The organism is Synechococcus sp. CS-1326 (genome assembly GCF_025128115.1).
GTDB lineage: Bacteria > Cyanobacteriota > Cyanobacteriia > PCC-6307 > Cyanobiaceae > Regnicoccus.
This window is the reverse complement of the sequence record NZ_JAHLYV010000012.1, coordinates 113,663-169,591: the sequence shown is the minus strand read 5'-3', so window position 1 is coordinate 169,591 and position 55,929 is coordinate 113,663. Positions and strand designations below refer to the sequence as shown.

Annotated in this window: 53 protein-coding genes and 1 tRNA gene (2 of these 54 only partly in view); 29 read left to right on the top strand and 25 right to left on the bottom strand. The window is 67.4% G+C overall.

Annotated elements, in window-relative coordinates:
• The 3 genes in view from pth to psbH are tightly spaced (at most 50 nt apart) and all read right to left on the bottom strand, a layout consistent with a single transcriptional unit that may run on beyond the window.
• Positions 1-231: the 5' portion of an aminoacyl-tRNA hydrolase gene (pth, locus tag KQ307_RS04390; protein WP_259701718.1), read on the bottom strand. The gene continues 396 nt to the left of window position 1, outside the view; 231 of the gene's 627 nt are visible here — the first part of the coding sequence; it begins with the start codon at positions 229-231; the stop codon falls past the left edge of the window.
• Between the two features lie 50 nt (positions 232-281).
• Complete coding sequence (locus KQ307_RS14870) at positions 282-680, bottom strand: TatA/E family twin arginine-targeting protein translocase (protein ID WP_259727074.1); 399 nt, start codon at positions 678-680, stop codon at positions 282-284.
• 46 nt (positions 681-726) lie between these two features.
• Positions 727-927: a photosystem II reaction center phosphoprotein PsbH gene (gene psbH / locus KQ307_RS04380; protein WP_259701720.1), complete on the bottom strand. Its 201-nt coding sequence runs from the start codon at positions 925-927 to the stop codon at positions 727-729.
• Positions 928-1,104: 177 nt separating this feature from the next.
• On the opposite strand from psbH, the gene psbN reads away from it, so the two are divergent.
• Complete coding sequence (gene psbN / locus KQ307_RS04375; RefSeq protein WP_259701721.1) at positions 1,105-1,245, top strand: photosystem II reaction center protein PsbN; 141 nt, start codon at positions 1,105-1,107, stop codon at positions 1,243-1,245.
• Here the strand turns inward: psbN and KQ307_RS04370 are convergent.
• On the bottom strand, positions 1,233-4,268 hold the full coding sequence (locus KQ307_RS04370; protein WP_259727073.1) for an alpha-mannosidase: 3,036 nt from the start codon (positions 4,266-4,268) through the stop codon (positions 1,233-1,235). The genes psbN and KQ307_RS04370 overlap by 13 nt on opposite strands.
• Positions 4,269-4,368: 100 nt before the next feature.
• Here KQ307_RS04370 and KQ307_RS04365 point away from each other — a divergent pair, with 100 nt between their 5' ends.
• Together KQ307_RS04365 and KQ307_RS04360 are read left to right on the top strand one after the other, a co-directional pair.
• A complete protein-coding gene (locus tag KQ307_RS04365; protein ID WP_071800827.1) occupies positions 4,369-4,488 on the top strand; it encodes a photosystem II reaction center protein I in 120 nt (39 codons plus the stop codon).
• An 80-nt stretch (positions 4,489-4,568) separates the two neighbouring features.
• Entirely contained in the window at positions 4,569-7,670 is a 3,102-nt protein-coding gene (locus KQ307_RS04360) for a DUF3769 domain-containing protein (RefSeq protein ID WP_259727072.1), read from the top strand.
• Positions 7,671-7,727: 57 nt separating this feature from the next.
• Here the strand turns inward: KQ307_RS04360 and KQ307_RS04355 are convergent, their stop codons facing one another.
• From KQ307_RS04355 to KQ307_RS04330, 6 genes are all read right to left on the bottom strand, one after another.
• Positions 7,728-8,351, bottom strand: a complete 624-nt coding sequence (locus KQ307_RS04355) for a 3-isopropylmalate dehydratase small subunit 2 (RefSeq protein ID WP_259701724.1) — start codon at positions 8,349-8,351, stop codon at positions 7,728-7,730.
• Positions 8,348-9,820, bottom strand: a complete 1,473-nt coding sequence (gene leuC, locus KQ307_RS04350; RefSeq protein ID WP_259727071.1) for a 3-isopropylmalate dehydratase large subunit — start codon at positions 9,818-9,820, stop codon at positions 8,348-8,350. Before leuC ends, KQ307_RS04355 begins: the two co-directional genes overlap by 4 nt.
• 43 nt (positions 9,821-9,863) lie before the next feature.
• The gene (locus KQ307_RS04345; protein WP_259701725.1) at positions 9,864-11,126 is read right to left on the bottom strand and encodes a competence/damage-inducible protein A; all 1,263 of its coding nucleotides are present in this window, start codon (positions 11,124-11,126) and stop codon (positions 9,864-9,866) included.
• Complete coding sequence (locus tag KQ307_RS04340; RefSeq protein WP_259727070.1) at positions 11,126-12,286, bottom strand: MraY family glycosyltransferase; 1,161 nt, start codon at positions 12,284-12,286, stop codon at positions 11,126-11,128. Before KQ307_RS04340 ends, KQ307_RS04345 begins: the two co-directional genes overlap by 1 nt.
• 39 nt (positions 12,287-12,325) lie before the next feature.
• A complete protein-coding gene (gene glyA / locus KQ307_RS04335) occupies positions 12,326-13,615 on the bottom strand; it encodes a serine hydroxymethyltransferase (RefSeq protein WP_259727069.1) in 1,290 nt (429 codons plus the stop codon).
• A 208-nt stretch (positions 13,616-13,823) separates the two neighbouring features.
• Positions 13,824-13,897 (bottom strand) — tRNA-Arg (locus KQ307_RS04330).
• A gap of 107 nt (positions 13,898-14,004) precedes the next feature.
• On the opposite strand from KQ307_RS04330, the gene KQ307_RS04325 reads away from it, so the two are divergent.
• The 3 genes from KQ307_RS04325 to KQ307_RS04315 all read left to right on the top strand — a co-directional run bounded on the left by KQ307_RS04325 (position 14,005) and on the right by KQ307_RS04315 (position 14,917).
• Positions 14,005-14,259 (top strand): hypothetical protein, encoded by a 255-nt coding sequence (locus KQ307_RS04325; protein ID WP_259701728.1) that lies wholly within the window; start codon positions 14,005-14,007, stop codon positions 14,257-14,259.
• Between the two features lie 22 nt (positions 14,260-14,281).
• Entirely contained in the window at positions 14,282-14,572 is a 291-nt protein-coding gene (locus KQ307_RS04320) for a DUF3181 family protein (RefSeq protein WP_259701729.1), read from the top strand.
• Positions 14,573-14,650: 78 nt separating this feature from the next.
• Positions 14,651-14,917 (top strand): cytochrome-c oxidase, encoded by a 267-nt coding sequence (locus KQ307_RS04315; protein ID WP_259701730.1) that lies wholly within the window; start codon positions 14,651-14,653, stop codon positions 14,915-14,917.
• Here KQ307_RS04315 and murJ read toward each other — a convergent pair.
• Positions 14,901-16,514, bottom strand: coding sequence for a murein biosynthesis integral membrane protein MurJ (gene murJ / locus KQ307_RS04310; protein ID WP_259727068.1), 1,614 nt, complete (start codon positions 16,512-16,514; stop codon positions 14,901-14,903). The two genes, KQ307_RS04315 and murJ, sit on opposite strands and share 17 nt — an antisense overlap.
• A gap of 76 nt (positions 16,515-16,590) precedes the next feature.
• On the opposite strand from murJ, the gene sfsA reads away from it, so the two are divergent.
• The 4 genes from sfsA to KQ307_RS04290 all read left to right on the top strand — a co-directional run bounded on the left by sfsA (position 16,591) and on the right by KQ307_RS04290 (position 20,995).
• Entirely contained in the window at positions 16,591-17,355 is a 765-nt protein-coding gene (gene sfsA, locus KQ307_RS04305; RefSeq protein WP_259727067.1) for a DNA/RNA nuclease SfsA, read from the top strand.
• Positions 17,356-17,483: 128 nt separating this feature from the next.
• The gene (locus KQ307_RS04300) at positions 17,484-18,944 is read left to right on the top strand and encodes an ammonium transporter (RefSeq protein WP_259727066.1); all 1,461 of its coding nucleotides are present in this window, start codon (positions 17,484-17,486) and stop codon (positions 18,942-18,944) included.
• Positions 18,945-19,054: 110 nt separating this feature from the next.
• A complete protein-coding gene (locus KQ307_RS04295; RefSeq protein WP_259701734.1) occupies positions 19,055-20,251 on the top strand; it encodes a 4-hydroxy-3-methylbut-2-enyl diphosphate reductase in 1,197 nt (398 codons plus the stop codon).
• 105 nt (positions 20,252-20,356) lie between these two features.
• Complete coding sequence (locus KQ307_RS04290) at positions 20,357-20,995, top strand: DUF1997 domain-containing protein (protein ID WP_399235799.1); 639 nt, start codon at positions 20,357-20,359, stop codon at positions 20,993-20,995.
• Positions 20,996-21,076: 81 nt separating this feature from the next.
• On the opposite strand, the gene KQ307_RS04285 is transcribed toward KQ307_RS04290, so the two are convergent.
• Together KQ307_RS04285 and purH are read right to left on the bottom strand one after the other, a co-directional pair.
• Positions 21,077-21,535, bottom strand: coding sequence for a DUF4079 domain-containing protein (locus KQ307_RS04285; protein ID WP_259701735.1), 459 nt, complete (start codon positions 21,533-21,535; stop codon positions 21,077-21,079).
• 55 nt (positions 21,536-21,590) lie between these two features.
• Positions 21,591-23,144: a bifunctional phosphoribosylaminoimidazolecarboxamide formyltransferase/IMP cyclohydrolase gene (gene purH / locus KQ307_RS04280; RefSeq protein ID WP_259727065.1), complete on the bottom strand. Its 1,554-nt coding sequence runs from the start codon at positions 23,142-23,144 to the stop codon at positions 21,591-21,593.
• A gap of 68 nt (positions 23,145-23,212) precedes the next feature.
• Here purH and KQ307_RS04275 point away from each other — a divergent pair, with 68 nt between their 5' ends.
• Positions 23,213-23,824, top strand: coding sequence for an alpha/beta hydrolase (locus tag KQ307_RS04275; RefSeq protein WP_259701737.1), 612 nt, complete (start codon positions 23,213-23,215; stop codon positions 23,822-23,824).
• A gap of 24 nt (positions 23,825-23,848) precedes the next feature.
• On the opposite strand, the gene KQ307_RS04270 is transcribed toward KQ307_RS04275, so the two are convergent.
• Complete coding sequence (locus KQ307_RS04270) at positions 23,849-24,220, bottom strand: DUF3155 domain-containing protein (RefSeq protein WP_259727064.1); 372 nt, start codon at positions 24,218-24,220, stop codon at positions 23,849-23,851.
• A 373-nt stretch (positions 24,221-24,593) separates the two neighbouring features.
• Here KQ307_RS04270 and KQ307_RS04265 point away from each other — a divergent pair, with 373 nt between their 5' ends.
• Positions 24,594-25,724 (top strand): sensor histidine kinase KdpD, encoded by a 1,131-nt coding sequence (locus KQ307_RS04265; protein ID WP_259727063.1) that lies wholly within the window; start codon positions 24,594-24,596, stop codon positions 25,722-25,724.
• Here the strand turns inward: KQ307_RS04265 and KQ307_RS04260 are convergent.
• Positions 25,716-26,492 (bottom strand): adenosylcobinamide-GDP ribazoletransferase, encoded by a 777-nt coding sequence (locus KQ307_RS04260; protein ID WP_259727062.1) that lies wholly within the window; start codon positions 26,490-26,492, stop codon positions 25,716-25,718. The two genes, KQ307_RS04265 and KQ307_RS04260, sit on opposite strands and share 9 nt — an antisense overlap.
• 89 nt (positions 26,493-26,581) lie before the next feature.
• On the opposite strand from KQ307_RS04260, the gene tgt reads away from it, so the two are divergent.
• A complete protein-coding gene (tgt, locus tag KQ307_RS04255) occupies positions 26,582-27,715 on the top strand; it encodes a tRNA guanosine(34) transglycosylase Tgt (RefSeq protein ID WP_259727061.1) in 1,134 nt (377 codons plus the stop codon).
• 50 nt (positions 27,716-27,765) lie between these two features.
• Positions 27,766-27,900: a photosystem II reaction center protein K gene (locus KQ307_RS04250; protein WP_399235825.1), complete on the top strand. Its 135-nt coding sequence runs from the start codon at positions 27,766-27,768 to the stop codon at positions 27,898-27,900.
• A gap of 16 nt (positions 27,901-27,916) precedes the next feature.
• On the opposite strand, the gene KQ307_RS04245 is transcribed toward KQ307_RS04250, so the two are convergent.
• Positions 27,917-28,684 (bottom strand): WecB/TagA/CpsF family glycosyltransferase, encoded by a 768-nt coding sequence (locus KQ307_RS04245; protein WP_399235794.1) that lies wholly within the window; start codon positions 28,682-28,684, stop codon positions 27,917-27,919.
• A 136-nt stretch (positions 28,685-28,820) separates the two neighbouring features.
• Here KQ307_RS04245 and KQ307_RS04240 point away from each other — a divergent pair, with 136 nt between their 5' ends.
• Positions 28,821-32,117, top strand: a complete 3,297-nt coding sequence (locus tag KQ307_RS04240; RefSeq protein ID WP_259727059.1) for a glycoside hydrolase family 15 protein — start codon at positions 28,821-28,823, stop codon at positions 32,115-32,117.
• Here KQ307_RS04240 and KQ307_RS04235 read toward each other — a convergent pair.
• The 4 genes from KQ307_RS04235 to psaC all read right to left on the bottom strand — a co-directional run bounded on the left by KQ307_RS04235 (position 32,078) and on the right by psaC (position 36,866).
• Positions 32,078-33,085 (bottom strand): Gfo/Idh/MocA family protein, encoded by a 1,008-nt coding sequence (locus KQ307_RS04235; protein WP_259727058.1) that lies wholly within the window; start codon positions 33,083-33,085, stop codon positions 32,078-32,080. The genes KQ307_RS04240 and KQ307_RS04235 overlap by 40 nt on opposite strands.
• Positions 33,086-33,146: 61 nt before the next feature.
• Complete coding sequence (locus KQ307_RS04230; RefSeq protein ID WP_259727084.1) at positions 33,147-34,433, bottom strand: hemolysin family protein; 1,287 nt, start codon at positions 34,431-34,433, stop codon at positions 33,147-33,149.
• Positions 34,434-34,462: 29 nt separating this feature from the next.
• Positions 34,463-36,373, bottom strand: a complete 1,911-nt coding sequence (gene glmS, locus KQ307_RS04225) for a glutamine--fructose-6-phosphate transaminase (isomerizing) (RefSeq protein WP_259727057.1) — start codon at positions 36,371-36,373, stop codon at positions 34,463-34,465.
• Positions 36,374-36,620: 247 nt separating this feature from the next.
• The gene (gene psaC, locus KQ307_RS04220; protein ID WP_259701747.1) at positions 36,621-36,866 is read right to left on the bottom strand and encodes a photosystem I iron-sulfur center protein PsaC; all 246 of its coding nucleotides are present in this window, start codon (positions 36,864-36,866) and stop codon (positions 36,621-36,623) included.
• A 152-nt stretch (positions 36,867-37,018) separates the two neighbouring features.
• Between psaC and acpP the strand changes: the two genes are divergently transcribed.
• From acpP to KQ307_RS04175, 9 genes are all read left to right on the top strand, one after another.
• On the top strand, positions 37,019-37,261 hold the full coding sequence (gene acpP, locus KQ307_RS04215; RefSeq protein ID WP_071800803.1) for an acyl carrier protein: 243 nt from the start codon (positions 37,019-37,021) through the stop codon (positions 37,259-37,261).
• Between the two features lie 8 nt (positions 37,262-37,269).
• Entirely contained in the window at positions 37,270-38,517 is a 1,248-nt protein-coding gene (fabF, locus tag KQ307_RS04210) for a beta-ketoacyl-ACP synthase II (RefSeq protein ID WP_259727056.1), read from the top strand.
• Between the two features lie 53 nt (positions 38,518-38,570).
• On the top strand, positions 38,571-40,586 hold the full coding sequence (gene tkt, locus KQ307_RS04205) for a transketolase (RefSeq protein WP_259727083.1): 2,016 nt from the start codon (positions 38,571-38,573) through the stop codon (positions 40,584-40,586).
• A 146-nt stretch (positions 40,587-40,732) separates the two neighbouring features.
• Positions 40,733-41,674, top strand: coding sequence for an ABC transporter ATP-binding protein (locus KQ307_RS04200; protein ID WP_259727055.1), 942 nt, complete (start codon positions 40,733-40,735; stop codon positions 41,672-41,674).
• Between the two features lie 15 nt (positions 41,675-41,689).
• Entirely contained in the window at positions 41,690-42,856 is a 1,167-nt protein-coding gene (locus KQ307_RS04195; protein ID WP_259727054.1) for a PotD/PotF family extracellular solute-binding protein, read from the top strand.
• Entirely contained in the window at positions 42,849-43,730 is an 882-nt protein-coding gene (locus KQ307_RS04190; RefSeq protein WP_259701752.1) for an ABC transporter permease, read from the top strand. The genes KQ307_RS04195 and KQ307_RS04190 overlap by 8 nt, the downstream gene beginning before the upstream one ends.
• Positions 43,727-44,503: an ABC transporter permease gene (locus KQ307_RS04185; RefSeq protein ID WP_259727053.1), complete on the top strand. Its 777-nt coding sequence runs from the start codon at positions 43,727-43,729 to the stop codon at positions 44,501-44,503. The genes KQ307_RS04190 and KQ307_RS04185 overlap by 4 nt, the downstream gene beginning before the upstream one ends.
• 37 nt (positions 44,504-44,540) lie before the next feature.
• Complete coding sequence (locus KQ307_RS04180) at positions 44,541-45,158, top strand: molybdenum cofactor guanylyltransferase (RefSeq protein WP_259727052.1); 618 nt, start codon at positions 44,541-44,543, stop codon at positions 45,156-45,158.
• 44 nt (positions 45,159-45,202) lie between these two features.
• Positions 45,203-46,279, top strand: coding sequence for a GTP 3',8-cyclase MoaA (locus KQ307_RS04175; RefSeq protein ID WP_259727082.1), 1,077 nt, complete (start codon positions 45,203-45,205; stop codon positions 46,277-46,279).
• 13 nt (positions 46,280-46,292) lie between these two features.
• Here KQ307_RS04175 and KQ307_RS04170 read toward each other — a convergent pair whose 3' ends face one another.
• Positions 46,293-46,919 (bottom strand): cysteine hydrolase family protein, encoded by a 627-nt coding sequence (locus tag KQ307_RS04170; RefSeq protein ID WP_259727051.1) that lies wholly within the window; start codon positions 46,917-46,919, stop codon positions 46,293-46,295.
• A 25-nt stretch (positions 46,920-46,944) separates the two neighbouring features.
• On the opposite strand from KQ307_RS04170, the gene KQ307_RS04165 reads away from it, so the two are divergent.
• The 3 genes from KQ307_RS04165 to KQ307_RS04155 all read left to right on the top strand — a co-directional run bounded on the left by KQ307_RS04165 (position 46,945) and on the right by KQ307_RS04155 (position 50,566).
• Positions 46,945-48,381 (top strand): glutamine synthetase, encoded by a 1,437-nt coding sequence (locus KQ307_RS04165; protein ID WP_259727050.1) that lies wholly within the window; start codon positions 46,945-46,947, stop codon positions 48,379-48,381.
• A 2-nt stretch (positions 48,382-48,383) separates the two neighbouring features.
• Positions 48,384-49,049: a transglutaminase family protein gene (locus KQ307_RS04160; protein WP_259727049.1), complete on the top strand. Its 666-nt coding sequence runs from the start codon at positions 48,384-48,386 to the stop codon at positions 49,047-49,049.
• Positions 49,050-49,180: 131 nt separating this feature from the next.
• Complete coding sequence (locus KQ307_RS04155) at positions 49,181-50,566, top strand: APC family permease (protein WP_259727048.1); 1,386 nt, start codon at positions 49,181-49,183, stop codon at positions 50,564-50,566.
• On the opposite strand, the gene KQ307_RS04150 is transcribed toward KQ307_RS04155, so the two are convergent.
• Positions 50,511-52,865 carry an FdhF/YdeP family oxidoreductase gene (locus KQ307_RS04150; protein WP_259727047.1) on the bottom strand — a complete coding sequence of 785 codons (2,355 nt, stop codon included), beginning with the start codon at positions 52,863-52,865 and terminating at the stop codon, positions 50,511-50,513. The genes KQ307_RS04155 and KQ307_RS04150 overlap by 56 nt on opposite strands.
• Positions 52,866-52,917: 52 nt before the next feature.
• On the opposite strand from KQ307_RS04150, the gene KQ307_RS04145 reads away from it, so the two are divergent.
• A complete protein-coding gene (locus tag KQ307_RS04145; protein ID WP_259701761.1) occupies positions 52,918-53,433 on the top strand; it encodes a YqhA family protein in 516 nt (171 codons plus the stop codon).
• On the opposite strand, the gene KQ307_RS04140 is transcribed toward KQ307_RS04145, so the two are convergent.
• Genes KQ307_RS04140 through KQ307_RS04130 form a run of 3 tightly spaced genes read right to left on the bottom strand, consistent with a single transcriptional unit; the run spans position 53,430 to position 55,710 of the window.
• Positions 53,430-54,377: an RluA family pseudouridine synthase gene (locus tag KQ307_RS04140; protein WP_259701762.1), complete on the bottom strand. Its 948-nt coding sequence runs from the start codon at positions 54,375-54,377 to the stop codon at positions 53,430-53,432. The genes KQ307_RS04145 and KQ307_RS04140 overlap by 4 nt on opposite strands.
• Positions 54,374-55,327: a ribosome biogenesis GTPase YlqF gene (gene ylqF / locus KQ307_RS04135; RefSeq protein WP_259701763.1), complete on the bottom strand. Its 954-nt coding sequence runs from the start codon at positions 55,325-55,327 to the stop codon at positions 54,374-54,376. The genes KQ307_RS04140 and ylqF overlap by 4 nt, the downstream gene beginning before the upstream one ends.
• On the bottom strand, positions 55,327-55,710 hold the full coding sequence (locus tag KQ307_RS04130; RefSeq protein ID WP_259701764.1) for a universal stress protein: 384 nt from the start codon (positions 55,708-55,710) through the stop codon (positions 55,327-55,329). Before KQ307_RS04130 ends, ylqF begins: the two co-directional genes overlap by 1 nt.
• Before the next feature lie 105 nt (positions 55,711-55,815).
• Between KQ307_RS04130 and KQ307_RS04125 the strand changes: the two genes are divergently transcribed.
• Positions 55,816-55,929, top strand: the beginning of a protein-coding gene (locus KQ307_RS04125) for a phosphoglycerate kinase (RefSeq protein WP_259727046.1). The gene runs 1,092 nt beyond the window's last position; 114 of the gene's 1,206 nt are visible here — the first part of the coding sequence; the start codon lies at positions 55,816-55,818; its stop codon lies off the right edge, out of view.

The window sequence follows — 55,929 nt, the reverse complement described above, 5'->3', positions numbered from 1 at the left end:
GTTCATGAAGGTGCTGGGCATCAGCAACCGCAGACGGCGCTCGCCCTGCCGCAGGTCGGCGAGCTGGCCCCTGAGCTTGCCGTTCTGGCGAAAGGTCACCCCCTCACGGCGGGCCAGTCGCTCCAGGGCCATGAAGCCCACGTTGTGGCGGGTGCTGGTGTACGCGCTGCCGGGATTGCCAAGCCCGACCAGCACCTGGAGATCCCCATCCCGGGGCGGCGTGGTGGTCATGACGGGTCGACGGAGCGGGACCAGCGAATCCTCGGCCAGGACGGCTGCGATCAGCCGGGCGGGGTGGAAGCGATCGGATCTGCGGCCTGCTCCGGTTCGCTCGACACGGGCGGAGCCGCCTCCTCTGGTGTGGCTTTGGAAGCCGCTTCAACGGCCAGAACCGGGGCGCCAGTGGCCGCCTGGATCGGCAGGTCGTTCTGGACCGGCAGGTCGTTGATCACGGGCTGCTCTCGCTCCACCAGCTCCCGCTCCGTCGTGGTGACCCTGACCGTTTCGGTATCGATGGCCTGGCGAAACTCCTGCTCAAACTCCCGGGAAGCGGACTGAAAGCCCTTCAGGGTGCGGCCCAGGGTGCGGCCCAGCTCCGGCAACCGCTTCGGGCCGAACACAAGCAGGGCGATGGCGGCAATCACCGCCATTTCCGGCAGACCGATCCCGAAGACATTCATGGGCAGTGCGATCGCCAGGTTGGCGGTGAATCAGCTTGACGGTGAATCAGCCGAGGCCGTTCCAGTTCACAGTGATGCCATCAAGCAGCAACGACTTGTTGTACAGCTGCAGGATCACCAGCAGGAACACAAGGAACAGCAGCATGATCACTCCCATCACGGGTGTTGTTCCCCAGCCGGGCACGACCTTGCCGTACTCGGAATTCAGGGGACGAAGCAGGTCTCCCAGGCGGGTGCGTTGGGCCATGGCGGCTGAACCTCTCTGGAACGGGGATCGGAATCACTACTGTAAAGGTCTCGATGCTGCACCGGGCCGCCCCGGTCGAGAGTTGCAACAGGAACCGGTCGCGACCATTCCTGTTGAAACCTGATCCGGCCCGACCATCCAGCCCTCCGTCCCCCTCCCTGCCCGCCGCACCCGCCCGTGACCGACACCTCCCCTGCGCTCTCGATCTCGATCACCGTTCTGCTGGTGCTGTTCGCCCTGACCGGTTTTGGCGTGTATCTGGCCTTCGGGCCGCCATCGAAGGGGCTCACCGATCCATTCGACGATCACGACGACTGAGGCCGGGCCGAGTCACGCCGGGCCGATTGACGCCGGATCCGCCAGCTGGCCAGCTGCCAGGGCCCGAGGCGGCCCAGCTCGCCATCAGGGCCCTGATCCGTCGCCGTCGCCAGGCGCTCCAGCAGCTGCCAGGGCTGGCTGAGCCTCAGCTGCCGGCGGCAGGGCGAAAGGTTCTGCACCGTGAGCTGCAGCACCCCCGCTTCCGGATCAGGTCGCAGGCTGATCAGTCGAAGATCAGAGTCGCCCAGGTCCAGAATCGGCAACCAGGATTCCTGGCCGCCGCCGCCCGGCCGCCGCCAGAGGGGCTCGCGGAACCGCACGGCCTCGGCGGCAACCGCCGCCTGCCGCCAACCCCCCGCGCAGGGGAGAAGGGCGAGCCGCAGGCGTTGCAGGCCGCCATCCGCGCCTGGATCGGGCCAGCACGGTCCGCGCAGCAGGGACACCCCCAGCCGATCCGGCTCGGCCGACACGCCCTGGGGACCGTCGAGCAGCACCGCCAGGCCACTGGAGGCAGCCTGGCTGGCCACCCAGCTGATCGCCGGCACTTCCCAGCGGCTCGCCTCCCGCGCGGTGCAAACCTCAGCAGGCCGCTCCAGCACGCCCCCGGCGGTGTCCGCCGCCCAGCGCCGGGCTCTTTGGCCGAGCGGCAACTCCAGCCGCAGCAGTTCATGGCGCTGGCGCCAGTCCACGCTCAGGGTCAGCTCCAGCCAGGGGCTGCCGGCGCGCAGCTGGATGTCCAGTCGCAGCCGGCTGGCCCCGGCCTGCCCCCGCCAGACCAGACGAGAGCAGAGCGGCCCCTGTTCGGCCAGCTCGGGGCCTGGTTCCCAGCTCAGCGGCAGCGGGTGATCGCGGTGGTCGCCGGCCAGGTCCCAGGCATCCCAGAACTCGCCGCGATCGCCCCAGCGGCACCAGGCCAGGGGGGCGGAAAGCTGCGGCAGGCCATCGGCGCCCTGGAGCTGCTCGAGTCCGGTCGGCCCCAGCTGGGCCAGGATCCGGCCATTGCCGAGCAGCCACCCCGCGCCGTTCTCCGCATCGCGCCGCTTCAGCTGGACCGGTCCATCGATCGCCAGGGGGGGCAGGGGGTTGACCGGGCTGCGGCGACGGCGGAGGGCCAGCGCCGCCGCTCCCGGGCTGCCGGCCAGCTGGACCCACTGCCCTCCCCCCGGTGCCTGCTGCTCGGGCAGTCGCTGGGGCCCCTGCCACCACGGACCGGCTGGCAGGCGCACGGTGAGGGGGGCCGCCGGCAGCGGCTGGAGCCCGATCAGCCACCAGTTGTTGCTTTGCTCTTCTGATCCCGTCCCGCTGCCGCCCGGCAACCAGGCCTGCAGGGCGCGGTCGCGCTGGCGCCGTGCCTGGCGCCTGGCGCGGCGCCATTCCGGCTCGGCCTGCTCGAACACATCGGCGATCGAGGTGCCCGGCAGGATGTCGTGGAACTGCTGAAACAGCAACGGCCGCCAGTCGACGCGGCCGTCCTGGTTGCCGCCCTGGTTGCCTGTTGGGTCGGAGCTGGGCTCGGGACTGGGCTCGGGACTGGGCTCGGAATCCGCCCAGAGCAGCCCCGTTGCCAGGTCCGCCTCCCGCAGCAGCCGCTCGAGGCTGCGGTTGTGGCGTTTCTGATCCGGCCGGCTGGTGGCGCAGCCGCGGTGCAATTCCAGGTAGAGCTCGTCGCGCCAGACCGGCAGCTGGTCGCGATGCTCCTCCAGCTGGGCCAGGTGGGCCCGCAGGCTGCCGTGCTGCTGGGGCGCCGTTGTCGGCTGGTCCTGCCAGAGCTCCAGCTGCGCCAGCATTTCGGCGGTGGGACCGCCACCGTGGTCCCCCACCCCGGGCAGCCACAGAACCGTGGCCAGTCCGGTGGCCAGCTCCCACTCCAGCCGATGCCGCTCCATGGCCACCGGATCGCCGTCACTGCCGATCGGGCCTGTCATCAGGGTCAGCAACTCGGCGCCACAGCGGCCGCGCCAGCGGAACAGCCGGTGCGGGAAGGGGTTGGTGGCATTCCAGGCCAGCTTGTGGGTGCAGAACCAGCGCACACCAGTGGCCGCGGCCAGGCTCGGCAGTCCGGCCGCGAAGCCGAAGCTGTCGGGCAGCCAGGCGAGGGCGTGGCTCCACTCCGGAAAGGTGCGGCGGCTGTAATCCTGTCCCTCCTGGAACTGGCGCAGCAGGGACGCGGTGCTGATCAGCACGCAGTCGCTTTCGACCCACGGCCCGTTGAGGGGCTCCCAGCGGCCGCTGCGCATCATCGCCCGGATCTCGCCGAACAGGGCGGGCCGGTGCCGCTCCAGCCAGGCGTAGAGCGCCGGCGTGGAATGGCCGAAGTGGAGCTGGGGATGGCGCTGCATCAGCGCCAGGGCCGAGCGGAAGGTGCGCTCGGCAGCCAGCCAGCTGTCGGCCACCGGCCACAGCCAGGCCAGATCCAGATGGGCGTGGCTGAGCACATGGAAGCCGGCGTCGGGCGCCATCGGTTGCGCAGGTCCAACCGGGGCGCTCTGGCGCAGCTGCTCCAGCTCCAGGGCCGTGGCTGTGAGCAGGCCATCGGGGTCGTCTGCTCCCAGCGGCTCCAGCTCGATGCGGCTCAGGATCAGGGCGCCGTCGTCATGGAGGGGGCTGCGCAACTCCAGCTCCAGCTCCAGCGGCTCGCCCTGCCACCAGCTTTCCGGCAGTGGCCAGCGGCAGGACGAATCGTAGAGATCGCCCTGATGCACCGGCTTCCCGTTCACCCGCAGCACCACCTCGATGGCCCACCAGCGCAAGGCCAGCCGCGCCCGGCAGAGGCCCCCCTGCCGCCAGGACGGTGGGCAGGCCAGCGCAAGCACCAGCGTCAGCTCAACCCCTCCCCGGGGCCAGATCAGCAGTCCCCGGCGATGCCAGTCGGGTCGATGCAGGCGGCCCCAGGGGTCGGCGAGGGCCCGATCACCGGCCACGTCGGCGTCGCGCCGCCGCCACAGCGGCAGCAGATCCAGCCTCGAACGTGATCGAAACGTTTCAATCGAGGGGGGATGCACGCTCTGGTGGCCTTGCGGCATGGGTGGAGGCCACGGGGGACCCATAGGATGATGCCGCTGCCGCAGGGTCACTCAGGGCCCACCTGGCGCCTGTCACTCCCTGTCACCCGCCGGACGGACCATGCTCGCTCTCAAGATCTCGGTTTACTCGGTCGTCTTCTTCTTCATCGGTATCTTCGTATTCGGCTTTCTGGCCAGCGATCCCACCCGCACACCCAGCCGCAAGGATCTCGAAGACTGAACCCCAGGCTCGCAAATCCATGCCGTTGATCGGGTCAGTCGATCTGACGTGGCAGGATCGGCGGCTGCTCAGGATCTGCGGTGCCCCCGGCGAACCCCATCCCCTGGACGATCGGGTTGATCGGCACAGCCGGCCTGCTGGGGTGCTGGGGACCCGTTCAGGCTCTTCCCCTGGCTGACGATCCAGCCTCGATCGAGCTGGAGGCCGAGGCACCATCGCCGCAGCCGTCTGAACCCCAGCCATCCCAACTCCAGCCGTCTGCACCCCAGGCATCTCCACCGCAACCCCTTCCTCCCCCGCCAGCGCCTGCGCCAGCTTCAACTCCCACCCCCAGCCCGGATCCCGCCCCGCCCCAATTCCTCGAGATCAGCGCTGATCAGCAGGGATTCGACCAGCTGATCCAGCGCTACGTCGCCACCGGCAATGTGCAGGCAGCCGTGGCCGGCGGGCGTTTGCTGGCCGAGCGGCTCGAATACGACACCACCAACCGCACGGTTTATGCCAGTGGCAGTGTGCGCTTTGCCCGGGGTGCCCAGGCTTTCCAGGCCAGCCGGCTGCGGTTCAGCCTGATCGAGGCCACCGGCGAGCTGGAGGACGTCTATGGGGTCCTGGATCTCTCCACCAGCGAACTGGACCTCAATCCCGAGCTGCCGCCTTCGCTGCCCCTGCCACCGTCTGAGCCGATCGCCTGCCCACCGGCCCTGCCACCGATCCCCGACTGGCATCCCCATCCCTGGGCCGGCACCCTCTGGGGGGGACAGCTTTTTGATGCGAATTTCGGCGATACCTTCCTCTTCAACGGTCAGTTCCGCCAGGAGACCCTGGTCGGGGCAGGCCTGCAGCGAAGGGTGTGGCGATCGGGCCCATTTGCTGTGGAACTGGATTTCAACGCCCTCGGTCACTGGGCCTCCGCCCAGAAGGGAAGCGGTTTCAGCGGCCGTTTCACGAGGGGCGACAGCTCAGGGCTCGACACCGCCGCCCAGGGTTTCGGCGAATTCACCGCCGGCATCGGTCTGCGGGCCTGGCTGCGGCCCTGGCTGAGCCTGGGCGTGGTGCAGGGCGTGAGCCTGCTCACCAGCCCCAGCAACTTCGAGAGCACCTACCGCGACCGGTCTTCCCAGCTGCTCAATTACCTGGGCTTCGAAGTGGAGGCTGCTGTTTCTCCGCAGTGGTCGTTGGTGGGGCGCATTCATCACCGCTCGGGTGCCTTCGGCACCTACAACGGCGTCAATGAAGGCAGCAATGCCTACCTGCTGGGGTTGCGCCACCGCTTCGGAGCGGCACCCGCCAGCAAGCCTTCCCCCCAGGCCGCCATGCTTCCCGCCAAGGGCTGCGCCAACCGCGGCGACGAGCCTCCCGATCGACCCCGTTCGCTCTCTGAGGCCCTCGAGCAGACGGCGATGGGCGGAGAGGCCCCTGATCCGGTCCCGCCGCTCGCGCCAGCCACCCAACTCCCCGCCCCCGCTGCGGCGACCGCGTCGCCCCCAGGCCGCAGCTTCGCTGAGCTGCGCCAGCAGGAGCGGGCCCGGGAGGCGGCGATCGCCACCGTCGAGCAGCGAGTCACCGATGTCCAGGCGCGGGAGGGGCTGCGATCCGAACGCCGCTTCGGTCTTCCCGGTGGCACCGACCTGACCGACACCCAGCAGAACAATGACTTCGGCCCGGCTTCCCCACCCCAGGTGCGGCGCCTGCGGGGTCTCAACAACCAGGGTCTGGTGCAGGGGACCCTCACCCGCCTGCGTTTCCAGGCTCCCCGCATCACGATCACCCGCTCCGGCTGGAGGGCGACCCGGGCCAGCTTCAGCAACGATCCCTTCACCCCCGCCCAGGTCTGGATGGACGCCGACGATGTCGTGGCGGTTCAGGAGAAGAACGGCGACATCGTGATCCGCTCGAATCGCAATCGCCTCAAGTTCGAGGATCGGTTGTCGATTCCGGTGACGACCCGCACCCGCATCCGCAAGGAACAGGAGGTGGAGAACCGCTGGGTGCTCGGCTCCGACCAGAGGGATCGTGACGGCTTCTACATCGGCCGCCGCCTCAAGCCGATCGGCATCGGTGCCAGGGGCATCCTGCAGCTGGAGCCCCAGTTCCTGCTGGAGCGGGCCTACCAGGGCACCACCGACAGCTATCCCCTGCCTGGAACCTCCGCCGCCTCCCCCACGGTGCAGCAGAACACCACCCTGGCGGATCTGTTCGGCCTTGAGGCACGCCTGAGCACGCCGCTGCTGGGCTTCGAGACCGACTTCAATCTCGACATCTCCACGTTCAATCCCGACAACATCGCCAATGGCACCCGCAGCTGGGCGGATCTGCGGCGCAGTCTGCGTCTGCCCCTGGTCGGCGACACGGTGGCGCGGCTGTTCGCCGCCTATCGCTTCCGGATCTGGAATGGCTCGCTCGGCGAACAGGATGTCTATTCCGCCTATGGCACCTCCCTGGAGCAGAAGGGTGTGCTGCCGGCCTGGGGCAGGCTGTACAACAGCTATTTCTGGCGGGTCGGGGTCGGCAATTACCAGAGCAACACCTTCGTGAACGGCAGTGAGCAGGACAACTTCGCCCAGCTCTGGCGGGCCAATGCCTACGGCGCGATCAACAGCTCCATTCCGCTCTGGACCGGAACGGCGTTGCCTTCAACCCGTGATGCTGCCCTGCGTTATTCGCCTGTGCCGATCGTGCCCGGCCTCACCATCAACACGAACCTGTCCGCCAACCTCGCCTACTTCGGAGATGGCACCAACCAGAACGTGCTCTCGTTCTCCGGCGGGCCCACGCTCACCCTGGGCCATTTCAGCAAACCTTTCCTTGATTTCACCCAGCTGACGATCACCGGAGGCATCGGCGTCCGTCAGGGCCAGAGCCCGTTCGGCTTTGACCAGGCCGTTGACCTCGGCACCGTGGGAATCGGTCTCACGCAGCAACTGGCCGGCCCCCTGCTCTTCAATGGCGGCATCGGCCTGAACGTGGATGGTTCCTCCCCGAACTACGGCGATGTGACGGGGTCGTTCGTGGAGCTGCGCTGGCAGCGCCGCGCCTATTCCTTCAGCGTGTATTACAGCCCCTACGAAGGATTGGGAGGCGTGCGGGTGACCCTGGGTGATTTCGGCTTCAAGGGCACCGGAGTGCCGTTCGTTCCCTATCAGCCGGTCACCCCCGGTCAACCCCGCGGCGGCCTGTTCTGAGCGGCATTTCGGGCCTGATTTGCATCAGCCACACCTTCCACCAGCCCAGGGCAAGCCTCAGGCAGAAGCAAATCCGTTCAGGTAGGGAAGCCGCTCCGCCGTATCGCGCAGCTCCTGATCGTGGGCCACGAGCTGACCGGTGGCATCCCACTGGCCGCTCCGCAGCATCTGGCTTGGCCCGGGTCCCAGCTCCAGGGGCCAGGCTGCGCCGCCGTCGCTGTGCAGGCCGGCGGTGTCCACCTCCAGGCGGAACACAGTGGCTGGCTGGGCTTCGACCAGGGCCTGCAGGGCCCTGATCTGGTCGTGGGAACCCTGCAGGCAGGGGATGCCGAGGGCCAGGCAGTTGCCGAAGAAGATCTCGGCGAAGCTCTCCCCCACCACGGCCCGGATCCCCCAGCGCATCAGGGCCTGGGGAGCATGTTCCCGGCTGGATCCACAGCCGAAGTTGCGATTCACCAGCAGGATCCGCGCTCCCCGGTGCTCAGGCCGATCGAGGGGATGGGCTCCGGCTCGCTCGCTGCGGTCATCGGCGAATACCTGCTCGCCGAGGCCCTCGAAGGTGACGCATTTGAGGAAGCGGGCCGGAATGATCCGGTCGGTGTCGATGTCGTCGCCGTTGAGTGCCACGGCGGTGCCAGCCACGGAGCGCACCGGACCGAACGGGAAACTGGGGGAGGTCATGGCGGGCAGGCCGCGGAGAGCACGGCTTCAGGATTCGGCGAAAGAGAGCGGGGGGCGGGAGTTTCCAGCAGCTTGCGCACGTCGGCCACATGGCCGCTGACCGCAGCGGCCGCGACCATCGCCGGGCTCATCAGCAGGGTGCGGCCACTGGCCGAACCCTGGCGCCCCTTGAAGTTGCGGTTGCTGGAGCTGGCGCTGATCTCTCGACCCTCCAGTCGGTCGGGGTTCATGGCCAGACACATCGAGCAGCCGGGTTCGCGCCACTCGAAACCGGCGGCCCGGAACAGCTGATCGAGTCCCTCGGCCTCGGCGGCGCGGGCCACCTGCTCGGAACCCGGCACCACAAAGGCGCGGATTCCCGCCGCCACCTGCCTCCCCCGGGCCACGGCGGCGGCGGCGCGCAGATCACTCAGCCGGCCGTTGGTGCAGCTGCCGATGAAGCACACATCCACCGGCAGGCCGACGATCGGCATCCCTGGCTGCAGGTCCATGTAGCGGTAGGCCTCTTCGGCGATCGGTCGCTCGTCGGCGTGGAGCTGATCCGGGGTCGGCACCGCCTCATCCACGGCGATGCCCTGGCCTGGCGTGATGCCCCAGGTCACCGTTGGGGCGATCTGGGCGGCATCGAAGCGAACCTCGTCGTCGAACACGGCATCGGCCCCGCTGCTCAGGCTGCTCCACCAGGCCACAGCCCGCTCCCAGGCCAGGCCGGCCGGCGGGGCGAAGGGACGGCCCTGGAGGTAGGCGAAGGTGGTGGCGTCCGGGTTGACATAGCCGCAGCGGGCCCCCCCCTCGATCGCCATGTTGCAGAGGGTCATGCGTTCCTCCATCGAGAGGCCATCGATGGCGGGCCCGGCGAATTCATAGGCAAAGCCGACACCGCCCTTGACCCCGAGGCTGCGGATGATGTGCAAGACCAGATCCTTGGCGTAGACACCGCTCTGGAGCTGGCCATCCACCCAGATCCGGCGCACGTTGAGCTTGTTCATCGAGAGGCTCTGGGACGCGAGCACGTCGCGCACCTGGCTGGTGCCGATCCCGAAGGCGATCGCGCCGAAGGCACCATGGGTGGAGGTGTGGGAATCGCCGCAGGCCACGGTCATGCCCGGTTGGGTGAGACCCAGCTCCGGGGCGATCACGTGCACGATTCCCTGGCGGCCGCTGCCGAGGCCGTGCAGGGGGATGCCGTGTTCGCCGCAGTTGCGCTCCAGGGTGGTGAGCATCTGCTCGGCCAGGGAATCGGCAAAGGGCCTGGCCTGGGAGGTGGTGGGCACGATGTGATCCACCGTGGCAACCGTGCGCTCCGGGTGCCGCACGCCGAGGCCCAGGTCGCGCAGGGCTGCGAAGGCCTGGGGGCTGGTGACCTCGTGGATCAGGTGGAGGCCGATGAACAGCTGGGTGGAACCACCGGGGAGCTCCGCCACCCGGTGCTGTTCCCAGACCTTGTCGTACAGCGTTCCGGCGCTCACCGTGACTCCCGTGGATGCAAACACCCTAAAACCGGGTGATCCATCAGCCCAGTTCCAGGCGCAGCCGATTCAGGGCCTCACCCACCGTGAGGGTCTGGATCCAGGTGCGCCCCCGCTGAGCACCGAAACGCACCGCTTCACTGCGGCCGCCCCCGGGGCCGACCACGGCGATGTGGACCAGCCCGACCGGTTTGTCGGCACTGCCGCCGCCTGGGCCGGCGATGCCGGTCACGGCGATGGCCCAGGTGCTGCCGGTGGCGGTGCGGGCCCCTTCGGCCATGGCGATCGCCACTGGGTCGCTCACGGCTCCATGGCTGGCGAGCTGCTCGGCAGGAACCCCGAGCAGGCCTGCTTTCACGGTGTTGGCATAGGCGATCACGCCACCGAGAAACCGATCGGATGCGCCGGGCACCGCCGCCAGGGCGGCCCCGATGCCGCCACCGGTGCAGGATTCCGCCACTGACAGCGTCTCTCCCCGCTGGCGCAGCCGCTCCAGCACCACCGAGGCCAGGCTGTCGGAGTCGGTGCCGAAGCACAGCCGGCCCGTGCGGGCCCGCAGTTCCGTTTCCAGCGGCCCCAGCAGTGCCCTGGCCGCATCCGCCGTGGCGGCCCGGGCGGTGAGCCGCAGCTTCACTTCTCCGGCCCCGGCATAGGGGGCCACGGTGGGATTGGCCAGCTCCAGCAGATCGGCCACCTGCTCGGCCAGGCTCGATTCACCGATTCCCCAGAAGCGCAGCAACCGGCTCTCGAACACCGACCCCGCCATCGCCTGGCTGCGCAGCCAGGGCACCGCCGTGCCGTTCCACATCGCCCGCAGCTCGGCCGGCACACCCGGGAAGCTGAGCACTGTGAAGCCCGGCCGGGGGCTCCAGATCACTCCCGGTGCCGTGCCGGTGGGGTTGGGAAGCAGCGCGGCCCCTTCCGGCAGCAGGGCCTGCTTGCGGTTGCTGGCGGCGACTGGCCGCCCACGACCCGCCAGTTTGGCCTGGATATCGGCCCAGACTTCCGGCCGTTCCTGAAGAGGAGCGCCGAAGGCGGCGGCGAGGGCCTCGGTGGTGAGGTCATCGGGAGTGGGGCCCAGGCCACCGGTGCAGATCAGCAGGCGGCAGCGCCCGGCCGCTTCCCGAACCACTTCGATCAGCCGCTCGCGGTTGTCACCGACCACGGTCTGGCGATAGTGGGGGATGCCGAGTGCCGCCAGCTCCTCAGCCAGCCAGCGGGCGTTGCCGTTGACGATGTTGCCCAGCAGCAGCTCGGTGCCGATGCAGAGGATCTCGGCGGCGCCTGAGTGGTTGCTCTCCCCCATCACGGCTGGGGGTGGTCGATCGGGGCGGCACTCCCCCGCTCCCCGGCCAGCAGGCAGGCCGCCGCCTCCCTCTCCCGCCCGTGACGGCGGCGGGAACCGGTCACGGCTCCGATCAGCACCGCCGTGGCCAGGGCAAGCCAGAGAAAGCGCATCTCCACGTTGGCCGCCACCAGGGCCAGGGCCGCCAGCCACTGGGTGAAGGCATAGATCAACAGCACCGTGCGGCGATGGCTGAAGCCGGCCCGCAGCAGCCGGTGGTGCAGGTGGCGCCGGTCGGGATAGAAGGGGGAATGGCCCTCGCTCAGCCGTCCCATGATCACCGCCGACATGTCGGCCAGGGGCAGCGACAGGATCAGCACCGGAAACAGCAGGCTGACGGTGGTCAGTCCTTTGGCGGGTCCCACGATGCTGATCGCCGCCAGGGTGAAGCCGAGGAAGTAGGAGCCGCCATCGCCCATGAAGATGCGGGCGGGGTTGAAGTTGTGACGCAGAAACCCGAAGCACGCTCCGGCCAGGGCGGCCGCCAGCAATCCGGCGGCGCTCTGCTGAAGGCTGAAGCTCACCGACAGCAGGCCGATGGCGGCAATGCCGCCCACCCCGGCGGCGAGCCCATCGAGGCCATCGATCCAGTTGATCGCGTTGGTGATCCCCACCAGCCAGATCAGGGTGGCCAGCAGGCTGAGCCAATCGGGAAGGACGAGGCTGGCAGGTGGCTGGCCGAACAGACCGAAGGGCAGATCAATCGCGCCGATCCGCACCCCCTGGCTCCATACGGCCATCGCCACGGCCACCTGGCCGGCCAGGCGTGGCAGGGGCGGCAGGGCGAAGAGATCGTCGGCCAGGCCGATCACGAAGAAGCAGAGTGCGCCTGCCAGGGTGGTCCAGATCAGCTGATCCTTGGCGGGCTCCAGGTTGCCGAATCCACCCAGGGCCCAGATGATCGCCAGGGCCAGGGAAAAACCGGCCACCATCCCCACCCCGCCGAGCCGCACCATCGGTACGTCGTGCTGCTTGCGTGGATCGGGAGGATCGATCAGACCGTAGCGAAGGCCAAGCTTCCTCACCAACGGCACGATCAGAGCCGTGAGCAGGGCGGCGATCCCGAACGTGACTACAGCAACTTTGAGCGGACTGCTGAAAAGGTCGGCCGGGCTGACCATGAACGGTCCGGTGGTGCAGACGAGCTTAGGGAGCCGAGGTCAGGCCGGCTGGGGGACCCGGGACGGTCCGTAGAGCGGGAAGCGGGCACAGAGTGCCTTGACCCGCTCGCGGCAGCGCAGCTCGATCACCGCGTCCTCGGGCTTGAGCAGCCGATCGGCGATCACATCGGCCACTTCGGTGAAGGCCGCTGCATCGAACCCCCGCGTGGTGAGGGCGGCACTGCCGATCCGCAGCCCGCTCGTCACGAAGGGAGATTCCGGGTCGAAGGGAACCGTGTTCTTGTTGGCGGTGATGTTCACCTCGCTCACCAGAAGGTCAGCCGCTTTGCCGGTCAGGCCGACCGAGCGCAGATCCAGCAGCACGATGTGATTGTCGGTGCCGCCGGACACCACCCGGATCCCCCGCTCCATCAGCCGGTCCGCCAGGGCCCGGGCATTGATCACCACCTGCTGGCTGTAGGTGCGGAAGGCGGGCTGAAGGGCTTCACCGAAGGCCACCGCCTTGGCGGCCACGACGTGCTCCAGGGGCCCCCCCTGGCTGCCGGGAAAAACGGCCTTGTCGAACTGGCGGCCGAAGTCGGCGTCGCCGGTGAGAATCAGGCCGCCGCGGGGGCCGCGCAGGGTTTTGTGGGTGGTGGTGGTGACCACATGGCAGTGGGGGATCGGGCTGGGGTGCACCCCAGCCGCCACCAGGCCGGCGATGTGGGCCATGTCGGCCAGCAGGTAGGCGCCCACCTCATCGGCGATGGCGCGGAAGGCGGCGAAATCGATCGTGCGGGGGTAGGCGGAATAGCCGCAGATGATCAGCTTGGGGCGGTGCTCCAGGGCCAGCTGACGAATCAGCTCGAAATCGAGCTGTTCGGTGTCGGGGGAAACGCCGTAGTGAACAGCCTTGAACCACTTGCCCGACACATTCACCGGAGAGCCGTGGGTGAGGTGCCCGCCGTGGGAGAGGTCCATGCCCAGGATCGTGTCTCCAGGCTGCAGCAGGGCCAGGAACACGGCGAAGTTGGCCTGGGCGCCGCTGTGGGGCTGCACGTTCGCCCAGGCGGCGCCGAACAGCTGGCGGGCGCGGGCGATGGCCAGTTCCTCGATCGCATCGACGTGCTCGCAGCCGCCGTAGTAGCGCTTGTGGGGCAGCCCTTCGGCATATTTGTTGGTGAGCACCGAACCCTGCGCCTCCATCACCGCCCGGGAGGTGAAGTTCTCGCTGGCGATCAGCTCCAGATGGGCGCGCTGCCGATCCAGTTCCTTGCCGATCAGGGCGGCGATGGCGGGATCACCCGCCGCCAGGGTCTGGTTCAGGGCCACATCGGTGAGAGCCGTCATCGCTTCGCACGGAGCCAAGGCCCTCAATCGTAAGAAACCGCTTGCCCCTTCAGGGTTCAACCTGATCCGAAACCAAGCTGATCCGGGATCAGGCTGATCCGGAACCAACCCAGCCCTCAGCCCTCCGGTCCCGGCCCCCTCTCTGCACACACCCTGAGCCTGGAGCGGAACCCCAAAAAAAAACCGTCCCGGAGGACGGTGAAGAAAACGCGCCTGGAGAGATTCGAACTCCCGACCCTCTGATCCGTAGTCAGATGCTCTAATCCGCTGAGCTACAAGCGCTTGAACCGTCATTCTCACCGCATGGGGGGCCCATCCGTCAACTCTCGGCGGCAAGAGAGAGCGAGGGCCAGAATCAGCAGAGCCCTTCCGGGTCCAGCCTCTTCCCCATGCCCATTCGTTGGTACGGACCCGCCGACCCCGCTGATCCCACCTATCGCCACTTCGAGCGCGTCGTCAACCTCTGCGTGCACGGAGGACTGTTCGCCGCAATCAACAGCGGCCTCTGGTTCGTCCAGGGGTTGCGACATCCCTGGCACCATCTGGATTGGCTGACCCTTGGCTGGGCGGCCGGGCTGTTGCTTCACCTGGTCATCGTCTGGCGGTTGCGTGGATCAGCCGCATCCGGTGGTGCGTCATCGTGATGGCTGGATCGGAGCTCGGACCTTGACCTTGAAGGCAGAGCAACTCAAGGAGCTGGCCGTTGCGCTGGCCGATCGGCTCTATGTCCAGGTTGCCGGCTGGCATCTGTATCTCGGCGATGCCGGGCTGGCCGATGCTCTGGCCATCGAGTGCGCCGCCCGCCTGGACCAGGGCGCGGGCATCTGTGCCCGCCAGGCCCTCGAAGCGGTCCAGGTGCCGATCGGAGGGGGCCCCGGGCGATTGCCCCTGGCCCGGTTGATTCCGCCAGGCCAGCTGCAGGACCTCGAAGACGTGCTGGAACCCTTCTGCCCCTGAGGCGAGCCCACACGATCGGCAACAAGCCGACCTCGAAAGCCCAACCACGCATAGTGTTTGCCTTGCCGCAGGCGCTGGATGTTGGTCATCGAGGTCACCAACGCCCGTGAGGTGGTCCGCCAGCGCATCGGCCGGTTGGGCGGCCGGCTGATCGGCAAGGTGGTTGACGCTGAGGCGCAGGTGGAGAAGGCGTTGATTCAGGAACTGGAAACGGCCTTTCGCGAGTTCGGCATCGAGGCGAGGATCTTCTCGATCGACGGTCCCCAGATGCTGGGCCGCAGTCACATCGAGATCCCCGTTCAGGTGAGGGAGGAACGGCAGGTGCGTCTCAGGGACGGCGACTGAAACGTGCCCGAAGCTGCCGTCCCATGGCGATCGCCTCCGGTACCCCCGCCGCCGTGGCCAGCAGTCCGTAGATCCCGAACGCCAGGGTGGAACTCAAGCCGCACTGCAGCAACTGGCCGATCAGTCCGGCCGGCCATTGCACCCCGATCGAGAGCAGCCAGGCCGCCACTCCGGCGCCGATCGCGGCCAGCAGCAGCAGCAGGCTGTCGCGGCCCCATTCCAGCAAGGGCAGCGTGCCCAGACGCCGTTGCAGGGCGAGCAGCAGCCCGAGGCAGGTGAGCACATTCACCGCCACCGTGGCCATCACCAGCCCGGCGGCGCCGAAGTTGAACCCCGGGAGCTGAAGTCCCCAGGGGGTGGGGCCCCCGACGAACAACCAGCAGAAGATCACGTTGAAACCGATCCCGGCCAGGGAGAAGCGGAATGGCGTGTTGCCATCACCCAGGGCATAGAAGACGCGCACGATCACGTCGCGGCCGAGGTAGGCGGGCATGCCGATCCCGTAGGCGATCAGCAGGCTCGTCACCAGCTGGGCCGCACCCAGGTCGAAGGCCCCCCGCTTGTAGATCAGGGCCACGATCGGACCGGCCAGACCCACCATCAGGGCCCCCAGCGGCAGCATGCTGGCGTTCGAGAGCATCAGACCCTGGCGGATGCGGCCGACCAGGGCCGATCGGTCGGCTGGGGCCGTCAGCCGGGAGAACAACGGCAGCAGCGGCACGAGCAGGGCGTTCGAGATCAAGCCCAGCGGTGTCTGCACCAGCAGGTTGGCGTAACCCAGGCCGGCCGCCGCACCCACCATCCCCGAGGCGAAGAACAGACTGGTGAACACATTGATCTGGAGCATCCCCGAGGAGAGCGTGGCCGGACCCATCACCTGAAGCACCTCCCTGACGCCAGGGTGCTGCCAGTCCCAGACGAGCTGGAACCGATTCAGCCCCTCCTTCGCCAGGGCGGGCAGCTGGATCAGCCACTGCAGCAGCGCCCCCAGGGTGGTGGTGAGTGCCAGCACCACGCCGCCGATCACCGCCGTGGCGGGCAGGGTGATCGCCGGGCCCAGCTGCCACCAGAGAATGCCGATGCCGCCGATCATCGCCACGCTCGACACCAGCGGGCTCACCGAGGGCAGCCAGAACACGTCGGCGGCATTGAGAGCCCCGAAGCCCAGGCCGATCAAGCCCGAAAACAGGGCCATCGGCGCCATCCAGCGCAACTGCAGCACTGCGATGGCGTGGCGCTCGTCGGTCAGCCCCGGCCCCACCAGGGAGATCAGCGGATCGGCTGCGATCACCAGCAGCACGGTCACACCAAGCAGACCAATCCCCACCAGGGTGTTGATCGCTGCCAGCACATGGGCCCCCTCTTCGCGGGGGCGGCGGGCCAGCACGCTCACCATGGCGCTGTGGAACGGCCCGTTGATGCCCCCCAGCAGGATCAGCAGGAAACCGGGCAGCACATAGGCGTAGTTGTAGGCGTCGTAGGCGGCTCCCACCCCGAAGGCGGCGGCGATCACCAGTTGGCGGAGCAGACCGGCCACCTTGCTCAGGGCCGTGGCCAGCGCCACGATCAGGGCGATGCGCCGCAGGGATTTCGCCATCCAGTGGGTTCCGAAGCCGGGTCGATCGGCTGATTCTCCCCTTCAGCCCGGCAGGATGGCCCCCCGGCCGCTGCCCATGCCAACCCAGATCCTGAGCCTGGAGAACCTGGTCGAGGGGGTTTTGCTGAAGCGCTACAAGCGCTTCCTGGCCGACGTCCGCCTGGCCGACGGGAGGGTGGTCACCGTTCATTGCCCCAACACCGGGCCGATGACCGGCGTCCTGCATCCCGGTGGTCTGGTGCGGCTGCGCCACGATCCGCGGCCCGAGCGGAAGCTCGACTGGACCTGGGAGCAGGCCCGGGTGATCGGCGCCGATGGCGAACCCGGCTGGGTCGGGGTGAACACGGCACTGCCGAACCGGCTGGTGCGGGCCACGATCGAGGCCGGCTGCCTGGAGGCCTGGCTGGGGCCGATCGCCTCGATCCGGGCAGAGGTGCCCTATGGAGCCGGCCGCCGCAGCCGGATCGACCTGCTGCTCACTCCGGCCGAACAGGCTGAGGATCCCCGACCGATCTTCGTGGAGGTGAAGAACACCACCTGGAGTTGCGGGGACCTCGCCCTCTTCCCCGATACGGTCACCGAGCGGGGCCAGAAGCATCTGATCGAGCTGGCAGCCCTGCCGCCCGACGCCCGCGCCGTGCTGCTGCCTTGCCTGAGCCGCTGGGATGTCAGTCGCTTTGCGCCAGGTGATTCCGCCGATCCCCTCTATGGCGAGCTGTTTCGCTCAGCGCTGGCGAAAGGGGTGGAGGTTTTGCCCTGTCGCTACCGCTTCGAAGCCCATGCCATCACCTGGCTGGGGCTTGCCTCGGTGGAGGAAAGAGGCCCCGATCCTCAGCCTTGAGGAACGTTTTGAGCTTTTTGTAGCGGATGCCACCGGGCAATGGTTCAACACCATGCACTTTGAGCCACGAAGGAACGCTTCCTGCGTCGCCAAGGTCTCATCACCGTCCTTTCCTCTTTGATCGCCCCATGACCGTTGCTACCCAAGCTCCTCGCCGCTCCAAGCCGCGGCGAATTCTGGAGGCCAGCCTGCTTGAGGCCCCTGGCCTTCTGGCCAGCCGCTTCAGGGGGCTGAAGAATGAGCGCACCCTCACCTGGTTGGCCTGTATTCCACTGGCCCTGTTCGGTCTGGGTCTGTTCAATCTTTCAGCCCATGCTGCCGAGTTGCCGGAACTCACCCCGGCCTTCCTGATCAACAACCTCTGGCTGACGATCGCCGCCATTCTGGTGATCTTCATGAACGCCGGCTTCGCCATGGTGGAGGCCGGGATGTGTCGCCAGAAGAACGCCACCAACATCCTTGCCAAGAACCTGATCGTCTTCGCCCTGGCCGTGACGGCCTACTGGGTGATCGGCTTCTCGCTGATGTACGGCGAGGCGGTGGTTCCTGGTTGGCTCTTCTACGGCAAGGGTGGTCCGCTCGGGCTTTTCTTCGATCCTGCCGTCACTCCGGAGATGGTCAAGGACGGTCTGCTCGTCCCCAGCGTTGATTTTCTGTTCCAGGTGGCCTTCGCCGGCACCTCCGCCACGATCGTTTCCGGCCTCGTAGCCGAGCGCATCAAGTTCGGAGAATTCGTTGTTTTCTCTCTGGTTCTGGTGGGCTTCGTCTACCCGATCGCAGGCAGCTGGAAGTGGAACGCCGCCGGCTGGCTCAACCAGCTCGGTTTCATCGACTTTGCCGGCTCCACCCTGGTGCACTTCGTCGGTGCCTGCGCCGGTCTGGTCGGCGCCATCATCCTCGGCCCCAGGATCGGCAAGTTCGTCAACGGCAGGCCCCAGGCCATTCCCGGTCACAACCTTTCGATCGCCACCCTCGGTTGCCTGATCCTTTGGATCGGCTGGTACGGCTTCAACCCCGGCTCGGTGCTGGCGATGAATGAAACCGTCCCCTACATCGCTGTCACCACGTCCCTGGGAGCCGCTGGTGGCGGCATCGCAGCCACCTTGGTTTCGCAGCTGAAGTCGGGCAAGCCCGACCTCACCATGACCATCAACGGCATCCTGGCCGGCCTGGTCGGTGTGACCGCCGGTTGCGATGGCTTTTCGATGCCGGCCGCCTGGGTTGTGGGCTTCATCGCCGGCACCATCGTGGTCTACTCGGTGAGCATTGTTGATGGTCTTGGCATCGACGATCCCGTCGGCGCCTGGTCGGTTCATGGCACCTGCGGCCTCTGGGGAACCCTTGCCGTCGGCCTGTTCAACACCGACAAGGGCCTCCTGTTCGGCCATGGCTTCGCCCAGTTCGGCCTGCAGATCCTTGGTGTGGTCGCCTACGGCATCTTCGTGGTGGTCTCTTCCTGGATCATCTGGTCGATCCTCGGCAGTTTCTCCGGTGGTATCCGCGTCACCGAAGAAGAGGAAATCGAAGGTCTCGATATCAGTGAGCATGGGATGGAGGCCTATCCAGACTTCGTCTCGACGGCCGGCTGATCCCTTAGAAGCGCTTCTTCAATCCCCAACCCACGGCTGCGGCCGTGGGTTTTTTTGTGCCAGTGGTCTGGTCTCGCCCATAGAGTCGGGAGGAGATTCCAGGCGACGCGATGGACACCCGTGCTTTCAAGCGTTCGCTGCACCACTCGGAGCGCTACAACCGCCGCGGCTTCGGCCGGGCAGAGGAGGTGGCCAGCCATCTCGAGCAGGCCTATCAGAGCGAGCTGATCGCCAGCATTCGCGAGAACGGCTACGAATGGCGCCACGGCCGGCTCACGGTGCGCCTGGCCGAAGCTTTCGGGTTCTGCTGGGGTGTTGAGCGGGCCGTGGCGATGGCCTACGAAACCCGGCGCCACTACCCCACCGAGCGGATCTGGATCACCAACGAGATCATCCACAACCCCTCGGTGAACGACCACCTGCGTGAAATGAATGTGCTGTTCATTCAGGTGGAAAATGGGGTGAAGGATTTTTCAGAAGTGGACACCGGTGATGTGGTGATCCTGCCGGCCTTCGGGGCCACCGTGCAGGAGATGCAACTGCTCAATGAGCGCGGCTGCCACATCGTGGACACCACCTGTCCCTGGGTGTCGAAGGTGTGGAACACGGTGGAGAAGCACAAGAAGCATGCCTTCACCTCGATCATCCACGGCAAGGTGAAACATGAGGAAACCCTGGCCACCAGCTCCTTCGCCGGCACCTATCTGGTGGTGCTCGGTCTGGTTGAGGCCCAGATGGTCTGTGATTACATCCTCGGCCATGGCGATCGCCAGGCCTTTCAGCAGCATTTTGCCAAAGCCTGTTCCCCAGGCTTTGACCCCGACCGAGACCTGGCCAGGGTTGGTGTGGCCAATCAGACCACCATGCTCAAGAGCGAAACCGAGGAAATCGGCAGGATGTTCGAGCGCACCATGCTGCAGCGCTATGGCCCGGTGGAGCTCAACGAGCACTTTCTCGCCTTCAACACGATCTGCGATGCCACCCAGGAACGCCAGGACGCCATGTTCTCCCTGGTCGATGAACCACTCGATCTGATGGTGGTGATCGGCGGCTACAACTCCTCGAACACCACGCACCTGCAGGAGATCGCCATCAGCCGTGGCATCCGCTCCTTCCACATCGACACGCCCGAGCGGATCGGGCCCGGCAACCGGATCGAGCACATGCCCCTGGGAGGGGAACTCGAAACGGTTGCCTCCTTCCTCCCCGATGGGCCGCTGCGGGTGGGGATCACCTCCGGGGCCTCCACTCCCGACCGCGTCGTGGAGGATGTGATCCACCACCTCATGGAGCTTTGCGACAGCTGAGCGCTGTCACAGCAGCGGCAGTTTCCCAGGCTTGCCGCACCTAGATTTCGTTCACATCCCTTCGATCTGCAACCCCTGCCCGGCAGGGGGGCAAAGCTGAGCCGTTTGACCATCACCCAGCCACCGAACCTTTCCGCCGCCGCCACCACGGCCCCACTCAGGAGTGGGGCCGACACCCGGGTTCGCTGCTACAGCAGCCAGTTCACCGATCTGATGGAAATGGCGGCTCCGGCGACCGTGGTGGGTGATTACCTCGACCATCACGACGGCTGGTTCCGCCGCTGTGCTGCGCCCATGAGGGTGTTGGCGCTGGGGCACAACAGCTACGCCCTCACCCTCGGTCGTTTCGGCAACTTCGGCTTTGAAGTGGAGCCAACGATCGCTCTGGAGCTTCTGCCCCAGAGCGAAGGGGTCTATCGCATCGGCACCGTCCCCCTGGCCGATGACGCTCCCTCGCGCCAGCAGGTCTACGACGTTGACTTCAATGCCTCCCTGCGGCTGGAGTCCTGGAACGGCGAGCTCGGACCGGCTACCCAGGTGTGCTGGGATCTGGATCTCCGCGTCTGGATCCGTCTGCCGGCGGTGATCGGGTTGTTGCCGGAAAGCCTGGTGCAGTCGAGCGGCGATCATCTGCTCCGCCAGATCGTCAGGCAGGTATCCCGCAAGCTCACCTGGAAGGTGCAGGAGGATTTTCACGCCACCCACGACCTGGTCTGCCCGCCGCGCCGCCGCGCCGCGTTCTGAGCCTTCCTGCCAGCCATCCGGATCGAGAAGCTTCAACTGGAGGCCGGGCGGCTGAGCTTCAGCTTCGGATTGTCGCCTTGTTCAACGGTTGGTCCAGATCTTGTTGACGATCTCGATGCCGCTCACCGCCTGCCAGAGAAACAGGGTCATCACCGTCATGTTCAGACCGACGTGGGCCTTGCGGGCGATCAGGTTGCCTCGTTGCATCAAGGGTGAGAGGGAAGCCGCCAGGGCGATCAGGCAAACCATCGCAATGCCGGCCAGCAAATGGGGGCCGACGAAGAGCTTGCCGTTGTTCAGGTAGGTGACAGCCATGCCCCCGAAGCTGCCCACCACCATGATCACCAGCACGAGGCTGCCGATCAGGTAGTGACGCTGGGCGTACTTGCCCTTGATCAGCTCCTTGCGCTGTTCAGGTTCGGCCGTTCGGGTTTTCTTGGCCTTGATCCCCAGAAACAGGGCGTAACCGGAGAGGGCCAGCAACGACCACATCAGCAGCGGATGGAGGAAGTTGAGGTTGAAGGCGAGGGCGTCCGGCATGGATCGGTCGGTGCGTTCAGAGCGAAGCTACAACTTGTGGCTGTTCCGACGCCATTCAGTGAAGAAAATGGCGACGGCCGGTGCAGATCATCGCCAGGTCATGCTGATCGCAGGCGGCGATCGATTCAGCGTCTCGCTTGCTGCCCCCCGGCTGAATCACCGCCGTGATCCCACAGCTGGCGGCCAGTTGCACCGTGTCACCGAACGGGAAGAAGCCATCGCTGGCGAGCACGGCTCCGGCCGCCTGCGCTCCGGCCGCCTCCAGGGCCAGCCGGGCCGAGCCCACCCGGTTCATCTGGCCTGCTCCGATCCCGAGGCTGACGCCGCCCCTGGCCACAACGATCGCGTTGGAGCGCACGTGCCGCACCAGGCGCCAGGCAAAACGCAGATCCTCCAGCTCCGTTTCGCTCGGTTGGCGGCGGCTGACCACCTGCCAGGCCTCCTCCGTGACGAGCTGGTCGTCATAGTCCTGCTGCAGCACGCCGCCGAGCACACTGCGCAGCTGCAGGCGGGAGGCCTGCTCCAGCATCGTGGCGGTGAGTTCCAGCACCCGCAGGTTGGCCTTGCCGGCGAGCTGCTCGATCGCCTCGGCGCTGTAGGCGGGGGCAACGACGCACTCCAGGAACAGACCGGTCAGCAGGCTTGCCGCCGGGCCGTCCACGCTGGTGTTCAAGGCCACGATGCCACCGAAGGCTGAAACCCGGTCGGCGTCAAGGGCCCGCTCCAGGGCCTCGGCGACGCTGCTGCCGATCGCGACGCCACAGGGGTTGGTGTGCTTGACCACGACGGCGGCAGGCTGGCCCTGGCCCGAGGTGCTGTCGCCGTAGCCGAATTCGCGGACGGTCGCCAGGGCGGCCTCCAGATCCAGCAGGTTGTTGGTGCTGAGTTCCTTGCCCTGCCATTGCCTGGCGGCGCCCCAGCCGGCCTGGGGTGTGCTGAACCAGCGGGCGCTCTGGTGGGGATTCTCCCCATAGCGCAGGGTTTGCCTGAGCGGCAGCCGGAGATCCAGGCTCGGCTCCGAGCTGCTCAGACGGGACTCCAGCCAGTGGCTGATCGCAGCGTCGTACGCAGCCGTGTGGCGAAAGGCCTCCAGGGCCAGCTGGCGCCGGAACGGCTCATCCAGGCTCCCGGCGGCCAGGGCGGCGAGGTAGTCGCCGTATTGAGCCGGGCTGGTGAGCACGGCCACATCGGCACTGTTCTTGGCCGCGGCCCGCACCATGGCCGGCCCGCCGATATCGATGTTCTCCATGGCCTTCTCCCAGCTCACGGCCGGATCGGCGACGGTGGCGGCGAAGGGATAGAGGTTCACCACCACCAGATCGATCGGCTCGATGGCGTGGGTCTTCAGGTCCGCCTGGTGCTCGGGGTTCTGGCGTCTGGCCAGGATGCCCCCGTGGATGCGGGGATGCAGTGTTTTCACGCGCCCGCCCAGGATCTCGGCAGATCCGGTGTGCTCGGACACCCGGGTGACGGGCAGACCCGCCGCCGCCAGCACAGCTGCGGTGCCTCCGCTCGAGAGCAGGTGAAAGCCGTGGGTGTGATGGAGCGCTTCGGCCAGCGCCACCACCCCCTCCTTATCCGACACACTCAGGAGCGCCGTGGGTGCCATCGCGATTGCGGGACGGAATCGTCACAACCTACCCAGCGCAGCTTCGCCATCCCCCCATCACTTCCGCCATGACCTCAGACCAACTCCGCCAAGGACCGACCCAGGCCGAACACCGTCTGGTGCTGCTGCACGGCTGGGGAGCTGACGCCGATGACCTGCTGGATCTCGGCGAGCAGCTGGCCGGTCCGGAGATCGCCCTGGTGGCCCTGCGAGCGCCTGAACGCCATCCCCTCGGCGTGGGCAGACAGTGGTATGACCTGCAGCAACCGGAGTGGCCCGGCCTGCCGCCGGCCCGGGACGCCCTGCGTCAGAGGTTTCTGGAGCTGAATGACAGCCTGCCCCTGGAGCGCACGGTTGTGCTGGGATTTTCCCAGGGAGCGGCGATGGGCCTCGACGTGGCCAGTGCATTGCCGATCGCCGGGTTGATTGCCTGCAGCGGGTACCCGCACCCCGGCTGGGCGCCCGAGGCCCCACTCACCCGGGTGCTGCTGACCCATGGAGATCAGGATCCGGTGGTTCCACCTGCCGCCAGCGTGGAAGTGCTTCGGCTGTTGCGGCAGGCCGGAGCCAGGGCGGATCTGCTTCGTTTCAAGGGGGGACATTCGATCGATGCCTCCCTCTTTCCCTCCCTGCAGGCCTTCCTGGCCGATCAGTGGCAGGAGACCCCCGGGTCGCCTTGAGCGCAGCCGGGGGAGATGAGGGGTTCAGACGAAGGCGTATTCGTACTCTTCCATTTCCTCCCAGTCGTCGGATCCGGTGGACTCAAGGCCCGCGAACAGGGCTTCTTCACCGATCTGATCGACGATCAGCCGCAGGGATGGAAAGAGGAAATGGTTCTCTTCCGCGTACTGGGCGCTGAACAGGCCCTTCTCGCCCCAGAAGTAGCGATCGGTGGTGTGCTCATTGCGGCGCACGTTCAGCAGGGCCGGAGCAAGCAGGCCGCTCTCGGCGATGAAGCGACGGGCCGCCGTGACCGGCTTGTGCTCTCCGGTTTCGAGGTTGTGGGTGGGGATGTGGGCAAGCACGCGCTGCCCGGCGAGACGACGACGGCTGATCCGCTTGCGCTTCTTAGACATGGAACCACTCCTTGGGGGAGGCGGAGAAGGATGGGGTTGAGGGTGTGACGTGCGTTGGCAAGCCAAGGTGGCCAGAACCCTCTCGGTTGGAGGACCTGGCAACTCCCAAACAACTTTCAGCCGAGAACTTCTGAACCCAGTGGAGCAACGACGCGATGGCGCTGAAAACAGACCATCGAACAGCGGAGGGACGTGCCTGCCTCTGCTGTAGCCTCCGTTGCAAGGAAAGAGCAACCGATGCCGCCATTGCTTCGCGTTGGGTTCCGGCTCGCGGATTGCGAAGTATTGGTCGATACTCAAATCTTAAGGCTTTTCCACGGATTTCCAACGTCGGTTAGGAAATTCCTTTCCTGCGGTTGAAGGCCAGTCGCTGATGGAGATCTCGGCCCGCTTCCAGTCGCTGCTCGGTCATCAGCTCGCCCAGTTTGCCGACCGTCCCGAGCTCAGTGCTCTCGTCGTCTATCTCGCCCTGCCTCTCAACGACGGAAAACCCGGGCTGATCCCCGTCGGCAGGTGGCCGATCACCACCCTGGCCCTGCCGGCGCTGGAGGAGGATCCCAGCCTGCTCAAGCCCAGTGCCGAACGCGCCTGGTTCCCATTGCGGCAGGAGAGCACGTTGCTGGGGGCCCTGAGAGTGGAAACCACCCAGTTGCCCTGGTCACCAACCCTGACCACGCGACTGCAGGAGGTGGCGCACTGCCTGAGCGAGGCTCTGCGCCTCGATCTGGAACAGCAGCGGCTCGAACACCGTCTGGAGCTTCAGAGCCAGCAGTTGCGCCTGCTGGTGCATCAGCTCCGCAACCCTCTGGCCGCCTTGCGCACTTTTGGTCAGCTGCTGAAGCGACGCCTGGAGGGCGATGCCACCAATCGCTCCCTTGTCGAGGGTCTGCTGGCGGAGGAACGGCAGCTCAATCAATACGTCGATGCGATCGACAGCCTCGATCAACGTCCCGGCATCGGCCCCGGCGCGGTGGCTCCCATGCCCTTGCTGTTGCCCCCGACCCTGAGTTCCATCGAGCCGCAACCGCTGCAGGAGCGGCTGGAGCCCCTGCTGCAGCGGGCCGCGGCCACGGCCTCGCTGCAGGGCCGTGGCTGGTCTGGTCCTGGCCAGAGCCCCGCCTGGTGTGGAGACAGCGCCGCCGTGGCTGAGATCCTCGCCAATCTGCTGGAGAACGCCTTCCGTTACAGCCCCGAGGGCACTCCGGTCGGGCTGCGATGTCGGCAGGATCAGGGCGAGCCGTCCAGCCTCCAGATCTGCGTCTGGGATGGCGGTCCGCCGATCGCTGCCGCTGAGCGGCAAGCGATCTTCGAGCCGGGTGTGCGCGGTTCACGGTCCCGGGACCGTCCCGGCTCGGGGCTCGGGCTGGCTCTGGCGCGGGAGCTGGCCCGCAACCTCGGCGGTGAGCTGCGCCTGATCCAGCCGCCAGCTGGCTTTGATCCCGGCCTGCCGGGAGAAGGCAATGCGTTCTGCCTGGAGTTGCCCCCGGCCCTCCCTTCAGCCTGAAAGGGCCAGGGCCGTCAGCAGCAGGCCCAGGCCTTCGGTCCACTCCACGCAGGCTCCGTAGGTGTCCCCGCTGTGGCCGCCCAGCCGTCGGCCCAGCCAGAGTGGCACCAGCACAGCGGGGAGCAGGCCCAGCCAGCCCTGCCAGAACCAGCCTCCACCCACCAGGCTCAGCAGCCCCAGCAGCAGGATTGATGGCCGCAGTTCCCGGGCCAGGCCATGCCAGTGCCGACGGTGGAAGCCGGCCGTCCCCCCTGGCCTGAGATAGGGGAACCAGGCGATGGCCAGCAGCGGGGCGATCCGGCCCCATACCGCCGCCCAGATCAGCGCGAGGGCCACCGCGCCGGCTGGAGCCAGCCCCGCCAGGCAGAGCAGGCCGGCGCCGCGCAGCAACACCAGCACCGCAAAGGCGATCACTCCGCTGGCCCCCACCCGGCTGTCCTCCATCGCCTCCAGGGACCGGTCGCCGGCGGCGAGCCCGTCGGCGGTGTCCATGACCCCGTCGCTGTGCAGGCCACCGGTGAGCACGAGGCCGAGGGCCAGCACCAGGGCAACCACGGCGGCCGGTGCCAGCCGGCTTTCGGTGAGCACCCAGAGGAGGGCCTGAAACCCGCCCAGGCCAGCGCCGATCCAGGGCGCAAAACGGGCGATCCGCTCGAAGCGTGGCGTCAGCCACGGCCAGGCCGGCAAGACGCTGTAGAACACCCAGGCGCCGGCCAGGTCGCGCAACCAGCCGGGCGACCGCTCAGGTCCGGGGGATGGGGAGCTCACGGGTGGATCGCCGCTGGACGGCACCTCTTAAGTTCAACCCACAGTGGACCGAGCCCAGCCTTGTTCCAAGCCGGTGCAGACGCCGACCCTTGAGCGAGCCCACTCCATTCCATTTCGAGCGCACCGCCCATTGCCCGCGCACCAACGCCCGTTGCGGGCGGTTTCACACCCCCCACGGTGTGATCGAGACACCACGGTTCATGCCGGTGGGCACGGCTGCCACCGTGAAGGGGGTCACAGCCGCTCAGCTGGCGGCCACCGGAGCCCAGATGGTGCTGGCCAACACCTATCACCTGCATCTGCAGCCCGGTGAACTGGTGGTGGCCGAGGCAGGAGGGTTGCACCGTTTCATGGGGTGGTCGGGGCCCCTGCTCACCGACTCCGGCGGTTTTCAGGTTTTCAGCCTCGGTGCCATCAACCGCATCGATGACGAAGGTGTGGTGTTTCGCTCCCCTCGCGACGGGGCGCGCATCACACTCACGCCGGAACGCTCGATCGAGATACAGATGGCCCTGGGGGCCGATGTGGTGATGGCCTTTGATCAATGCCCCCCCTATCCGGCCACTGAGGCGGTCGTCGAAGCCGCCTGCCGTCGCACCCATTCCTGGCTTGAGCGTTGCCTGGATGTGCACGCCCGCTCGGATCAGGCGCTGTTCGGCATCGTGCAGGGGGGCACCTATCCCCACCTGCGGGAGCAATCGGCACGGGCGGTTGCGGCGCTCGATCTGCCAGGCATCGCCATCGGTGGGGTCAGTGTCGGCGAACCGGTCGAGGCGATGCACCGGATTGTCCGCCAGGTCACCCCCCTGCTGCCGGAGCACATCCCCCGCTACCTGATGGGGGTTGGCAGTCTGCCTGAAATGGCGATTGCCGTGGCCCAGGGCATCGATCTGTTCGATTGTGTGCTCCCGACCCGGCTCGGACGGCACGGCACCGCCCTGGTGGGAGGGGAGCGCTGGAATCTGCGCAATGCCCGCTTTCGCCACGACCACTCCCCCCTCGATGCCAGCTGCCATTGCCCGGCCTGTGTCCACCACAGCCGCGCCTATCTGCATCACCTGATCCGCAGTGGCGAAATGCTGGGGCGCACCCTGCTGAGCCTCCACAACCTCACCCACCTGATCCGGTTCACAGCGGCGATGGCCACCGCGATCCGCGATGGTTCTTTTGCAGAGGATTTCGCTCCCTGGGAGCCCGGCTCTCAGGCGGCACACACGTGGTAGCGTCCAGGCAAATCTTGTTTTCAGCACCAGGAATGGCCGTTTTTTCCGGGATGCCTGTTCTCAACCTGGCCCAGCTTCCCGAGGCTTACCAGGCGTTCGGTCCACTCGTGGATGTGCTGCCGATCATCCCCCTCTTTTTCCTGTTGCTGGCCTTCGTCTGGCAGGCATCCGTCGGTTTTCGCTGATTCCAGAGCCGGCTGGTCAGCGTTTTCGCTTCAGCGGATTTTCTCCGCTTCGGATCACGTCCCAGGCGAAGGCTGGCAGCGACAGCATTCTTCTCCAGCGGTGGGGTTCCTGATAGAGCCGGAACAACCACTCGATCTGCAGAGCCCCCATCCAGTTGGGGGCTCTTTTTTTTGTGCCGGCCCAGACATCGAAGCTGCCGCCCACGCCCATCCACAGGCCCGGCTGCCCCTGATGCAGCCTCTGAATCCAGATTTCCTGGCGGGGCACGCCGAGGGCTGCCAGGACCAGATCAGGGCGGGCCGCCAGCAGGTCGCGCTCCAGAGCATTCCAGGCTTGATCGCTCTGGTAGCCATCGACCGCCAGAACGAGATTCAGATCAGGCTGTTCCCGCTGCAGCCGCCCCACCAGGGAGGTCATCACTTCTGGGCTGGCCCCCACCAGGGCGACCCGCCAGCCGGCCCCGGCGGCATGGCTCAACAGCCGGTGGGCCAGCTCGATGCCAGGGCTGCGCCGCACGCGATAGCCCTGCAGCCCCAGGGCCCAGACCACCCCCGCTCCATCGGGAATGACCAGCGCGGCGGTTTCCATCACGGCGCCCAGGGCGGGATCCTCCCGGGCGGCCATGGTCATCTCGGCGTTGAGGGTGACGATCTGGCCGCCTCCGCGGCCCTGCAGGGCGATCGCGGCGGCGAACACATCGGGGCAGACATCCACGGGAATGCCCAGCACCCGACTCCTCCCGGAGGATCTCCCGGATGAAGTCCGCACCGATTCAGTCGCCATCGCTGCTGAAGACCCTCGGGGCCGCTGGGAGAATGGAAGGAGAGTACCGACGTGATGTGATCTGCGGCGACTCCATCGGCGGATCCAGCTGGACTTCCCGGTCAATGGCCCGGTTAGCGGCCCGGTCAACGGCAGGATGGCCAGCATTGTGAGTTTCAACCCGTTGGACAGCGCTGGTCAGGGCCTCGGATGGCCGGAGCAGCCTCCGCTGCAGGCACCGCGGACCCTGCCGGAGGCGGAAGCCCAGGATCTGCTGCGACGTCTCGATTCCCAGATCGCCAGGGTCGTCCTGGTGCGACAGCATCCGATCAGTGGTCTGCTGCCGGCCAGCACCGCCCACACGGTGCACGGAAACTACGGCGATGCCTGGGTTCGCGATTGTGTCTATTCCATTCAGTGCGTCTGGGGGCTCGCCCTGGCCCACCGCCGGCTGAATGGAGCGACCACCAGGGTCTTCGAGCTGGATCAGCGGGTGCTTCAGCTGATGCGCGGTCTGCTGGTCGCGATGATGCGCCAGGCCCACAAGGTGGAGCGTTTCAAGAACAGCCTCCACCGCCTCGACGCGATTCACGCCAAGTTCGACACCTCCAGAGGCGATCCGGTGGTGGCCGATGAGGCCTGGGGCCATCTGCAACTCGATGCCACGGCGCTCTACCTGCTCCAGCTGGCCCAGCTCACCCGCGCTGGCCTTGTGGTGGTTCAGAGCCACCATGAGCGGGATTTTCTGCAGAATCTGGTGTATTACATCGCCCGGGCCTACCGGGTCGCCGACTACGGCATCTGGGAGCGGGGCGACAAGGGCAACCATGGCGAACCGGAGCGCAATGCCAGTTCGATCGGTTTGGTCAAGGCGGCGCTCGAAGCTCTCGATGGCCTCGACCTGTTCGGGGGCCATGGGGATGGCAGCCATGTGCTCCACATTCCCCAGCCGCCGGTGATTCGGTTGCGTCGGGCCCTGCAGGCCCTGCTGCCGCGGGAATCGGCCAGCAAGGAGGTCGACAGCGCCTGCCTGGCGGTGATCGGCTACCCCGCCTGGGCTGTGGAGGATCCGCAGCTGGTGGAGCGCACCCGCAGCAAGATCCGCCGTGACCTGGGTGGGATCTACGGCTACAAGCGCTTCCGCCGCGATGGCCATCAGACGGTGATGGAGGACCACCGTCGTCTTCATTACGAGCGGGAGGAGCTGGCCCAGTTCGAAGCGATCGAGTGCGAATGGCCCCTTTTCTTCGCCTACGAACTGGTCACAGCCTGTTGTGAGCTGCGCTGGGAGGAGGCCTGGGGCTGGCGGCAGCGTCTGGCCTCGGTGAGTGTGGAGGTGGAGGGAGTCCCCCTCCTGCCGGAGCTCTATCTCGTGCCGGCTGCCGCGATCGAGGCGGAACGTCGTCAGCCAGGCAGCCAGGCCCGCGTCGCCAATCCCAACGTTCCCCTGCTCTGGACCCAGAGCCTCACCTGGCTCGGGGAGCTCCTGCTCAACGGCCTGATCACGCCGGCGGACATTGATCCCTGCGGCCGCCGAGAACCCATGGCGCCGGGGACGGATCGGGTGCTGGTGGCCCTCGCCCCGGCCAACCCGGCGATCGCAGCGGCCCTGACGGCGGCGGGCCTGCCGGTGAGTGGTGAGGGCAGGGTGGTGCGACAGGCCAGTTCCCAGGAGCTGGCCTCCCGCATGGCCAGGGTGGGCGCCAACGCCGCGCTAGGGCTCAGTGGCCATCCCCCCGTGCGGATGGAAAGCATGGCCACGGCTCGGCTGTACCACGATGCCGATGGACCGATCGCGTTCCTGCCGGCGGCACTCGAGGAGGGCACCTTCTATCTGGTTGATGACCCTGACCAGCTGGCGGACACGGTGCTGAGCGAGCTGCGCCTGTTGCAGCGCCACTGGCGTGGCGCCGGCCACCCCCTGCTGGTGATTCCGGTGGGTGCCGGACCCTTCCAGCGCGATCCCGACGCCGTGATCCGGCTGGGCCAGGCCCTGGCGAGCGGCTGTTTCGAGGGCGTTCCGGTACGGCTCGACCAGCTCGATGCCCTCACGGATCAGGCCTGCTGGGTGAGGTTGCCCGATCCGCTGACCGGCGCCGCCCCTGAGCAAGCCAGCCCAGCGCCGATCCTGCTCAGCAGCACCAGTCAGCAACCGCTCACGCTGCAGCAGGAACAGGAGCTCGAAGAGATCCCGATGGCCGATCTGGCCGAACGGCTCTGGGAGAGCACCTCCTTGAGCGAGCAGGCGGAGCTCCTCGATCAGTTGATGCGCCGGCTCGGCCAGACCGCCATCCTGCAGGGGCCGTCCCGAACCGGTCCGGTGACCTTGCTGGCTCTGGTGGAAGAGGTCTATCGCCGCAGCCTGGCCGAGTCCAACTGGTCGGTGGTGCGGCGTTGCGCCGGCCTGATGCGCCTGGTTCACCCCCAGCTCGAGGATGCCCTCACCGACCTGCTGGTGCTGCAGAAGCAGCTGGTGGTCGGCCGCAACTACACCCGGGATTCCCTGATCACCCAGCCGCAGGGGAGTGGGGCGATCGGCGCCATGATCCAGCGCTTCAGTGGCGAGGATGGCCGTGAGTGGATGGTGCAGCAGGAGCTGCTGCTGGGCCTCGATGGCCTGGCCAGGCAGGAACCGGGTCTGCTCAGGGGCAGCCTCACCCTGCAACTCGGCCAGCTGCTGCTCCTGCTCACCGGAGAGCTGGCCGCGGAGCGTGATCTCACTCCCGATGACGCCTTCGAAACACTCTGCAGCCTCCCTCCCCATGCGATCCGTCGCCGCCTGCGGGCCGTGCTGGCCGATGTGGACCATGCCCGGGAGGCCCTGCGCCGCAAGGAGCAGCTCCACATCAGCGGCCGGGTGCGCTGGGATGTGCCCGATCCTCTCGAAGATCTGCCGGTCGGGAAGGTCTGCTGGTTGCAGCACCGCCAGCGGCTCGGAGCCCTGCAGCGGGTTCCAAGGGATTTCTATGCCGGCATCTGGGACCTGCTGCACCACTGCCAGGGTCTGGTCATCGGCGACAAGCTGGAGCGCCGCAACCGCCTGGACAGTGCCCCATTGATCTCTGAGAAGACCCCCGGAGAGCGCAATTTCGCCTCCCTCGTGGATCACCTGCTCAGCAAGATCGAAGCCTCCGAATATCGGCAGCTCTGCTCCGAAACCCTGCTCTCCCTGGTGGCCTTCGTCGGGGCCAACCCCTCCGCCCGCTTCGATGATTCTCTGGCCCTCGACGTGGTGATCGGCCACGCCGTCCGGGTGGGCTGGCAGCTGGGCCACCCGGATCAGTCGGCCGAGGCGTATGCCCTCCACAAGGCGGAAGCCTGGGATCGCTTCTACCGAGCGTCGCCGGCCAGCTGCCGCCGCTGGCAGATGCTCGCCCTGCGCGAGCTCACCGAAAGCCCAGGGCCGGTGGCCGTTCAGATCGGGGCGTCGAGGGTCATGCAGAGCGACGGCTGATCGACGGCCTGCTCGATCAGGTTGGCGAGCACGAGAGCGCGGGAGGCCTGCTGGCCATTCACCGCGGGGATCTCACAGCCGCGCACGCACTGCAGAAAATGCTCCAGCTCGGCATAGAGGGGTTCGATCGATGTGGTGCTCACCTCTTCGATGAAGCCGTCGTTGCGGTAGAGAAGCTCGCCTTGATCTGCCGACACCCATTCGTGGGCCCGGCGGTGGATGTGAAGGCTGCGGTTGAGGAAGTCGGTTTCCACCAGGCTTTCCCGGCAGTGGGCGCTGAGGCTGCGGATCTTGCGATGGGCCATCTTGCTGGCCGTGAGGCTGGCCACCACACCGTTCTCGAACCCCAGGGTGGCATTGACGAAGTCGATCGGACCTTCGGCACTGCGTCCACCCACCGCCGCCAGACGCACCACCGGAGCCTGGGCCAGTTCCAGCACCAGGTCAATGTCGTGGATCATCAGGTCGAGCACCACCGAAACGTCGTTGGCGCGATCGGCATGGGGACTGTGACGGCGTGCCTCCAGCACCATCACCTCTTCGTTGGCCACCACCTTGAGCAGCTCACGGAAGGCTGGATTGAAGCGTTCGATGTGACCCACCTGGAGCTGGCGGCCGGCCAGCTCGGCGGCCTGAATCAGTTCGGAGGCCTCGTCCTGGTTGGCCGCGATCGGTTTTTCGATCAGCACATGCACGCCAGCCCGCAGGCAGGCCATGCCGACGCGGTGGTGCAGGAGGGTCGGCACAGCGATGCAGACCGCCTCCACATGGGGCAGGAGGTCCTGGAAGTCGGCGAACCAGCGGCAGCCGAACTGCTCAACCGCCAGTTCACCGCGGTGGGCATTGAGGTCGGCGACGCCGACCAGTTCGCCATCGCGCAGCAGGCTGAGAACGCGGGCGTGATGCCAGCCCATGTTGCCGATGCCGATGACGCCCACCTTGACCGGCGCGATGGGATCGCTGGTCATCGCTTCACGCGTACACGGATCAAAACGAACGTCCATCCACCGGTGTGGTCATTATCAACGATCAGGCACTCGGCTCAGCGGTCGGCTCGTCGGAGGCTCGCCGGGTGATCTGCACCCGCTCGATGCGTGGGCCATCCATGACGCTGATCACGAACTGATCACCTTTCCAGCGCAGACTCTCACCGGGGGCCGGGATGTGCTGCAGGCGCTCCAGGAGAAAGCCGGCCAGGGTGTGGTGGCCATCCGCCTCCGGCAGCTTCAACCCCAGCTGACGATTCAGATCGAAGATTTCCAGATCACCAGCCACCAGCCAGCTGTCGTCCTCGATCTGCTGAACATCGGCCTGGCCTGATTCCAGGCTGTCCTCGTCGCCGACGATCTCGCTGGTGAGGTCGGCGACCGTGACCAGTCCCTCGGTGCCGCCGTGTTCATCAACCACCACCAGCAGGGGGTGGCCGCTGCGGATCAGTGGCAGCAACTCGGCCAGGGAGGCCGTTTCCTGCACGCTGGCCACCGCCGAGATGAACGGGGCCAGGGGGGTGTCACCCTGCAGCTGGCCCCTGGCGATCGGTTCGGCCAGCCGGCGCAGATCCAGAACGCCCCGGATGTCATCAAGGGACTGGCCGATCACCGGGAAGCGGGCGTGATGGGTGGCGTGCACCGCATCCATCATCTCGGCGAAACACACGTCGAGCGGCAGGGTCACCATGCCGGAGCGCGGAACCATCACTTCGCGAACAGGCGTGTCGCGGAGTGAGAACACTCCTTCGAGGATGTTGCGCTCATCGGGCAAAAGGCCGGTGACGCTGTTCGATTCGATCAGGGTTTCCAGCTCACCGGCCGAGAGGGCGGGCACCAGGGCATCCCAGTTGCGTGGCAGGCCGAGCAGCCGCAACAGAGCATCGGCCAGGTGCTCCAGCACCGAAAGAAGGGGGGCCAGCGTGAGGTTCACCGACTCCAGCAGCGGGGCCAGCCGCAGGGCTGAGGCTTCCGGCCGATGCATCACCCAGGCCTTCGGCAGGAGGCCGCCCAACAGGGTGGCCAGGCAGACCAGCAGCAGAAACACCAGCACGTCGATCCAGGGGCGGCTGGTTTCGGGATCCAGCCGCACGGCCAGGCCCCTGCCGGCCCAGCCCAGGGCGACCAGGGCGAGGGCCGCCCCCAGCTGGGTGGAGAGCAGGGCGCGGCGCAACCGGCCCTGCAACCGCTCCACCGCCATCGCCCCGCGGAATCCTTCGGCCGCCAGCACCTTGACGCGGCTCGGCCGCAGCCGGATCAGGGCAAATTCTCCAGCGGCAAAGAAACCCAGCAGAGCGATCAGGGCGGCCAGCAGGGCAAGCAGGCGCATGGAGAGGAACGGGGGTAGGGAAGGGGGGATCACTCCACGGTGACGCTCTTGGCGAGATTGCGGGGCTGATCGACATCAAGGCCGCGGTGAGCGGCGATGTGATAGCTCAGCAACTGCATCGGGATCACGGTCAGCAGGGGCGAGAGCAGTTCGTCCACGGCCGGGACCGGCAACAGCACGTCGAACAAGGCGGTGTCGGGGCCCTCAGGGGCCACGCCGATCAGCTGGGCATCGCGCGCCTTCGCCTCCTGGGCGTTCGAGAGCACCTTTTCGAAGACCCGACCAGGCATGGCGATCGACACCACCGGCACTCTCGAATCCAGCAGGGCGATCGGACCGTGTTTCATCTCCCCGGCTGGATAGCCCTCGGCGTGGATGTAGCTGATCTCCTTCAGTTTGAGGGCTCCCTCCAGGGCAATGGGGTAGTTGATGCCACGGCCCAGGAAAATTACATCCTGGGTATCGGCGAACAGATGGGCCAGCTCGGCACAGCGTCGATCGTGCTCCTCCACCAGCTCCTTCAGCTGGGCAGGCAGTGCCCGCAGACCACTCACCAGCTCCTGGAGCTGGGCGGGGCTGCGGCTGGAGCGCCTCTCGGCGAAGGCCAGAGCCAGGCCATAGAACGTCAGCAACTGCCCCAGGAAGGTTTTGGTCGCCGCCACCCCCACCTCGATGCCGGCGCCGATGTCGAGCAGGTGGGGCACCAGCCGGCCGAGCGAACTCTCGGCGCGGTTGGTGATGCCCAGCAACCTGGCGGCATAGGCGGGGTCGGCGATCAGGCCGCGCCGCTCCTCCTCCATCACCAGGGCGGCGAGGGTGTCGGCCGTTTCCCCCGACTGGGTCACCCCGATCGTGAGCGTGTGCGGGGCCAGGGGTGGGGGTGCGTAACGGAATTCGCTGGCGTGGAAGACGCTGGTGGGAATGCCGGCCAGCTGCTCCAGCAGGTAGGCGCCGACCAGCGAAGCGTGCCGGCTGGTGCCACAGGCCAGGATCTGGATCTGCTCCACCCCCTCGAACACTTTTGCCGGCAGGGGAAGAGCCACCAGCGAGGGGGAGCCGGGAGCATCGCTCGGTGGGGGCAGGTGACGGGCCACCCAGAGTGCAGCCGTTTCGGGCTGCTCATGGATTTCCTTGTGCATGAAGTGGCGGAAGCTGCGCTTGTCCGCCACGTGTTCGGTGCCCGTGAGCAGGCTGGGTGTGCGCTGCACCCGGTTCCCCAGCGCGTCGTGGAGCTCGATGCCGAGGGGGGTGAGCAGGGCGACTTCGCCGTCCTCCATCGGCAGGATCGTGCGGGTGAAGCCTGCCAGCGCCGGCGTGTCGCTGGCGCAGAGGAATTCCCCTTCCCCAAGCCCGATCAGCAGGGGCGCCTGGCGGCGCGCCACCACGAGGGCACCGGGGGTTTCGCCCCAGACAACGGCCAGGGCATAGGCGCCGTGCAGCTCGGGCAACACCTGCTGCACGGCCTCAAGCAGCAGGCTGCCGCTGGCCGCCCGGCCGCTGGAGCGCAGCCGGGCGAGGCACTGGCTGATCAGATGTGGGATGACTTCGGTGTCGGTGTCGGAGAGGAAGACGACACCACTGGCCTGGAGCTGCTCCCGCAGACTGCGGTGATTTTCGATGATGCCGTTCTGGACCACCGCCAGTTGGCCAGTGCCATCGAGATGGGGGTGGGCGTTGCGTTCCTCCGGTTTGCCGTGGGTGGCCCAGCGGGTATGGCCGATCCCGCAATGCCCGGCGGCCGGGTATTGCTCGTAACGCTGCTGAAGATTGACGAGCTTGCCCTCGGCCCGCAGGCAGGTGAGCTGCCCCGGCCCGGCTGGGGTGGCCTCGACGGTGGCCAGACCGGCGGAATCGTATCCGCGGTACTCCAATTGGCGGAGGCCTTCGAGCAACAGGGGGGCGGCCTCCCTGGAACCGATTACCGCGACGATGCCACACATGGCCGATGGGCAGCAATTCAGGGTGTTTCTAATGGATAACGCCGTCGCTTGAAACTGGAGAGGTCCAGTCCGCCCATCGCGTCGATCCGTTGCCGGAGTCCGTCGAGCCTGGCACCAGCTGGGGCCTGAACCGGAACGGGACCTGGAATGGGCAGCAAACCAGAACGCAATCCGGCCAGCAAAAAACCCGGCCTGGGCCGGGTCTGGATGCAGGTTGCGGTATGAATGGAGGGTCCGGAGCGCAGCTTCAGTAGGCGAGGCCCATGCTGCGGCTGGTCTCGTCACCGAGATAGACCCGGACGCTCAGGAAATCGGTGGGACAGGCGGTTTCGCAGCGCTTGCAGCCGATGCAGTCTTCGGTGCGGGGTGATGAAGCGATCTGGGCGGCCTTGCAGCCATCCCAGGGGACCATCTCGAGCACGTCGAGGGGGCAGGCACGGACGCACTGAGTGCAACCGATGCAGGTGTCGTAGATCTTGACGGAATGGGACATGCCCTGCCAGGAAGCGAACGGCGTGGGGCCAAAGTACCGAGACCGGTCGCTCTGGCGACCAGAGCAGCCCTCGGCCGTCATCCTTTTTCATAGTGTCGGTTCCGGAGACCGTGCGGGGCGACCCGTAGGATGCGGCCTCCCACACATCGGTCATGTCACAGGAAGCGATCTTCGAGAAAGTGCGCTCGATCGTTGCCGAGCAGCTCAGCGTCGATGCCGCCGAGGTGAAGCCCGAATCGAATTTCCAGAACGACTTGGGTGCCGACTCGCTTGACACCGTCGAGCTGGTGATGGCCCTGGAAGAAGCCTTCGACATCGAGATCCCCGACGAGTCCGCGGAAGGGATCACCACCGTCGGCGATGCCGTCACCTACATCCAGGACAAGCAGGCCTGAGGTTGTCGATGGTGGAGGGTCTCCGCCGCGTCGTGGTCACGGGCCTCGGCGCGGTCACACCGATCGGCAACAGTGTCTCCCAGTTCTGGGAGGGCTTGAGCACGGGTCGCAACGGCGTCGCAGCGATCACCCTGTTCGATGCGTCCCGCCATTCCTGTCGCTTTGCGGCGGAAGTCAAGGATTTTGATCCCAGTGGGAGCATTGAGCGCAAGGAGGCGAAGCGCTGGGATCGTTTCTGTCAGTTTGCCGTTGTGGCCGCCAAGCAGGCCGTGGCCCAGGCGGGGCTGGACATCGAAGCTGTCGGGCCTGGGCGGGTCGGGGTTTCGATCGGCTCCGGGGTGGGGGGTCTGCTGATGATGGAGACCCAGGCCCATGTGCTGGCCGCCAAGGGACCGGATCGGGTCAGCCCCTTCTGTGTGCCGATGATGATTCCCAACATGGCCACCGGGCTGACGGCCATCGCCCTTGGGGCCAAGGGGCCCAGCACGTCGGCCTCCACCGCCTGCGCCGCCGGTTCCAATGCGATCGGCGATGCCTATCGCCTGATCCAGCTCGGGCTGGCAGACGCCATGGTGTGCGGCGGAGCCGAATCGGCCATCACGCCGCTGGGGGTGGCTGGTTTTGCTAGCGCCAAGGCTCTTTCTTTCCGGAATGATGACCCGGCCACGGCCAGTCGGCCGTTCGATCTGGAACGCAACGGCTTCGTGATCGGCGAGGGCGCCGGGGTGCTTGTGCTCGAAAGCCTCGACCATGCCAGGGCCCGAGGGGCCGGGATCCTGGCTGAGGTGGTGGGTTACGGCATGTCCTGCGACGCCTATCACTACACCCTGCCCTCGCCAGAGGGGGTGGGAGCGGCGGAGGCGATCCGCCTGGCTCTGGCCGATGCCCAGCTGGAGCCGGAAGAGGTGGATTACGTCAACGCCCACGGCACCAGCACCCAGGCCAATGACAGCAACGAAACCGCTGCGATCAAGTCCGCGCTGGGTGCCCGTGCCATGGCCATTCCAGTCAGTTCGACCAAATCGATGACCGGCCACCTGCTTGGAGGCAGTGGCGGCATCGAGGCTGTGGCCGCCGTGATGGCGATGGCCCACAACCTGGTCCCCCCTACGATCAACTACCACACTCCAGATCCGGCCTGTGATCTGGATGTCGTGCCCAACCAGGCGCGGGAACAGACAATGAACGTCGTGCTCTCGAACTCCTTCGGGTTTGGCGGTCACAATGTTTGCCTTGCCTTCCGCCGGATGAGCTGAACGTCCGTTCCGCTCCCCCAGAGGAAACCCTCTCCACCCCACCCCTCTTCGCCATGGTCGCCGCCCCCGCAGTGGACACCCTGTCCATCGACACGCTCTGCATCAACAGCATTCGCTTCCTGGCGATCGATGCGGTCAACAAGGCCAATTCCGGCCATCCCGGCCTGCCGATGGGTGCGGCGCCGATGGCCTACGCCCTCTGGGACAAGGTGCTGCGCCACAACCCAAGCAATCCCAAGTGGTTCAACCGGGATCGCTTCGTGCTCTCGGCCGGCCACGGTTGCATGCTGCTTTATTCGCTGCTGCACCTCACCGGCTATCAGAGCGTTGGCCTGGAAGACCTCAAGCAGTTCCGGCAGTGGGGCTCGAAAACACCGGGGCACCCGGAAACCTTCGAAACCCCTGGCGTGGAGGTCACCACCGGCCCCCTCGGCCAGGGCATCGCCAACGCCGTTGGTCTGGCGATCGCCGAAGCCCATCTGGCGGCGAAATTCAACAGGCCCGGTGCCCAGATCGTTGATCACTTCACCTACGTGATCATGGGCGATGGCTGCCATCAGGAAGGCATCTCCAGTGAGGCGGCCTCCCTGGCCGGCCACCTTGGCCTCGGCAAGCTGATCGCTCTCTACGACGACAACCACATCACCATCGATGGCGACACCGGCGTGTCGTTCACCGAGGATGTGATCAAGCGCTATGAGGCCTACGGCTGGCATGTTCAGCATGTGGCCGACGGCAACACCGATGTGGCGGCGATCACCCGGGCGATCGAGGCGGCCAAGGCCGTCACCGACAGGCCCAGCCTGATCAAGGTCACCACCACGATCGGTTACGGCTCCCCGAACAAGGCCAACACTGCTGGTGTGCACGGCGCGGCCCTCGGCGCCGATGAGGCCGAGCTCACCCGGGCGGCGCTGGAGTGGACCTATGGCACCTTCGAGGTGCCCCAGGCGGCCTATGACCACTGGCGCGAGGCGATCAGCCGAGGTTCAGCTGCCGAGGCGGAATGGACGAGCGGCCTGGAGACCTACCGCAGCCAATACCCCACTGAGGCAGCGGAATTTGAACGGATGCTGCGTGGCGAGCTGCCCCAGGACTGGGATGCCAATCTGGCCAGCTTCACTCCTGCCGACAAGGGCCTGGCCACCCGCCAGCATTCCTACAACTGCCTCAATGCGATCGGACCCAACCTCCCCGAGCTGATCGGTGGTTCGGCAGATCTCACCCACTCCAACCTCACCGACATCAAGGGTGAAGCCAGCTTTCAGAAAGGGGGTGAGGCCAACCGCTATCTGCACTTCGGTGTGCGGGAGCACGCCATGGCGGCCATTCTCAACGGCCTCGCTTATCACGGCAGCGGACTGATCCCCTACGGCGGCACCTTCCTGGTGTTCGCGGGATACATGGTGGGGGCGATGCGCCTCTCGGCCCTCAGTGAACTGGGTGTGATCTACGTGCTCACCCACGACTCGATCGGCCTTGGCGAAGATGGTCCCACCCACCAGCCGGTGGAAACCCTCGCTTCGCTCCGCTCGATTCCGAATCTCCTGGTGATCCGCCCCGGTGACGGCAACGAGACCAGCGGCGCCTATCAGGTGGCGGTCACCAACCGCAAACGCCCCACGGTGCTGGCGCTCAGCCGCCAGGCGATGGCCAATCAGGCCAACTCTTCAGCGGGGCAGGTGGCCAAGGGGGCCTACATCCTTGAAGACAGCGACGGCACCCCCGAGCTGATCCTGATCGGCTCAGGCACCGAGCTCGACCTCTGCGTTCAGGCTGCAGCGGTGTTGCGGGCCGAAGGTCGCAACGTGCGGGTGGTTTCGATCCCTTGCGTGGAGCTGTTCGAGGAACAGGATGCCGCCTACCGCGAGTCGGTGATTCCCGCTGCGGTGCGCAAGCGCCTGGTGGTGGAGGCCTCGGGCTCGTTCGGCTGGCACAAATATGCCGGCCTCGACGGTGACACGATCTCGGTGGATCGCTTCGGTGCCTCAGCTCCGGGTGGCGTTTGCCTTGAGAAGTTCGGCTACACCGTCGACAACGTGGTGGCGAAGGCGAAGGCTCTGGGCTGATAGCTCGCCTCAGCGGGTCAGCTTTTCTGAACCGCAACCGCCGCGATCGCCGGCTTCCGCCAACCTGCAGCGAGCAAGGCTCGCTTTCCCTGGATTCCGTCATCGCCCTTGAGCAGGTTGGCAAGCACTTCGGCGCCACCCGTGCCGTGGAGGGGATTGATCTGAGCGTCGGGCGCGGCGAATTCTTCGCCCTGCTCGGTCCTTCCGGCTGCGGCAAGTCCACCACGCTGCGGATGATCGCCGGTTTCGAGCGGCCCAGCCAGGGCACGATCCGGCTGGAAGGGGTGGATGTGACGGCAACTCCTCCCCATCGCCGCAACGTCAATACGGTGTTTCAGCATTACGCCCTCTTCCCTCACCTCAGCGTGTGGGACAACGTGGCGTTCGGACCCCGCTCGCGCCGCCTGGCCGAACCGGAGGTGCGGCGTCAGGTGGGGGAGATCCTGGAGCGTGTCCGCCTGTCCGAGCTGGCGGCTCGACGCCCCGGGCAGCTTTCCGGTGGGCAGCAGCAGCGGGCGGCGCTGGCTCGGGCCCTGGTCAATCAACCCGCGGCGTTGTTGCTCGATGAGCCGCTTTCCGCCCTCGATCCCGGCCTGCGCAGCACCTTGCAGGAAGAGCTCAAACGCATTCAGAGGGAGTGCGGCATCAGCTTTCTGATCGTCACCCACGACCAGGAAGAGGCCCTGGCCCTGAGCGATCGGCTGGCGGTGATGAATGCCGGTCGGATCGAGCAGATCGGCCCGCCCCGCCAGGTGTACGACGCCCCCAGCTCCTCCTTCGTGGCCCGCTTCATCGGCCGCGCCAACCTGCTGGCGGGCGGCGACGGCCGCAGCCAGCTGCTGCTGCGGCCTGAACAGCTGCGGCTGCAGGCCGATCCCCTGCCCTCGGATCCGGCTGAGCAGGCTGTCAGGGCCCGCGTCAGCGCCGTGACCTTCCAGGGTCCGTCGCTGCTGGTCGAGCTGGATGCCGCCGATGGCAGCCCCTTAGTGGTCAGGCTGAACCGTTGGGATGCGATGGCGTCGGTACGGTCGGGCGAAAGCCTCTGGGTGGTGTGGCAGACCGCTGCCGCCCACCGGCTCACCGTCTGATCGATCAGCCCAGCCATGCCCCTGCCCCTGAGTCCCCGCCTGACGCGCCGCACCCTGCTGCGCCGCCTCACCCTTGCGGGCGCCGCAGCCGCGGTGGGCCCTGGTCTGCTGGCGGCCTGCCGTGGTGGCGGTGGTCCGGGCGCCGCTGACGGTGACGCCCGCGGGTCGTTGGTGATCTCCAACTGGCCCATTTACATCGATCCCAGTCAGGACGGGGTCCCCGGCACGGTGGAGCGCTTCACAAAGCAGACCGGCATTCCGGTGACCTACAACGAGGATTACAACGACAACGATGCGTTCTTCGCCAAGATCCAGCCGGTGCTGGCTGCAGGCAAGACCATCCCCCAGAACATTTTCGTCACCACTTACTGGATGGCGCAACGATTGATCGATCTGGGCTGGGTGGAGGCGCTGCCCCTCGACGCCGTGCCGAATGCCGCGAACCTGATCCCGACCCTGCGCAAGCCATCCTGGGATCCCACCGGAGCGTTCAGCCTGCCCTGGCAGTCGGGCATCGCGGGGATCGCCTACAACAGCGAAGTCACCGGGCGTGAGCTCGACTCGATGGACGATCTGTTTGATCCGGCCTTCAAGGGGAAGGTGGGCTTCCTCACCGAAATGCGTGACACGATCGGCCTGCTGATGCTGGCCGATGGCAAGGATCCAGGCCAGCCCAGCTACGCCGCCGCCGAACCTTCGTTCAAACGGCTTGAGCAGGCCAAACAGAACGGTCAGATCCGCGCCTTCACCGGCAACGACTATCAGGACGATCTGCTGGCGGGAAATTTCGCCGCCTGTGTGGCCTGGTCGGGCGATGTGGCCCAGCTGGCGCTCGAACAGCCGAAACTTCGCTTCGTTGTGCCTGAGAGCGGCGGGATGCTCTTCACCGATGTGATGGTGATGCCCAAGGGTGCTTCCCATCCAGCCGCTGTCGCCGAGTGGATGAATTTTGTCTACACCCCCGCCGAGGCAGCGCGGATCGCGGCGGCGGTGCAGTACATCACCCCGGTTGAGGGCGTCCAGCAGCTGCTGGCGAAGGATCCCGCCACCAGGGCCCTGGCCGCCAATCCCCTCAACTTCCCCGATGCGGCCCTGGAGGCACGGTTGAAGATCTTCGGTCCGCTCACGCCCAGCGAGGAGGTCCGGTTCAATGAACGCTTCGCCACGATCATCAGTGGCTGAGGCACGTCCGAGTTGGCCGTGGGCGCTGCTGGCCCCTGGTCTGCTCTGGCTGTTGCTCTGGTTCGTGGCGCCTCTGGCGAGCCTGGTGCCGATGTCGCTGTCGGAGCCACGCGACCGCTTCAGCCTGGCGGTGAACTTCACAGGACGCCTCGACAACTACGCCGAGGTGATCGGTCAGTACGCGCCGATCCTGCTGCGCTCCCTGCAGATCGCCGGCAGCGCCAGCCTGATCGCCCTGCTGATCGCCTATCCCCTGGCTTGCTGGATCAGCTTTCGCGGTGGCCGCTTCAAGGGGTTGCTGCTTGGCCTGGTGGTGGTGCCCTTCTTCACCTCCTATCTGGTTCGCACCATCGCCCTGACGACCCTGCTCGCCGATCAGGGGCCGGTGCTGAGCCTGGTCCGGGCCCTGGGCCTCGACGGCGGCCTGGAGAGCATCGGCCTGCTCAGTGATGGCCGTCTGCTCAACACGGCCGCGGCTGTGGTGATCGGCCTGGCTTACAACATGCTTCCTTATCTGGTGCTGCCCCTGGTGGTGAGCCTGGAGTCGATCGAGCCTCAATGGCTCGAAGCCGCCGCCGACCTGCACGCCGGTGGGTTCAGCACGTTTTACCGGGTGATCTGGCCCCTCTCGTTGCCGGGGCTCAGTGCCGGTGTGGTGCTGAGCCTGATTCCGGGGCTGGGGGATGTGGTGAATGCCCAGTTCCTCGGCGGTCCGAACGACCGGATGATCGGCAACGCCATCTCGAACCTGGTGCTGGTGCAGGGCCAGGCTCCGAAGGCGGCCGCCCTGGCGCTGCTGCTGATGACGCTGATGACCGGGGCTGTGCTGGCCCAGGTGCGGCGGCATGGCAGCAGGGAACTGACGGCGTCATGAGCAGGATCGCCGCACGCCTGCTCACTCTTTGGGCCGGTCTTGCCTATGGGCTGCTGTTCGCGCCGATCGTTGTGATCGTGCTGTTCAGCTTCAACCTCCCCTCCGGCCGCTTCAACCTGATCTGGCAGGGCTTCACGCTGGAGAACTGGCTCCATCCATTCCGGGACAGGGCCCTCACCGATGCGTTCCTGACCAGCCTCAGCCTTGCCCTCGCCGCCAGCCTGATCGCCACGGTGCTCGGCGGCCTGATGGCGATCGGCCTGAGCCGTTCCCAGGGGCGGGCCCATGGGGCGATCGAGCTGCTCCTGGTGTTGCCGCTGACAAGCCCGGAGATCGTGCTGGCCGCCTCACTGCTGAACCTGTTCGTGCAGATCAACCTGCCCCGCGGTTTCGGCACCCTGGTGCTGGCCCACAGCCTCTTCTGCCTGAGTTTCGCGGCCCTCACCATGAAGGCCAGGCTGGGCGGGGTGGACTGGAGCCTGGAAGCCGCCGCCCAGGACCTCGGCGCAACCCCGCTGCGCACCTTCGGGCAGATCACCCTGCCACTGCTGGCTCCTGGATTGCTGGCGGCCTTCCTGCTTTCCTTCTCCCTTTCCCTGGATGACTACATCATCAGCGCCTTCACCGCCGGCCAGGTGATCGTTTTCCCCCTCTACATCGCCGGGGCATTCCAACGGGAAATCTCGCCCCAGATTCATGTGATGGCCACCATGGTGCTGCTGGTGAGCATCGGGTTGCTCGGGCTTGGTCTTGGCTCGAATGACGGGGAATGAAGGCGCTGATGCGTTCTGTTTCTGACAGCCTGGAGCTATGGCCTCTCTCCCACCGCTTCGTCCCTGCCTGCTCAGCGGTGGGCAGAGCCGGCGGATGGGCACCGACAAGGCCCTGCTGGCCCATCCCTGCGGCGGCACCTGGCTGGAGCACAGTCTGGGGCTGCTGGGCCGATTTCAGCAGCCGGTCACCCTGCTGAGCCGCCATCCCCAGCACGGCGAGCTGGCGCTTCAGTGCGCTGAGCGCGATGGCTTCCGCCTTGAGGTGCTGCTGGAGCCGCCGCCCTGGGAGGGGCCCCTGCTGGCTCTCAGGCGCCTGATGCTTCACCACAGGGGTCTGCGGCTGTTGCTGACCCCGGTCGACATGCCCTGGCTTCGCCTCGAGGCCCTGCAGGAGCTGGTGGAGGCAGCCGACCATGACCCGGCCAGGATCCAGGTTGCCCATGACGGCCAGCGCCTTCAACCCCTCGTTGGGATCTATCCCGCCAGCTTGAACCACTGCGATTCACTCGACGACTTCACCGCCCGTGGCGGCCGCAGCCTGCTGCGGTGGCTGCGCCAGGAACGCAGCTTCCGTGCCGTCGCCCTGGATCCGCTCCAGCTGGTCAACGCCAACACTCCGGCCGACTGGCCGGCCAGCCGCAACCAATCGGGGTGAAGCTGCGCCAGGCTTGGCGGGCGGCGCCATCCCACCCCCTGCCGATGCTCGGACCGGCCTTGCCACGTGATCGCCTCGGCCGCCCGCCAGGAGTGTTGCGTCTCTCCCTCACCGCCCGTTGCAACCTTGCCTGCCCCTACTGCTGCCCGGACAGCCATGACCCGCCGGAGCTGCTGACCCAGGCGGAGCGGCTCCGGCTGGTGGGCGCGGCGGCGGAGCTGGGCTTCAGCAGGTTGCGGCTGACCGGCGGTGAGCCTCTGCTGCACAGGGGTCTGGAGGAGCTGGTGGCGGCCCTGCGGCCCCTGCGCGGAGCGCGGGACGGCTCAGGTTCGCCGGGGCTGAGCGAGATCGCTCTCACCACCAATGGGGTGTTGCTCAGCGCCGAGCGGGCCCGGGAACTGCGGGCAGCGGGCCTGGATCGGATCACCGTGAGCCTCGATGGCACCGATGGCGCCAGCGTGGCGCGCATGGCGGGCCTCGCCGGTGGGGCCATGGCTGGAGAGGCCGTGCTCGAGAAGGTGCTCAGGGCCCTCGACCATGCCTCTGGCGCTGGTTTCGATCCCGCCAGGGGCGCTCTCAAGCTCAACGCCGTGATCGCCCGCGGCCGCAACGAGGATCAGCTGCTGCCCCTGGCGGAGCTGGCCCGGCAACGGGGAATCGAACTGCGGCTGATCGAGTTCATGGACGTGGGCAACCGCAATGGCTGGCAGCCGGATCTGGTGCTGCCCGCTGCCGAGATGGTGCGGCGGATCGGCGCCCACTGGCCGCTTGAGCCCCTGGGTCGGCAGGCCCATGGCACGGCCGGCCGCTGGCGCTACCGCGATGGCGGGGGGCATCTCGCCGTGGTGGCTTCGATCTCGGCCCCCTTCTGCGGTGACTGCGACCGGCTGCGCATCACCGCCGACGGGGTGGCCTATACCTGCCTGTTTGCTTCCAGTGGCCTGGATCTCAAGCCCTGGTTGCGCTCGCCTTCAGCCGCTGGGGAGTCCCTGAGCGGGGCGATGCGGAGTCTCTGGAGCCGACGCCACGACCGTTACAGCGAGGAGCGTGCCGAAGAGCATTCTTCAGGGCCTGCCCCAACCCAGCGCTCCCATGCAGAAATGGCCTACCTGGGGGGGTGAATGAGGCTGGGATTCAAGCCAACGTGCTGATGAACTCAGCCACGCAGAGCTGCCGGCAGTAGCCCCGAAAGCAGCTGAGGGCCGCCCGGTGGCGCTCGGCTGATTCGGCCATGCAGGCATCGATCAGGCAGATCACGTGGTAGCCGCGATCGGCCGCATCCTTGACGGTGTGATCGATGCATTGATCGCTGAGCAGGCCCGCCACCACCAGCTCGGTGATGCCGATGTTGCGCAGCAGATAATCGAGGCTGGTGGAGTTGAAGGGGGAGGAGGAACTCTTCGGCAGCACCAGTTCATCGGGCCGGGGAGCGAGGGCTTCGATCACCCGGGCCTCCCAGCTGCCCGGGGCAAAGCCCAGGCCGGAGCGCTTGTAGTCGAGGCTGCGGTCGCGGCCGTCGGCGGTGAGGTTGGCGATCACGGTGTGGATCACCTCCAGGCCGCTCGAGCGGGCGTGGCCCAGCGCCTGCTCCAGCCGGGGCAGGACCGCCGCCTGGAAGTGGGCGTCGAAGCCGGGCGGCCGAGCTGGGTGCGGCGGATGAGGCAGCGTGGCGAGGGGAGTGGCTCCAGCGCTGCCGGTGGGACCGGCCGGTCCGCAGGTGCCGTTCTGGATGTCAACCAGGAGCAGGGCCGTGGGAGCCAAGGGAGCAGGGACCGCGGCCTCCACCATGGCCTCTGTCACCGAATCGGGCAATGATTTCCTGGCCCGTGGCTGCCTTGCCGTGCCGGACCTCCCCAGCGCCACCGCCCAGACCACTGCCCAGACCACCGCCCAGACCACCGCACTGCTGGAGCGCGGCCTGCGCCGGCTGGCGATCACCTTCGTGAATCACGCCGGATCGGTGCTGGTGAAGGGGGTGCCGCTGGAGCGGTTGGCGCTGGTGGCAAGCCAGGGAGTGGGCTTTTCACCGGTGGCCGATGCCTTCGGGGCCACGGGCCTGATCGATCCGCAGCAGAGCCTGGCCCGCCCTGATGGCGACCTGCGCCTGAAGCCCGATCTCACCGCGCTGCGCCCGCTCGACCCTGCCTCCGGCTGGGCCTGGGCCCCGGGCGTCCGCCATGGCCGCGATGGTGAGGTCTATGCCCTGGATCAGCGCGGTTTCTGCGCCCGGCAGCAGGCGGCTTTCGCGGCTGCCGGCCTGAGCGCCCTGGCTGGCTTCGAGATCGAGTGGATGGTGGGGCTGCCCCAGCCGCTTGGCGGTGCCGGGGGCTGGAGTCCGGCGGTGGTGGGCGGCCCCTACGGCGCTGATCGCCTGGTGCAGGGGCTCGATTACCTCACTGCCGTGGCCGAGGCCCTCGATGCGGCCGAGCTCTCCTGGCTGCAGCTGCACCCGGAGTACGGCGCCGGCCAGTTCGAGCTGGCGCTGGCGCCGGCGCCGCCGCTCGAGGCCGCCGATCGCCTGGTGGCGGCGCGCCTGGTGATCCAGCAGGTGAGCCGTCGCTTCGGCTGGATCTGCAGCTTCGCCCCTGTGGTGACGGCTGATCTGGTGGGCAATGGCGGCCACCTGCACCTGAGCGTGGCGGACCAGGGTGTGCCCCTTCTCGGTGGCGGCACGGGCACCGCTGGCCTCACGGCCCGGGGGGAAGCGCTGCTGGCGGGTCTGCTGGAGCAGCTGCCGGCCCTGATGCCCCTGGCCTGCGCCCTGGCGGTGTCGTACAAGCGGCTGGCCCCGGGCCGCTGGGCGGCGCCTTTCCAGGTCTGGGGGGTGGAGAACCGGGAGGCGGCCCTGCGCCTGGTGCCGGCCGGTGGGGGTGAGCCCGGCCACCTGGAGCTCAAAGTGGCCGATCTCAGCGCCAACCCCTACCTGCTGGTGGGCGCGGTGCTGGGGGTGGCGCAGAACGCCCTGCAGCAGCCCAGGTCCCTGCCGCCGCCGCTTTCGGGCGACCCCGCCGCCGCATCTGCCGCCGTGGCCCCGCGGCTTCCCCAGACCCTCTCGGAGGCGGTGCAGGCGTTCGAGGCCAGCCCGGTGCTGAGGGAGGCGATGGGGGAGGCTCTGCAGCGCACCGTGGCGGAGTCACGCCAGGCTGAGGTGCGCCGCAGTGATGCCCTCCCCGAGGAGGCCTTGATCGCCTCCACCCGCGCCTGGCCCCTCACTGGTCTTTGAGCATGAACGAGCCGAGCCCCACTGCCAGCTGGAGCCCAACGACCCCACCAGCCGAAGACCATCTGGCCAGCAGCGCGATCGTTGACTGGCATACACCCGTCGTGCGGTCACTGGCGCGGCAACTGGGCGATGGCACCCAGCTGCAGGTGGCCGAACGTTGCTTTCTCTGGGTCCGCGACCGTGTGCGCCACAGCTTCGACATCGTCGGCGCAGGCCCCACATCCATGGGCACCACCACTGCCACCACTGCCACTGCCGCCACACCAGTGACCTGCACGGCCTCGAAGGTGCTGGAGCGGCGCAGCGGTATCTGCTTCGCCAAAAGCCATCTGCTGGCGGCCCTGTTGCGGGCGAACGGGATCCCGGCTGGCTTCGGGTATCAGCGCCTCTGTCTCAACGACAGCGGTCCGCCCTTCGTCCTGCATGGCTTCAACTGGGTGGCGCTGCCCGGTTTCGGCTGGCATCCACTCGATGCTCGCGGCGATCGCGAGGGAGTGGCGACCCGCTTCGAGCCACCGGCATTCTCTCTGGCCTACTCGGCGCGCCTCCCCGGCGAGCGCACCGATCCGCAGGTGTTCGCAGAGCCCCTGGCCGCGGTGGTGACGGCCCTGCGCCAGGCCCCGGACCTGGTCGCCCTGCGCCACTCCCTGCCCGACTGGCAGCCATGAACCACGCCTGGTGGGTGGTGCACTAGCTGGGGGAGGTGTTCCGCAGCCAAGACGAACGGCATTCTCACCAGCGAGCAGACTCGCCCATGGCGGGAGCCGGTTCGGATCCCGCGCTGATCGCCAGGTGCTCGATGTCCCCTCCCGACCAGGCTGCGGCCCCACCGGCACCGCCGTCCACCCTGCTGCACATCCTGGGAGTGAGCTTCGGGATCGCCGGGGCGGTGGGGGGCACCGTGGGTGCCGGCATCCTGCGCACGCCGGGGCTGGTGGCTGCGCAACTGGGCAGCGGCCCGTTGATCGTGGCTGCCTGGGTGGCGGGGGCGCTCTATGCCCTGCTCGGTGCGCTCGCGGTGGCTGAGCTGGGCGCCAGCCTGCCCCGTGCCGGCGGCTGGACCGTGTATGCCCGGCGGGCCCTGGGGGATCAGGCCGGCTTCACCGTGGGCTGGATCGACTGGGTGGGGCACTGCGCCGGGCTGGCCTGGGTGGCCGTGACCATCGGCGACTACACGATCGGTCTGCTGCCCGCCCTGCCCGTGGGCAGCAAGGTGGTGGCCCTGCTGGTGCTCGTGGGCTTCGCCCTGATCCAGCAGCTGGGCCTGGAGGCCGGCAGCCTCAGCCAGAAGATCCTCAGCCTCGGCAAGGCCATCGCCTTCCTCGGCCTGATCACGGCCTGCTTCCTGCATGCCCCGGCCAGAGATCTGGCGGGCCTGGCCGAACCGCTGCTGGATGCCACAGGCTCCGCAGAGCCGATCGCGGCCTCAGGCATCAGCCTCGGCATCGGCGTGGTGTTCGCCATGCAGGCCGTGATCACCACCTACGACGGTTGGCACAGCCCGATCTATTTCGCCGAGGAATTCGCCGAGCCCAGCAAGGATCTGCCCCGCTCCCTGGTGGGTGGTGTGCTCAGCGTGGCGGGGCTGTATCTGCTGGTGAATCTGGCGCTGTTGCGGCTGCTGCCGGTCTCGCGGATCGCCGGGTCGGTGCTGCCTCTGGCCGATGCGGCCGAGGTGATCTTCGGGGCCTGGAGCGCTCAGCTGATCGTGGTGCTGGCCCTGATCTCCTCGTTCGGGCTCGTCAATGCCGTGGTGATGGGCGCGCCGCGCATCCTCTTCGGCCTCAGCCGCGAAGGCCTCTTCCTGCCCCAGTTCGCTGCGGTGAGCGCCAGCGGCACCCCCGTGCTGGGGCTGGTGGTGACCACTGCCAGCGCCGGCCTGCTGGTGATTTTCGGCGATTTCACGATCCTGCTGGGCATTGCCTCCTTTCTCTATGTGCTGCTCTACCTGAGCGGAATCACCGCCCTGGTCCTGCTGCGCTGGCGGGAGCCGGATCTGGAGCGGCCCTTCCGCGATCCGGGCTATCCGATCAGCGCCGCGATCGTGTGGCTGGGGTCCTTCGCCTTCCTGATCGCCGCCATCCGCAACGACACCGCCAACAGCGCCGGCGCCCTCGGCCTGATCCTGCTCAGCTTTCCCCTGCATCGGCTGACGCGGCGCCTGACGCCATCGCCGCCGGCCTGAGCCCGCCCCGCACCAGCACCGGCACCCGTTTGAAGGCGGGAGTGCCGCTGCGGGGATCCACCGGGGCTTGGATGATCGCATTCACCTCCGGGTAAAACATCAGGGCGGCGCCCTCGCGGATCTCGCCGGGGATGATCTCGATCCCCTCCAGGGTTCCGGCTTCGCCCTGCACTGTCACGCGCTGGTGGGCGCTCAGGCCTGAGCGGGCCAGATCCGCCCGGTTCATCAGGATTGTCTGGCGGTGCGGCATGCCCCGGTAGGCATCGCCCTGCTTGTAGACAACAGTGTTGTGCTGGGAGTAGCTGCGGGCGGTGATCAGGGCCAGCACCAGGCCGGCTTCTCCCGGCGCCAGGCCGCCGAACTGGTCCGGCTCAGGCAGCGTCAGCGCCGGCAGGGGTGTGGGGGCCATCCGTGCTTTCCCTGATGGGGTCGGGAAGCAGGGGCGCTCGAACAGCCGTCCTTCCACACTGAATTCGCGCCTGGTGGCATCGATCGTGGCGATCGGGCCGTAGCCGGGCACGGTGCGGGCGATCAACTGGCGCACATAGACGGGATCCTGCAGGCGGCCCCAGTCGATCGGACCTGAGCCCATCAGCCGCCGGGCCAGCTCGGCCAGGAAGCCCACCTCACTGATCAGATCGGCGCGTTTCAGGTGGGTGTGGCCCGGCTCGTTGAGGCGCACGAAGTTGTTGCCCGCTTCGGTGGTGGTGCGGTGCGGTGTTTCGAAGCGGTTGAACACCGGCAGCACCAGGGTCTGGCGGGTGCCAAGCCCATGGAAATGCCCCTGGTTGGGCTTGGTGGCCAGGTACATCACGGTGTCGATACGGCCGAGGGCGCGGCGGGCCTGCTCCGAATCCGGGTTGGCGCCCCAGAGGTTGCCGCCCAGGCAGAGCAGGGTGTCGACAGCACCGGCTTCGGCGGCCCCGATCAGGGCGCGGGTGTCGTAGCCGGGGACGCGGCTGAGCGGGCGGCCCAGCAGCGCCTCGAGGGCGGCCTGCATCTCGGCCCGCAGCTTCACGGTGACGCCCATCGAGCCGAAGCCCTGCACGTTGGAGTGACCGCGGATCGGCATCGTGCCCGCTCCGCTTCGGCCGGCGTTGCCGCTCAGCAGGGCCGTGTTGGCGATGGCGTGCACGTTGTTGGTGCCGTTGGCGTGATGGGTGATGCCCATCGCCCAGGCGAACACCACTCCCCTGGCGCGGGCGATCACGGCGGCGGCATGCTCGATCTCCTCACGGCTGAGGCCACAGCAGGCGGTGATCGCCTCCCAGCCGGTGGCGCGCAGCTGCTCCAGCACCGCCTCGGACCCTTCGGTGTGGGCGGCGAGGAAGTCATGGCGCACGTGGCCGGTTTCCAGCAACGCCTTCTGGATCCCCACAAACACGGCCGTGTCGCTGCCCGGCACCGGCTGCAGGAACAGCGAGGCGATCTCCGAACCCCGCAGCATCGATTTGATCGGAAAGGCGGGCGAGCCGAACTTGAGCAGGCCCACCTCCAGCACCGGGTTGATCACGATCACAGCTCCGCCGCGCTCGCGCAGGCGGATCAGCTCGTTCATCAGCCGCGGGTGGTTGGCCGGCGCGTTGGAGCCCACCAGCACCACGCAGTCGGCCTGCTGCAGGCTCTCCAGGCTCACCATCGAGGTGCCCGAGCCGAACACCTCGCCCAGCCCCACGGTGGAGGGGGCGTGGCAGAGATCGGAGCAGTCGGCCAGGTTGTTCGAGCCCATTGCCCGCAGCAGCAGCTGCAGCAGGTAGGCGGCCTCGTTGGAGGAGCGGCCGGAGCTGTAGGAGGCCAGCCGCTCCGGCGGCACCTTGAAGGAGGCCTCGGCCAGCTCGAAGACGTCGTCCCAGCCGAGGCGTTCGTAGTGGCTGCGGCCCTCGCGCAGGATCAGGGGATGGCTGAGGCGCCCCAGCCGGTCGGCCTCCAGGGAGCTCAGGCGCTGGAGCTCACTGACGCTGCGGCCGGAGAAGACGGATTCCGGCACCGCTGCCTGCAGTTCGGCGCTGATCGCCTCGACGCTCTTGAGGCAGCGCTGCAGCGGTTCCCCCAGCTCATCGACAAAGCCGCCGTTCTGACCGCCGGTGCCCCAGGCGCAGGAGAGGCAGGCGCTCTTGTGCAGCAGGGTCTGCCACAGCAGCGGGCCGCGGGGGGAGAGGGTGGCCTTGGCCCAGCCGTCGATCACGGGCCAGCCGCCGCCCAGGCTGGGGGTGCCCGGGCCAGCAGGGGAATTGGACTCGGGGGGGCTGAATCCGGCCGGCGCTGCGTCGCCCATCGCTGCGACGAACAGCAGAGGCAATCAAACTAAGGATCTTCTCCCTTGATCTGTCGGCTTCGCTGACCGCCACCCCATGATCCATCGCTTCCTGCCGAAGGCGCGTTTTCTGATCGTCGTTGCCGTTCTCGGGCTGCTGGCCGCGACGGCGGCCACCTACCTGATGGGAGCCCATCTGGTGGTGGACCAGCTGGATGAGGCCTTCTGGGGGAATTTCGAGAAGTTGAGCCAGTTCGAGGTCCAGATCCTGCAGGCCATCGATCTGTTCCTGGTGGGCAGCGGCTGCCTGACCCTGGCCATCGGCATGTTCTCCCTGTTCGTGCGCGAACTGAACCTGCCGGAGCCGATCCGGGTGCGCAGCTTCCATGAGGTCAAGAGCATGTTCGCCAATTTCCTGATCCTCTCGATGGCCGTTTCCTTCCTGGAAACCTTCAGCCATCTGGAGAGCTCGATCAAGGGCCAGCAATCCAATGGCATCGAGCTGCTCTACTCCGGCGCTGGAACGGTGCTGGTGACCGCCGCCCTGCTGGCTTTCAAGCTGTACGGCGGCGAAAACCAGGCCGGGCCCACCCAGGCTGGCGCGGATGGTTAGCCCCGGCTCCTGAGCAGGTCCAGCAGGGTGGCGAAGCGCTCCGGCAACGGCGCCTCGAACAGCAGCCGCGCGCCAGTGATCGGATGGTCCAGGCCCAGCCGCTCCGCATGGAGGGCCTGGCCGGGCAGGGCCAGGGGCAGCTTGCGGCAGCGCCCGTAGGTGGCATCGCCCACGATCGGATGGCCGAGGTGGGCGCAGTGCACCCGGATCTGGTGGGTGCGGCCGGTGTCGAGCTGGAAGCGCAGCAGGGAATAATCGCCCAGCCGCTCGATCAGTTGCCACCGGGTGGAGGCATGGCGCCCCTTGCTCTCCTCCACCACGGCGTACTTCTTGCGATCGATCGGGTGACGGCCGATCGCCGCTTCGATCGTGCCGCTTGCCGTTTTCGGCACCCCATGGATCACCGCCAGGTACTCCCGGGAGGCGATCCGTTTCTGGATCTGCACCTGCAGTTTCACCAGTGCCTCCTGGCTCTTGGCCACCACGATGCAGCCGGTGGTGTCCTTGTCGAGCCGGTGGACTATGCCAGGCCGCCGTTCGCCGCCGATCCCCGGCAGATCAGGGCAGTGGTGCAGCAGGGCATTGACCAGGGTGCCGTCCCTGTTGCCTGGAGCAGGGTGGACGGTGAGCCCGGCCGGTTTGTTGAGCACGATCAGGTGGGCGTCCTCGTAGAGCACATCCAGGGGAATGTCCTGGGGGAGCAGATAGGCCAGCGGCTCGGGCGGTGGCATCCAGAGCTCCACCGCATCCCCCGGGCGCAGGGGGGTCTTGGCGCGGCCCGTGTCGCCGTTCACCCGCACCAGGCCCGCCTCGATCAACTTCTGAATGCGGGCGCGGCTCTGCTCCGGTCGCTGGCTCACCAACCAGCGGTCCAGTCGCATCGGCAGAGGCCGGGGGTAAACCAGACAGATCAGCTCGCCTTCCCCCTCGCCGAATGGCGTCACGGTGGCGCAGCGGCTGGGGGCAGCTCCAGGGCGATCGCCCCCAGCAGGGAGCGGCGGAAGTCGTCGAGCAGCCGCTGGGCCATGCGGGCGGTGTCGCCGCTGGTGTGACGGCCGGCGGCCGACTCCAGCCAGGCCGAACCATCCACGGCCGTCTGGGGATCGGCGGGGTTGAGCCTCGGTACCGCCACGCCGTAGCGCTTTTCCACCAGGGAAAGGCTGAAGTCGGCCGCTGGACGCCGGGCCAGCTCATCGAGCAGGCGAAGAAAGGCCATGGCCACCGCCTCACCGTCGTAGGCAGCCTGGCCGATGTCGTCGCAGAGGGCCAGGAGCAGGGCGGCGCGCTGGTCATCGAGCCTGGGCGGCAGGACACCGGGGGCATCGAGCAGGTCGAGCTCCTGCCCCAGCCGCACCCAGCGCAGCGTGCGGGTCACGCCGGCCCGGCGGGCACTGTCCACCACCTTCCGGCGCACCAGACGATTGATCAGGGCTGACTTGCCCACATTGGGGAAGCCGAGCATCAGGGCACGCACCGGCCGGGGCCGCATGCCGCGGCCGCTGCGGCGGGCGTTGAGCTGGCTGCCGGCCCGGATCGCCGCCTCCTGCAGCTGCTTCACACCCGTTCCCACCTTGGCGTCGCACCACCAGGGAGTTTCCCCCTGGTCCCGCAGCCAGCGGTCCCAGGCCAGCCGGGCGGTTTCATTCACCATGTCGCGGCGGTTGATCACCAGCAGCCGCTGCTTGCCCTGCATCCAGCGCTGCAGACGGGGGTGGCCGGTGGCCCGGGGGATACGGGCATCCCGCACCTCGATCACCAGATCCACCTTGCTGAGCTGATCCTTGAGCTGGCGTTCCGCCTTGGCGATGTGGCCCGGATACCACTGGATCGAAGGAGCGGAGACGCTGAGACCGTGGCCCGCCGGGGTTGGTCCACCAGTGGCGACAGCCTCCATCAGGGCACCACCAGCACCGGGCAGGGGGCCAGTTGGATCACCCGGGAGGCGGTGCTGGGTTCATCGGCCGCGAGGGTGAGGCCACGGGTGCCCATCACGATCACATCGGCGTTGATTTCATCGGCCACATCCCCGATCACGAAGGCGGGCTTGCCCTCCCGCTCGATCACCTCGCAGGCCATCCCGGCCTGCTCGAAATGCTGGCGGGCCTGCTCCAGCAGTTCAGCCACGGCGGCGGCGTCATGCATGGCGCCCTGCTCAGGCTCCACCACCGAGAGCACCACCAGCCTGCTGGCGTGACGCTGGGCCAGCTCCAGGGCCACGGCGGCGGTTTCCATGGTCTGGCGGCTCTGGTCGATCGGAAACAGAACTGTGCTGAACATCGTTCACGGTCCTGAGGGGAGGAAGGGCCAGGAGGCCCTGCTCTTGTCCTAGCGCCTGACGGGCTGCGGGCTAACCTCTGCCATCGTTTTGTCTCGCCCCCTGCCATGCCGAAGCGCACCCTGGCCAGCCTCTCCACCGCCGAGCTGAGTGGCAAGCGTGTCCTGGTTCGGGTCGATTTCAACGTGCCGGCCGATGACGCCGGGGCCATCACTGATGAC

Coding starts and splice junctions, on each gene's coding strand:
- KQ307_RS14870 (WP_259727074.1), bottom strand. CDS start 680: ATGAATGTCTTCGGGATCGGTCTGCCGGAAATGGCGGTGATTGCCGCC.
- psbH (WP_259701720.1), bottom strand. CDS start 927: ATGGCCCAACGCACCCGCCTGGGAGACCTGCTTCGTCCCCTGAATTCC.
- KQ307_RS04370 (WP_259727073.1), bottom strand. CDS start 4,268: ATGCCGCAAGGCCACCAGAGCGTGCATCCCCCCTCGATTGAAACGTTT.
- KQ307_RS04365 (WP_071800827.1), top strand. CDS start 4,369: ATGCTCGCTCTCAAGATCTCGGTTTACTCGGTCGTCTTCTTCTTCATC.
- KQ307_RS04355 (WP_259701724.1), bottom strand. CDS start 8,351: ATGACCTCCCCCAGTTTCCCGTTCGGTCCGGTGCGCTCCGTGGCTGGC.
- KQ307_RS04345 (WP_259701725.1), bottom strand. CDS start 11,126: ATGGGGGAGAGCAACCACTCAGGCGCCGCCGAGATCCTCTGCATCGGC.
- KQ307_RS04340 (WP_259727070.1), bottom strand. CDS start 12,286: ATGGTCAGCCCGGCCGACCTTTTCAGCAGTCCGCTCAAAGTTGCTGTA.
- glyA (WP_259727069.1), bottom strand. CDS start 13,615: ATGACGGCTCTCACCGATGTGGCCCTGAACCAGACCCTGGCGGCGGGT.
- KQ307_RS04325 (WP_259701728.1), top strand. CDS start 14,005: ATGCCCATTCGTTGGTACGGACCCGCCGACCCCGCTGATCCCACCTAT.
- KQ307_RS04315 (WP_259701730.1), top strand. CDS start 14,651: ATGTTGGTCATCGAGGTCACCAACGCCCGTGAGGTGGTCCGCCAGCGC.
- murJ (WP_259727068.1), bottom strand. CDS start 16,514: ATGGCGAAATCCCTGCGGCGCATCGCCCTGATCGTGGCGCTGGCCACG.
- sfsA (WP_259727067.1), top strand. CDS start 16,591: ATGCCAACCCAGATCCTGAGCCTGGAGAACCTGGTCGAGGGGGTTTTG.
- KQ307_RS04300 (WP_259727066.1), top strand. CDS start 17,484: ATGACCGTTGCTACCCAAGCTCCTCGCCGCTCCAAGCCGCGGCGAATT.
- KQ307_RS04295 (WP_259701734.1), top strand. CDS start 19,055: ATGGACACCCGTGCTTTCAAGCGTTCGCTGCACCACTCGGAGCGCTAC.
- KQ307_RS04285 (WP_259701735.1), bottom strand. CDS start 21,535: ATGCCGGACGCCCTCGCCTTCAACCTCAACTTCCTCCATCCGCTGCTG.
- purH (WP_259727065.1), bottom strand. CDS start 23,144: ATGGCACCCACGGCGCTCCTGAGTGTGTCGGATAAGGAGGGGGTGGTG.
- KQ307_RS04275 (WP_259701737.1), top strand. CDS start 23,213: ATGACCTCAGACCAACTCCGCCAAGGACCGACCCAGGCCGAACACCGT.
- KQ307_RS04270 (WP_259727064.1), bottom strand. CDS start 24,220: ATGTCTAAGAAGCGCAAGCGGATCAGCCGTCGTCGTCTCGCCGGGCAG.
- KQ307_RS04265 (WP_259727063.1), top strand. CDS start 24,594: ATGGAGATCTCGGCCCGCTTCCAGTCGCTGCTCGGTCATCAGCTCGCC.
- KQ307_RS04250 (WP_399235825.1), top strand. CDS start 27,766: ATGCCTGTTCTCAACCTGGCCCAGCTTCCCGAGGCTTACCAGGCGTTC.
- KQ307_RS04245 (WP_399235794.1), bottom strand. CDS start 28,684: ATGGCGACTGAATCGGTGCGGACTTCATCCGGGAGATCCTCCGGGAGG.
- KQ307_RS04240 (WP_259727059.1), top strand. CDS start 28,821: ATGGCCAGCATTGTGAGTTTCAACCCGTTGGACAGCGCTGGTCAGGGC.
- KQ307_RS04235 (WP_259727058.1), bottom strand. CDS start 33,085: ATGACCAGCGATCCCATCGCGCCGGTCAAGGTGGGCGTCATCGGCATC.
- KQ307_RS04230 (WP_259727084.1), bottom strand. CDS start 34,433: ATGCGCCTGCTTGCCCTGCTGGCCGCCCTGATCGCTCTGCTGGGTTTC.
- glmS (WP_259727057.1), bottom strand. CDS start 36,373: ATGTGTGGCATCGTCGCGGTAATCGGTTCCAGGGAGGCCGCCCCCCTG.
- psaC (WP_259701747.1), bottom strand. CDS start 36,866: ATGTCCCATTCCGTCAAGATCTACGACACCTGCATCGGTTGCACTCAG.
- acpP (WP_071800803.1), top strand. CDS start 37,019: ATGTCACAGGAAGCGATCTTCGAGAAAGTGCGCTCGATCGTTGCCGAG.
- fabF (WP_259727056.1), top strand. CDS start 37,270: ATGGTGGAGGGTCTCCGCCGCGTCGTGGTCACGGGCCTCGGCGCGGTC.
- tkt (WP_259727083.1), top strand. CDS start 38,571: ATGGTCGCCGCCCCCGCAGTGGACACCCTGTCCATCGACACGCTCTGC.
- KQ307_RS04195 (WP_259727054.1), top strand. CDS start 41,690: ATGCCCCTGCCCCTGAGTCCCCGCCTGACGCGCCGCACCCTGCTGCGC.
- KQ307_RS04185 (WP_259727053.1), top strand. CDS start 43,727: ATGAGCAGGATCGCCGCACGCCTGCTCACTCTTTGGGCCGGTCTTGCC.
- KQ307_RS04180 (WP_259727052.1), top strand. CDS start 44,541: ATGGCCTCTCTCCCACCGCTTCGTCCCTGCCTGCTCAGCGGTGGGCAG.
- KQ307_RS04175 (WP_259727082.1), top strand. CDS start 45,203: ATGCTCGGACCGGCCTTGCCACGTGATCGCCTCGGCCGCCCGCCAGGA.
- KQ307_RS04165 (WP_259727050.1), top strand. CDS start 46,945: ATGGCCTCTGTCACCGAATCGGGCAATGATTTCCTGGCCCGTGGCTGC.
- KQ307_RS04160 (WP_259727049.1), top strand. CDS start 48,384: ATGAACGAGCCGAGCCCCACTGCCAGCTGGAGCCCAACGACCCCACCA.
- KQ307_RS04155 (WP_259727048.1), top strand. CDS start 49,181: ATGTCCCCTCCCGACCAGGCTGCGGCCCCACCGGCACCGCCGTCCACC.
- KQ307_RS04145 (WP_259701761.1), top strand. CDS start 52,918: ATGATCCATCGCTTCCTGCCGAAGGCGCGTTTTCTGATCGTCGTTGCC.
- ylqF (WP_259701763.1), bottom strand. CDS start 55,327: ATGGAGGCTGTCGCCACTGGTGGACCAACCCCGGCGGGCCACGGTCTC.
- KQ307_RS04130 (WP_259701764.1), bottom strand. CDS start 55,710: ATGTTCAGCACAGTTCTGTTTCCGATCGACCAGAGCCGCCAGACCATG.